General features: G+C 70.6%; 53 protein-coding genes and 3 tRNA genes (2 of these 56 running past the window's edge). 30 read left to right on the top strand and 26 right to left on the bottom strand.

Annotation, left to right across the window (positions count from 1 at the left end; genetic code table 11):
- The 6 genes from J3A75_RS02950 to J3A75_RS02925 form a co-directional block, all read left to right on the top strand.
- On the top strand, window positions 1–250 hold the final stretch of the coding sequence (locus J3A75_RS02950; protein ID WP_029359136.1) for a cytochrome c oxidase assembly protein. Its footprint begins 362 nt before the window's first position; 250 of the gene's 612 nt are visible here — the last part of the coding sequence; its start codon lies beyond the left edge, outside the window; its stop codon occupies window positions 248–250.
- 147 nt (window positions 251–397) lie between these two features.
- Window positions 398–1261 (top strand): cytochrome c oxidase subunit 3, encoded by an 864-nt coding sequence (locus J3A75_RS02945; protein WP_012317056.1) that lies wholly within the window; start codon window positions 398–400, stop codon window positions 1259–1261.
- Window positions 1262–1409: 148 nt separating this feature from the next.
- A complete protein-coding gene (locus J3A75_RS02940) occupies window positions 1410–1784 on the top strand; it encodes a DUF983 domain-containing protein (protein WP_012317055.1) in 375 nt (124 codons plus the stop codon).
- Window positions 1781–2545, top strand: coding sequence for an SURF1 family protein (locus J3A75_RS02935; RefSeq protein WP_209649688.1), 765 nt, complete (start codon window positions 1781–1783; stop codon window positions 2543–2545). The genes J3A75_RS02940 and J3A75_RS02935 overlap by 4 nt, the downstream gene beginning before the upstream one ends.
- 212 nt (window positions 2546–2757) lie before the next feature.
- The gene (gene sfnG, locus J3A75_RS02930) at window positions 2758–3873 is read left to right on the top strand and encodes a dimethylsulfone monooxygenase SfnG (protein WP_012317053.1); all 1116 of its coding nucleotides are present in this window, start codon (window positions 2758–2760) and stop codon (window positions 3871–3873) included.
- Window positions 3874–3915: 42 nt separating this feature from the next.
- Entirely contained in the window at window positions 3916–5172 is a 1257-nt protein-coding gene (locus J3A75_RS02925) for an SfnB family sulfur acquisition oxidoreductase (protein ID WP_012317052.1), read from the top strand.
- Between the two features lie 8 nt (window positions 5173–5180).
- On the opposite strand, the gene J3A75_RS02920 is transcribed toward J3A75_RS02925, so the two are convergent.
- The 3 genes from J3A75_RS02920 to J3A75_RS02910 form a co-directional block, all read right to left on the bottom strand.
- Entirely contained in the window at window positions 5181–6068 is an 888-nt protein-coding gene (locus J3A75_RS02920; protein WP_012317051.1) for a cation diffusion facilitator family transporter, read from the bottom strand.
- A gap of 97 nt (window positions 6069–6165) precedes the next feature.
- Window positions 6166–6384, bottom strand: a complete 219-nt coding sequence (locus tag J3A75_RS02915; RefSeq protein WP_012317050.1) for a hypothetical protein — start codon at window positions 6382–6384, stop codon at window positions 6166–6168.
- Window positions 6381–6638: a hypothetical protein gene (locus J3A75_RS02910; RefSeq protein ID WP_012317049.1), complete on the bottom strand. Its 258-nt coding sequence runs from the start codon at window positions 6636–6638 to the stop codon at window positions 6381–6383. Before J3A75_RS02910 ends, J3A75_RS02915 begins: the two co-directional genes overlap by 4 nt.
- 98 nt (window positions 6639–6736) lie before the next feature.
- On the opposite strand from J3A75_RS02910, the gene queA reads away from it, so the two are divergent.
- Complete coding sequence (queA, locus tag J3A75_RS02905) at window positions 6737–7801, top strand: tRNA preQ1(34) S-adenosylmethionine ribosyltransferase-isomerase QueA (protein WP_070998240.1); 1065 nt, start codon at window positions 6737–6739, stop codon at window positions 7799–7801.
- The gene (tgt, locus tag J3A75_RS02900; RefSeq protein WP_209649686.1) at window positions 7798–8934 is read left to right on the top strand and encodes a tRNA guanosine(34) transglycosylase Tgt; all 1137 of its coding nucleotides are present in this window, start codon (window positions 7798–7800) and stop codon (window positions 8932–8934) included. Before queA ends, tgt begins: the two co-directional genes overlap by 4 nt.
- Window positions 8935–8941: 7 nt before the next feature.
- Here tgt and J3A75_RS02895 read toward each other — a convergent pair whose 3' ends face one another.
- A complete protein-coding gene (locus J3A75_RS02895) occupies window positions 8942–9985 on the bottom strand; it encodes a hypothetical protein (protein WP_070998237.1) in 1044 nt (347 codons plus the stop codon).
- 315 nt (window positions 9986–10300) lie between these two features.
- Here J3A75_RS02895 and J3A75_RS37190 point away from each other — a divergent pair, with 315 nt between their 5' ends.
- The 5 genes from J3A75_RS37190 to J3A75_RS02870 all read left to right on the top strand — a co-directional run bounded on the left by J3A75_RS37190 (window position 10301) and on the right by J3A75_RS02870 (window position 14794).
- On the top strand, window positions 10301–11155 hold the full coding sequence (locus J3A75_RS37190) for a methionyl-tRNA formyltransferase (protein WP_209649684.1): 855 nt from the start codon (window positions 10301–10303) through the stop codon (window positions 11153–11155).
- Between the two features lie 4 nt (window positions 11156–11159).
- The gene (locus J3A75_RS02885) at window positions 11160–12461 is read left to right on the top strand and encodes a glycosyltransferase (RefSeq protein WP_012317044.1); all 1302 of its coding nucleotides are present in this window, start codon (window positions 11160–11162) and stop codon (window positions 12459–12461) included.
- A 145-nt stretch (window positions 12462–12606) separates the two neighbouring features.
- The gene (locus tag J3A75_RS02880; RefSeq protein ID WP_012317043.1) at window positions 12607–13359 is read left to right on the top strand and encodes a class I SAM-dependent methyltransferase; all 753 of its coding nucleotides are present in this window, start codon (window positions 12607–12609) and stop codon (window positions 13357–13359) included.
- Window positions 13360–13873: 514 nt separating this feature from the next.
- Window positions 13874–14215: a hypothetical protein gene (locus J3A75_RS02875; protein WP_133250867.1), complete on the top strand. Its 342-nt coding sequence runs from the start codon at window positions 13874–13876 to the stop codon at window positions 14213–14215.
- 297 nt (window positions 14216–14512) lie between these two features.
- Window positions 14513–14794, top strand: a complete 282-nt coding sequence (locus J3A75_RS02870; protein WP_024827918.1) for a hypothetical protein — start codon at window positions 14513–14515, stop codon at window positions 14792–14794.
- Window positions 14795–15013: 219 nt separating this feature from the next.
- Here the strand turns inward: J3A75_RS02870 and J3A75_RS02865 are convergent.
- Together J3A75_RS02865 and J3A75_RS02860 are read right to left on the bottom strand one after the other, a co-directional pair.
- A tRNA-Pro gene (locus tag J3A75_RS02865) sits at window positions 15014–15090 on the bottom strand.
- 85 nt (window positions 15091–15175) lie between these two features.
- A complete protein-coding gene (locus J3A75_RS02860) occupies window positions 15176–15892 on the bottom strand; it encodes a 4'-phosphopantetheinyl transferase family protein (protein ID WP_029359129.1) in 717 nt (238 codons plus the stop codon).
- Window positions 15893–16020: 128 nt separating this feature from the next.
- Here J3A75_RS02860 and J3A75_RS02855 point away from each other — a divergent pair, with 128 nt between their 5' ends.
- The 3 genes from J3A75_RS02855 (at window position 16021) to J3A75_RS02845 (ending at window position 20752) form a co-directional block, all read left to right on the top strand.
- On the top strand, window positions 16021–17313 hold the full coding sequence (locus tag J3A75_RS02855) for an MFS transporter (RefSeq protein ID WP_209649682.1): 1293 nt from the start codon (window positions 16021–16023) through the stop codon (window positions 17311–17313).
- Window positions 17314–17377: 64 nt separating this feature from the next.
- The gene (gene ligA, locus J3A75_RS02850; protein ID WP_209649680.1) at window positions 17378–19810 is read left to right on the top strand and encodes an NAD-dependent DNA ligase LigA; all 2433 of its coding nucleotides are present in this window, start codon (window positions 17378–17380) and stop codon (window positions 19808–19810) included.
- 72 nt (window positions 19811–19882) lie between these two features.
- Window positions 19883–20752, top strand: coding sequence for a 3'-5' exonuclease (locus tag J3A75_RS02845; RefSeq protein WP_059408997.1), 870 nt, complete (start codon window positions 19883–19885; stop codon window positions 20750–20752).
- 4 nt (window positions 20753–20756) lie between these two features.
- Here the strand turns inward: J3A75_RS02845 and J3A75_RS02840 are convergent, their stop codons facing one another.
- Window positions 20757–21815 carry a threonine aldolase family protein gene (locus tag J3A75_RS02840; RefSeq protein WP_063111069.1) on the bottom strand — a complete coding sequence of 353 codons (1059 nt, stop codon included), beginning with the start codon at window positions 21813–21815 and terminating at the stop codon, window positions 20757–20759.
- Between the two features lie 15 nt (window positions 21816–21830).
- The gene (locus J3A75_RS02835; RefSeq protein ID WP_245364378.1) at window positions 21831–22715 is read right to left on the bottom strand and encodes an amino acid ABC transporter substrate-binding protein; all 885 of its coding nucleotides are present in this window, start codon (window positions 22713–22715) and stop codon (window positions 21831–21833) included.
- A 185-nt stretch (window positions 22716–22900) separates the two neighbouring features.
- On the opposite strand from J3A75_RS02835, the gene J3A75_RS02830 reads away from it, so the two are divergent.
- Window positions 22901–23863 (top strand): LysR substrate-binding domain-containing protein, encoded by a 963-nt coding sequence (locus J3A75_RS02830; RefSeq protein WP_245364379.1) that lies wholly within the window; start codon window positions 22901–22903, stop codon window positions 23861–23863.
- Here the strand turns inward: J3A75_RS02830 and J3A75_RS02825 are convergent.
- Window positions 23833–26034 (bottom strand): 3-hydroxyacyl-CoA dehydrogenase NAD-binding domain-containing protein, encoded by a 2202-nt coding sequence (locus J3A75_RS02825; RefSeq protein WP_070998230.1) that lies wholly within the window; start codon window positions 26032–26034, stop codon window positions 23833–23835. The genes J3A75_RS02830 and J3A75_RS02825 overlap by 31 nt on opposite strands.
- A 113-nt stretch (window positions 26035–26147) precedes the next feature.
- Here J3A75_RS02825 and J3A75_RS02820 point away from each other — a divergent pair, with 113 nt between their 5' ends.
- On the top strand, window positions 26148–26927 hold the full coding sequence (locus J3A75_RS02820; protein ID WP_059408993.1) for an EAL domain-containing protein: 780 nt from the start codon (window positions 26148–26150) through the stop codon (window positions 26925–26927).
- A 30-nt stretch (window positions 26928–26957) separates the two neighbouring features.
- Here the strand turns inward: J3A75_RS02820 and J3A75_RS02815 are convergent, their stop codons facing one another.
- The 6 genes from J3A75_RS02815 to ccmA form a co-directional block, all read right to left on the bottom strand.
- Window positions 26958–27473 carry a hypothetical protein gene (locus J3A75_RS02815; protein ID WP_053620406.1) on the bottom strand — a complete coding sequence of 172 codons (516 nt, stop codon included), beginning with the start codon at window positions 27471–27473 and terminating at the stop codon, window positions 26958–26960.
- 120 nt (window positions 27474–27593) lie between these two features.
- Window positions 27594–28802, bottom strand: a complete 1209-nt coding sequence (locus J3A75_RS02810) for an acetyl-CoA C-acetyltransferase (protein ID WP_024827925.1) — start codon at window positions 28800–28802, stop codon at window positions 27594–27596.
- 270 nt (window positions 28803–29072) lie between these two features.
- Window positions 29073–30569, bottom strand: coding sequence for a chromosomal replication initiator protein DnaA (dnaA, locus tag J3A75_RS02805; protein WP_024827926.1), 1497 nt, complete (start codon window positions 30567–30569; stop codon window positions 29073–29075).
- A 487-nt stretch (window positions 30570–31056) separates the two neighbouring features.
- Window positions 31057–31323, bottom strand: a complete 267-nt coding sequence (rpsT, locus tag J3A75_RS02800) for a 30S ribosomal protein S20 (RefSeq protein WP_012317029.1) — start codon at window positions 31321–31323, stop codon at window positions 31057–31059.
- Window positions 31324–31634: 311 nt separating this feature from the next.
- Entirely contained in the window at window positions 31635–32303 is a 669-nt protein-coding gene (ccmB, locus tag J3A75_RS02795) for a heme exporter protein CcmB (protein WP_012322650.1), read from the bottom strand.
- Complete coding sequence (ccmA, locus tag J3A75_RS02790; RefSeq protein ID WP_012322649.1) at window positions 32300–32938, bottom strand: heme ABC exporter ATP-binding protein CcmA; 639 nt, start codon at window positions 32936–32938, stop codon at window positions 32300–32302. The genes ccmB and ccmA overlap by 4 nt, the downstream gene beginning before the upstream one ends.
- Window positions 32939–33065: 127 nt before the next feature.
- On the opposite strand from ccmA, the gene J3A75_RS02785 reads away from it, so the two are divergent.
- Window positions 33066–33251, top strand: a complete 186-nt coding sequence (locus tag J3A75_RS02785) for a hypothetical protein (protein WP_053620404.1) — start codon at window positions 33066–33068, stop codon at window positions 33249–33251.
- Here the strand turns inward: J3A75_RS02785 and J3A75_RS02780 are convergent, their stop codons facing one another.
- Window positions 33252–34037, bottom strand: a complete 786-nt coding sequence (locus J3A75_RS02780) for an RNA methyltransferase (protein WP_043072874.1) — start codon at window positions 34035–34037, stop codon at window positions 33252–33254.
- A gap of 206 nt (window positions 34038–34243) precedes the next feature.
- Between J3A75_RS02780 and J3A75_RS02775 the strand changes: the two genes are divergently transcribed.
- Window positions 34244–35458 carry an NADP-dependent isocitrate dehydrogenase gene (locus J3A75_RS02775; RefSeq protein ID WP_012322646.1) on the top strand — a complete coding sequence of 405 codons (1215 nt, stop codon included), beginning with the start codon at window positions 34244–34246 and terminating at the stop codon, window positions 35456–35458.
- A gap of 78 nt (window positions 35459–35536) precedes the next feature.
- Here the strand turns inward: J3A75_RS02775 and J3A75_RS02770 are convergent, their stop codons facing one another.
- The 3 genes from J3A75_RS02770 to J3A75_RS02760 all read right to left on the bottom strand — a co-directional run bounded on the left by J3A75_RS02770 (window position 35537) and on the right by J3A75_RS02760 (window position 37209).
- Window positions 35537–35716, bottom strand: coding sequence for a hypothetical protein (locus J3A75_RS02770; protein ID WP_012322645.1), 180 nt, complete (start codon window positions 35714–35716; stop codon window positions 35537–35539).
- Between the two features lie 2 nt (window positions 35717–35718).
- The gene (locus tag J3A75_RS02765) at window positions 35719–36342 is read right to left on the bottom strand and encodes an acyl-homoserine-lactone synthase (RefSeq protein WP_012322644.1); all 624 of its coding nucleotides are present in this window, start codon (window positions 36340–36342) and stop codon (window positions 35719–35721) included.
- 174 nt (window positions 36343–36516) lie between these two features.
- A complete protein-coding gene (locus J3A75_RS02760; RefSeq protein ID WP_245295872.1) occupies window positions 36517–37209 on the bottom strand; it encodes a LuxR family transcriptional regulator in 693 nt (230 codons plus the stop codon).
- Between the two features lie 186 nt (window positions 37210–37395).
- Here J3A75_RS02760 and J3A75_RS02755 point away from each other — a divergent pair, with 186 nt between their 5' ends.
- Window positions 37396–37626, top strand: a complete 231-nt coding sequence (locus tag J3A75_RS02755; RefSeq protein WP_012322642.1) for a hypothetical protein — start codon at window positions 37396–37398, stop codon at window positions 37624–37626.
- A 37-nt stretch (window positions 37627–37663) separates the two neighbouring features.
- On the opposite strand, the gene J3A75_RS02750 is transcribed toward J3A75_RS02755, so the two are convergent.
- Both J3A75_RS02750 and J3A75_RS02745 read right to left on the bottom strand, forming a co-directional pair.
- Window positions 37664–38101 carry a DUF3429 domain-containing protein gene (locus J3A75_RS02750; protein WP_012322641.1) on the bottom strand — a complete coding sequence of 146 codons (438 nt, stop codon included), beginning with the start codon at window positions 38099–38101 and terminating at the stop codon, window positions 37664–37666.
- Between the two features lie 139 nt (window positions 38102–38240).
- A complete protein-coding gene (locus J3A75_RS02745; protein ID WP_209649674.1) occupies window positions 38241–41486 on the bottom strand; it encodes an SEL1-like repeat protein in 3246 nt (1081 codons plus the stop codon).
- Window positions 41487–41786: 300 nt separating this feature from the next.
- Between J3A75_RS02745 and J3A75_RS02740 the strand changes: the two genes are divergently transcribed.
- Window positions 41787–43574, top strand: coding sequence for an acyl-CoA dehydrogenase C-terminal domain-containing protein (locus J3A75_RS02740; protein WP_024827931.1), 1788 nt, complete (start codon window positions 41787–41789; stop codon window positions 43572–43574).
- Between the two features lie 203 nt (window positions 43575–43777).
- Here J3A75_RS02740 and J3A75_RS02735 read toward each other — a convergent pair whose 3' ends face one another.
- From J3A75_RS02735 to J3A75_RS02725, 3 genes are all read right to left on the bottom strand, one after another.
- Window positions 43778–45058, bottom strand: a complete 1281-nt coding sequence (locus J3A75_RS02735; RefSeq protein ID WP_012322638.1) for an O-acetylhomoserine aminocarboxypropyltransferase — start codon at window positions 45056–45058, stop codon at window positions 43778–43780.
- An 87-nt stretch (window positions 45059–45145) separates the two neighbouring features.
- Window positions 45146–45361: a hypothetical protein gene (locus tag J3A75_RS02730; RefSeq protein WP_012322637.1), complete on the bottom strand. Its 216-nt coding sequence runs from the start codon at window positions 45359–45361 to the stop codon at window positions 45146–45148.
- Between the two features lie 35 nt (window positions 45362–45396).
- Window positions 45397–45639, bottom strand: coding sequence for a hypothetical protein (locus J3A75_RS02725; RefSeq protein ID WP_029361116.1), 243 nt, complete (start codon window positions 45637–45639; stop codon window positions 45397–45399).
- A gap of 191 nt (window positions 45640–45830) precedes the next feature.
- On the opposite strand from J3A75_RS02725, the gene J3A75_RS02720 reads away from it, so the two are divergent.
- The 3 genes from J3A75_RS02720 to J3A75_RS02710 all read left to right on the top strand — a co-directional run bounded on the left by J3A75_RS02720 (window position 45831) and on the right by J3A75_RS02710 (window position 49795).
- Entirely contained in the window at window positions 45831–46031 is a 201-nt protein-coding gene (locus tag J3A75_RS02720; protein ID WP_070998226.1) for a hypothetical protein, read from the top strand.
- A gap of 255 nt (window positions 46032–46286) precedes the next feature.
- Complete coding sequence (locus J3A75_RS02715) at window positions 46287–48125, top strand: ATP-binding protein (RefSeq protein WP_029361117.1); 1839 nt, start codon at window positions 46287–46289, stop codon at window positions 48123–48125.
- On the top strand, window positions 48122–49795 hold the full coding sequence (locus J3A75_RS02710; RefSeq protein WP_070998225.1) for a putative bifunctional diguanylate cyclase/phosphodiesterase: 1674 nt from the start codon (window positions 48122–48124) through the stop codon (window positions 49793–49795). The genes J3A75_RS02715 and J3A75_RS02710 overlap by 4 nt, the downstream gene beginning before the upstream one ends.
- 70 nt (window positions 49796–49865) lie before the next feature.
- Here J3A75_RS02710 and J3A75_RS02705 read toward each other — a convergent pair whose 3' ends face one another.
- Window positions 49866–51737 (bottom strand): Hint domain-containing protein, encoded by a 1872-nt coding sequence (locus tag J3A75_RS02705; protein ID WP_070998223.1) that lies wholly within the window; start codon window positions 51735–51737, stop codon window positions 49866–49868.
- Between the two features lie 493 nt (window positions 51738–52230).
- Window positions 52231–52317, bottom strand: a tRNA-Ser gene (locus J3A75_RS02700).
- A 178-nt stretch (window positions 52318–52495) separates the two neighbouring features.
- Between J3A75_RS02700 and J3A75_RS02695 the strand changes: the two genes are divergently transcribed.
- The 5 genes from J3A75_RS02695 to J3A75_RS02675 all read left to right on the top strand — a co-directional run.
- Window positions 52496–52569 (top strand) — tRNA-Gln (locus tag J3A75_RS02695).
- 163 nt (window positions 52570–52732) lie between these two features.
- The gene (locus tag J3A75_RS02690; protein ID WP_043072870.1) at window positions 52733–53092 is read left to right on the top strand and encodes a hypothetical protein; all 360 of its coding nucleotides are present in this window, start codon (window positions 52733–52735) and stop codon (window positions 53090–53092) included.
- A 39-nt stretch (window positions 53093–53131) separates the two neighbouring features.
- Complete coding sequence (locus J3A75_RS02685; protein WP_070998221.1) at window positions 53132–54511, top strand: PepSY-associated TM helix domain-containing protein; 1380 nt, start codon at window positions 53132–53134, stop codon at window positions 54509–54511.
- Window positions 54512–54530: 19 nt separating this feature from the next.
- The gene (locus J3A75_RS02680) at window positions 54531–54929 is read left to right on the top strand and encodes a DUF2946 family protein (RefSeq protein WP_159392697.1); all 399 of its coding nucleotides are present in this window, start codon (window positions 54531–54533) and stop codon (window positions 54927–54929) included.
- A gap of 56 nt (window positions 54930–54985) precedes the next feature.
- On the top strand, window positions 54986–56174 hold the 5' portion of the coding sequence (locus J3A75_RS02675; protein ID WP_209649672.1) for a TonB-dependent receptor family protein. The gene runs 1121 nt beyond the window's last position; only the first 1189 of its 2310 coding nucleotides appear in the window; the start codon lies at window positions 54986–54988; its stop codon lies beyond the right edge, outside the window.

Below are 56174 nucleotides of genomic sequence, written 5' to 3'. Positions count from 1 at the left end.
GCCGGGGCTGATGGGCGGCTATTTCGTCAAGATCGCCTGCTTCTGCTTCAACGAGCAGACGCTCCAGCCGGGCGAGACGTTGGACGTGCCGGTGGTCTTCTACGTCGATCCGGCCGTGCGGGACGACTCGAACACCGCGCATCTCTCGGAGATGACGCTATCCTACACGTACTTCGCCTCCAAGAACGGCCAGCCGGTCAAGGCGACGGTGGCGAAATCGTCTTCTCCGGGCACGAAGGGCGATTTCTGATCGCGGCCTCGTGACAACACGGGGCTGCACCGACTAAAGCTGCGGGCAAGCTTGGGTGTGGTGCGTGCCGCGCCCGGCCAAGAGCAAGCAACGAACAGCGTAAGGCCGGGAACGGCGCAGGGCGCGAGGGTGAGGAGCGACGGGACGATGGCCGAGGCGCACGCCAAGAATCACGACTTTCACATCCTGAATCCGAGCCCGTGGCCGTTGCTCGGGGCCTTCTCGGGCTTCCTCATGGCGTTCGGCGCTGTGTTCTGGATGAAGAGCCTCCAGATCGGCACCCTGAGCCCGGGACCCTACATCTTCGGGGCCGGCACGATCGGCGTTCTCTACACCATGTACGCGTGGTGGAAGGACGTCGCGCACGAGGCCAATTCCGGCGACCATACCCGCGTCGTGCAGTTGCACCACCGCTACGGCATGATGATGTTCATCGCCTCCGAGGTGATGTTCTTCGTCGCGTGGTTCTGGGCCTACTTCGAGGCCGCCCTCTACACCGCCGACCCGATCCAGGTCTCGCGCGTGGAGTTCACCGGCGGTGTCTGGCCGCCGAAAGGCATCGAGGCGTTCGATCCCTGGCACCTGCCGCTCCTCAACACGCTGATCCTGCTGACCTCGGGCACCACCGTGACCTGGGCGCACCACGCGCTGATCGAGGGCGACCGCAAGGGCCTGAAGTACGGCCTGTGGCTGACCATCATCCTCGGCGTCCTGTTCACCGCCTGCCAAGCCTACGAGTACAGCCACGCCGAATTCGGCTTCTCGGGCAGCATCTACTCGTCGACCTTCTTCATGGCGACGGGCTTCCACGGCGCCCACGTGATCATCGGCACGATCTTCCTGGCAGTGTGCCTGTTCCGCGCCTACGCGGGCCAGTTCACGCCCCGTCAGCACCTCGGCTTCGAGTTCGCCGCCTGGTACTGGCACTTCGTCGATGTCGTGTGGCTGTTCCTGTTCGCCGCCATCTACGTGTGGGGCTCCGGCGTGTTCCACGGTGGCGGCGCTCACTGAGCGGAACCATCTCGCCGCTGCATGGCGGACCTGCGAAGGGCGGCTCAGGCCGCCCTTCTGCATTTCCGACGCCGCGCGATCCCCATATCGAGGGGGCGGCCCCGACGCGGGGCATGGCGCCCGCGCGGAACAGGTCTGGAGTGTGCCCGTGGACGACCGAACCTATTCGCCGCCGCCGCCGATCCCCACCGGCCTGCGCGGCCGCTGCCCGCGCTGCGGCGAGGGTCATCTGTTCAAGGGCTTCCTGACCCTGCGACCGTCCTGCGAGGCCTGCGGCCTCGACTACGCGCATTTCGACTCGGCGGACGGGCCAGCCTTCTTCGTCATGTCGATCGTCGGCCTGGTCGTCGTCGGCCTCGCCCTGTGGCTGGAGATCACCTACGAGCCGCCGATCTGGGTCCACGCCCTCGTGGCGCTGACGCTCTCGGTCGGACTCAGCCTGATCCTGGTGCGGCCCCTCAAGGGTCTGCTGATCGCCCTGCAGTTCAGCAACCGGGCCGAGGAAGGGCGCTTCAAGCCGTGACCGCGACCGAACCGCAACGGGCTGCCTGGCGCGACCTCGTCGCGCCGGGACTCGCCTCGCTGATCGCGCTGGCCATCTTGCTGGGCCTCGGAACGTGGCAGCTCGAGCGCAAGGCCTGGAAGGAAGATCTCATCCTCCGGCTCGTCCGTCAGACCCGCGCGGAGCCGGTAGCGCCGCCGGCCGCGGAGTCCTGGGATCCGGCACGCGACGAGTTTCGCCATGTCCGGGTCGCCGGTCAGTTCCTCAACGATCGTGAGACCCTGGTCCACGGATTGGCGCCCGGCGAGACGCCGGGGCGCGCCCTGCAGGGGTACTACGTGCTGACGCCGTTCCGCCGCGAGGATGGCAGCCTCGTGCTGGTCAACCGGGGCTTCGTTCCCACGGAACTGAAGGCGCAGGGCGATCGCCGGGACGGCCTGATCGACGGGCCGACGACGGTCACCGGTATCCTCCGCGCGAGCGAGGCCCGAGGGATGTTCGTGCCGGAGCCGGATCCCGCACGCGAGGAGTGGTTCAACCGGGATATCACCGGCATCGCGGCGGCGCGCGGTCTCGGAACGGTCGAGCCCTACCTGATCGAGGCGGACGCCGTTCCCGGACAGACGACCTGGCCGCGCGGCGGCCAGCTGCGGGTCGACCTGCCGAACAACCACCTGCAATACGCGTTCACGTGGTTCGGCCTCGCCGCCTGCCTGATCGGCGTGTTCTCGGTCTTCGCGTGGCGTCGCCTGCACGATTCGCCCGCGGCGCGCGCCGCCTAGAATAAAGCCGCACGCGCAGGATCTCGGCGAAGAAGAGTCTCGCCGGGATCAGCCCAAAAAAGGCAACCCGTTCCTTTGACCGACGGCCATCGCCCCGGAATACTTTCTGTGTTCTTGAGCGATCGGCCGCGCTCTGCATAGTGTATTCAGTTCGCGGCGATCATCCGAAGACGTCACGGCGCCTGACCGCCGTGCAACTGAGGTAACGCCGGATGACCAGCCATCTCGCCAACTCGGCGGCGCGCGCGCCGATCCGCTTCGCCTACTGGGTGCCCAACGTCTCCGGGGGCCTCGTGATCAGTAAGATCCCCCAGCGCACGAGTTGGGACGCCGCGTACAATCGGAAGCTAGCCCAGATCGCCGAGGAAGCGGGCTTCGATTACGGGCTGACGCAGATCCGGTTCACCGCGGGCTACGGCGCCGAGTACCAGCACGAATCGGTCGCTTTCAGCCACGATCTGCTGGCCGCGACCACCAAGCTCAAGGTGATCGCCGCCCTCCTGCCCGGGCCGTGGCATCCCACGCTCGCCGCCAAGCAGATCGCAACGATCTCACAGCTCACCGAGGGCCGCATCGCGGTGAACATCGTCTCTGGCTGGTTCTCGGGCGAATTTCGGGCGATCGGCGAGCCATGGCTGGACCACGACGAGCGTTACCGCCGGTCTGAGGAGTTCATCCGGAGCCTGCGCGGGATCTGGACGCGGGACAATTTCACCTTCCGCGGCGACTTCTACCGCTACAGCGACTACACGCTGAAACCCAAGCCCGTCGATCCGCTGCCCGAGATCTTCCAGGGCGGCTCGTCGCGCGCCGCGCGCGACATGGCGGCCCGGGTCTCCGACTGGTACTTCACCAACGGCGGCACGCCGGAGACCATCCGCGCCCAAGTGGACGATATCCGCGCCAAGTCGGCCGAGACGGGCAATCATCCGCGGATCGGCGTGAACGCCTTCGTGATCGCCCGCGACACCGAGGAGGAGGCCCGCGCCGTTCTCCAAGAGATCATCGACAACGCCGATCCGGACGCCGTGAAGGCCTTCGGCCACGAGGTGAAGAATGCCGGCAAGGCCTCTCCCGAAGGTGAAGGCAACTGGGCGAAATCGAGCTTCGAGGATCTCGTCCAGTACAACGACGGCTTCAAGACCAATCTGATCGGCACGCCCGACCAGATCGCCGAGCGGATCCTCGCGCTGAAGGATGCCGGTGCCGACCTCGCCCTGCTGGCATTCCTGCATTTCCAGGAGGAGGTCGCGTATTTCGGCGCGCACGTGATCCCGCGGGTCCGCGCCCTCGAGGCCGCCCGCGACCGGCGTGCCGAGGCGGCCTGAGCGCCGCAGACTCGATCGAAACTTGCCTGACCGGAGTGAGCCATGAACATCGCCGTGGATGCGCGCGCACTCGAGCCGGAGCGCCGCCCGGGCGCCACCGGCCCCGCGAGGCCGCCCTCCCCCGCCCACGTGATCCGTGACGACGCCGAGGCGCTGGCCGCGGCTCACCGGCTCGCGGCCGATTTCCGCGCCGGCGCCTCGGAGCGGGACCGCCACGCCGTGCGGCCGCTGGCGGAGCTCGACGCCTTCTCGCAGAGCGGGCTCTGGTCGATCAACGTGCCGCGAGCCTATGGCGGCCCCGAGGTCTCCTACCGGACCCTCGCGCAGGTAATCGCCATCGTGGCGGCCGCCGATCCGGCCATCGCGCAGATCGCCCAGAACCATCTCGGCATCCTGGCAGCCATCCGGACGGTGTCGGACGAGGCGCAGAAGCACCTGCTGTTCGGCGAGGTGCTGCGCGGCGCGCGCTTCGGGAACGCCTTCTCGGAGCGCGGCACCAAGCGGGCCGCCGATTTCGATACCCGCTTCACCGATCACGGCGACCACGTCGTGGTCCGGGGTCAGAAGTTCTACGCCACGGGCGCCCTCCTCGCGCATCTGGTACCGATCGTCGCCCTCGATGAGGAAGGGCGCGCCTGGTACGCTATCGCCGAGCGGGACGCGCCCGGGCTCACGGTGATCGACGACTGGTCGAGCTTCGGCCAGCGCGGGACCGCGAGCGGGACCGTGCTGATCGACGACGTGCGCGTGCCCAGGACGCATCTCGTGCCCGCCTGGAAGGGCTACGCGGCGCCCAGCGCCGACGGCGCCGTGTTCCAGATCATCCAGGCGGCGGTCGATGCCGGGATCGGCCGCGAGGCCCTCGACGACACCATCGGCTTCGTCCGCGAGAAGGCCCGGCCCTGGATCGACAGCGGGCTGGAGCGGGCCGCCGACGATCCCTACACGATCCAGGCGATCGGCGACCTGACCATCCGGCAGCACGCCGCCGAGGCGCTGCTCGACCGGGCCGGGCTCGCCCTCGACGCGGCCGTCGCGCGGCCAGACGCCGAGACGGTCGCCGCGGCGCAGATCGCCGTCGCCGAGGCGAAGGTGCTGACGACAGAGGTGGCCCTGGCGGCGTCGAACAAGCTGTTCGAGTTGTCGGGCACCCGCTCGACCCTGGCGGCGGAGAATCTCGACCGTCACTGGCGGAACGCGCGCACGCACACGCTGCACGACCCGGTCCGCTGGAAATACGCGATCGTCGGCAACCACGCCCTCAACGGCGTGAACCCGCCGCTCCACGCCTGGAGCTGATCGGCGGCCTACAGCACCGGCAATCCCCGCGCCTTGGCCTCCTCGCCAGGCTCGACGTGGATGGTCACCACCGCCCCGGGGATCGTCGTCTCCAGGGCGGATTCCAGCCGGTCGCAGATCGCGTGCGAATCCTCGACGGTCATCGCGCCGGGGACGACGAGGTGGAAGTCGATGAAGGTCGCCTGACCGGCAGAGCGCGTGCGCACGTCGTGCGCCTCCAGCGCGCCCTCGCCGTGCTGGGAGATGAGCGACCGGATCTGGCTCACCATCTCGGCCGGGGCAGCCCGGTCCATGAGGCCGTCCACCGACTCCCGAACCATGCGGAAGCCGGACCACAGGATGTTCAGGGCGACCAGCCCGGCCACCACGGGATCGAGGACGGGGTAGCCCGTCAGCACGACGGCGCAGACGCCGGCAAGCACGCCGCAGGACGTGACCACGTCGGCGAAGACGTGGCGCGCGTCTGCGATCAGGGCCGGCGACCGCCACCGCCGGCCCCAGCGCATCAGCGCCGCCGCCCAGACCGCGTTGACGATCCCGGCCGCGAAGTTGATCGCGAGGCCGATCGCGGGCGCGTCGAGGGGCTTCGGGGCGAGCAGGCCGAAATAGGATTCGCGCAGGATCAGCAGCGCCGCCACCACGATCAGCGCGCCCTCGATCACCGCCGAGAAGAACTCGGCCTTGTGGTGACCGTAGGGGTGGTCCTCGTCGGCCGGTCGCGCGGCGACCTTCAGGGCCACGAAGGCGCCCACCGCGGCGACCACGTTGATGATGCTCTCCAGCGCGTCGGAGTAGAGGGCGAGGCTGCCGGTGAGCCACGCCGCGTAGAACTTCATCGCCGTGACGGCGAGGCCGATGCCCGCGCTGAAGAGGGCAGCTTTCTGGGTGCGGTCCATGGTTCGCGCCGTTGGGGTGTCGCCGCGCCCATACGGCACCGGCCATGGGCAAGGCCACGGCAAAGGTTCGACGCCGTCGAAAACGTGTTAGCCGCGGCTAAGTCTCCGACGAACCACCGTTGTCCCGGGCGGCTTCGCGTCGGCGGCTCGGCTCCGCCCTGGCGCGCGCGGCCTCCGCCTTGCGCAGGTAGCGACGGCGCTGCCAGGCGAAGCGCGCTCCGGCGGCGAGGGTCTCCAGCCGGGCGGCCTCGCGCTCCCAGAACCCGAGGAGCTGCCCGTCGAGGGTGACCCGCCGGGGGCGACCGCGGGGCGTCACGCGTCGCTCCCCCGCGGCGCCGGCGGCACGCCCGTCTCGGCCACGACCAGGGCGTCCGGATCGCCGCGGAAGCTGCCGGCGCCGGTATTCGGCACCGGGATTCCGGGGCTGCCGAAGGGCGGGCTCGGGTAGGCCGATTCGAACTTCGCGCGGGCGGTGTCGGGATCCTCGGCCTTCAGCACGATCTCGGACGTGCCGGGGAGCGGCCAGCGGGGATCGGCGACGTCACGGGGGCGAACGGCGTACCAGGGCATGGGTCGGGTGCCTCGCGTCTCGGTGACGCGGAAAACGGACGCGCTCCTCCGCGGTTCCGCGGTTGAAACCGCGTCCCGTTCGGTGCAGGCAGCCGGCGATGCGCGTGGACCTCTTCGATTTCGAGTTGCCGGAGACCAGCATCGCCCTGCGCCCGGCCGAGCCGCGCGACGCCGGGCGGATGCTCGTGGTCCGCCCCGGTGCGCCGCTGGTCGACCGGACCGTGCGCGACCTGCCCGACGCTCTCCGGGCCGGCGACGCCCTGGTCTTCAACGACACGCGGGTGATCCCCGCCCGGTTGAACGGCGTGCGCACCCGCCCCGGCGCCCCCGGCCAGCGCACGGAGGTGATGCTCCACCTGCGCGAGGCCCCCGACCGGTGGCGCGCCTTCGCGCGTCCGGCCAAGCGGCTCACGGCGGGCGACGCGCTGCGCTTCGGCGATCTGACGGCGACCGTTCTCGAGAAGGCCGAGGCCGGCGAGATCGTCCTGGCCTTCGACCGGGCCGGGCCCGAGCTCGACGCGGCCATCGCCGCGGAGGGCGCCCTGCCGCTGCCCCCCTACATCGCGGGCAAGCGCGCCACGGATGCCCGCGACGCCACTGATTACCAGACGGTCTACGCCCGCAATCCCGGGGCGGTGGCGGCCCCGACGGCCGGCCTGCACTTCTCGGACGCCCTGCTGGCCGATCTCGACGCCGCCGGTCTGCAGCGCCATCACGTCACGTTGCATGTCGGCGCCGGGACCTTTCTGCCGGTCAAGGCCGAGGACACCGACGGGCACCGCATGCACGCGGAGATCGGCATCCTCGACGCCGCCACGGCGGACGCCCTGAATGCCGCGCGGGCCGCCGGCGGCCGGATCGTCGCGGTCGGAACCACGGCTCTGCGCCTGCTGGAGAGCGCGGCCCGCCCGGACGGGACACTCGCACCCTTTTCCGGACCGACCGAGATCTTCATCACCCCGGGCTACCAGTTCCGGGCGGTCGACGCTCTCGTGACCAACTTCCACCTGCCACGCTCGACGCTGTTCATGCTGGTCTCAGCCTTCTCGGGCCTCGAGACGATGCGCGCGGCCTACGCGCACGCGATCGGCGCCGGGTACCGGTTCTACTCCTACGGCGACGCCAGCCTGCTCTTCCCGGGCCCGCGCGCGGACACCCCATGACCGACAGCGCTAGCTTCCGCTTCGACCTGCTGGCCCGGGACGGCACCGCCCGGACCGGCATGATCGCGACGCCGCGCGGCGAGATCCGGACCCCGGCCTTCATGCCGGTGGGCACCGCCGCGACGGTCAAGGCGATGTATCCCGGCCAGGTCCGTGACCTCGGCGCCGATGTGGTGCTGGGCAACACCTATCACCTGATGCTGCGGCCCGGCCCGGAGCGCATGGCCCGGCTCGGCGGCCTGCACCGCTTCATGAACTGGGACCGGCCGATCCTGACGGATTCCGGCGGCTTTCAAGTGATGTCGCTCTCCGCCCTGCGGAAGATCGACGAGCAGGGCGTGACCTTCCGCTCGCACATCGACGGCACAGCGCACCACATGAGCCCGGAGCGCTCCATCGAGATCCAGGGTCTGCTCGGCTCCGACATCCAGATGCAGCTCGACGAGTGCGTCCGCCTGCCGGCGGATCACGCGGCCATCGAGAAGGCCATGCACCTGTCCCTGCGCTGGGCCGAGCGCTGCCGCGTCGCGTTCGGCGACCAGCCCGGGCGAGCCCTGTTCGGCATCGTCCAGGGCGGGGACGTGCCGGCCCTGCGCGTCGAGAGCGCCCGCGCGCTGACCGATCTCGATCTCGAAGGCTACGCGGTGGGCGGCCTCGCCGTGGGCGAGCCCCAGGCCGTCATGTTCGCCATGATCGAGACGGTGGAGCCGCACCTGCCGACCGCGAAGCCCCGCTACCTGATGGGCGTCGGCACGCCGGACGACATCCTCGGCGCGGTGGGGCGCGGCATCGACATGTTCGACTGCGTGATGCCGACCCGCGCCGGCCGGCACGGCCTCGCCTACACGCGCCACGGACGGGTCAACCTGCGCAACGCCCGCCACGCGGAAGACACCGCGCCGCTCGACGTGGCCTCGACCTGTCCGGCCGCGCGGGACTATTCTCGGGCCTACTTGCACCACCTCGTGCGCTCGAACGAGATCCTCGGGATGATGCTGCTGACGTGGAACAACCTCGCCTACTACCAGGACCTGATGGCCGGCGCCCGCGCGGCGATCCGCGACGGCCGCTACGCGGATTACTGCGCCGCGACCCGCGCGGGCTGGGCCAGCGCCGAGCGCGCCGCCGCTTGACCGGGCATCACGGGTGGGCGAGCACCCGGTAGACCCCATCCGGATCGTCGCGGCCGGTGGCGACGGCGCTCGCGAGATCCGAGACGATGCGCGCCGCCACGGGCAGGCGGTAGTGCAGCGCGTCCCAGTAATTCGCGTCCCGGGTCGTGAGCGGCGAGATTCGGCGGAAATCCACCACGACCGCGCCGTGACGCGTCCCGATCATCGCGGCGCGCGCCTTGCAGGCTTCCTCGCGCAAGCCGACCGCCGAGCCCGGTGATCCCTGCGCCGCCGCGTGAACCGGCATGAAGGCCACGATCTTCAGGGCCTCGACGGGCACGCGGCCGAGAAGATCGTCCAGGCGGTCGAGGGCCGGCATCGGCGCGTCGGGCGGTTCCGCGGCCGACGAATCGACGGCACCGGCGCGGATGTGGGCCTGGGCGCGAACGAGATCGTAGTGCGCCTCAGGTGGCGTGAACACCGCGTAGCCGTCGCCGCGGATCCGCGCCTGCGCCAGTCCGAGATCGGCGAGCCCGATTCGGACGGCCGTCGTGACCGCGCGCAGGCTGACCTGCCGCAGGACGTCGCCGGGCGCCCGGTCCGCATAGAGCCAGTCGGGGAAGGCGTGGGCGGTTCGGGCCGGCGGATCGGCGGCGCACCAGGAGGCGTCGAGGCCCAACAGGACCGCGCGGACCGGCCGGCGGGCCAGGAACAGCGCGGCGAGGCGAGCCTGCTCATCGGGCGTCGCGGCATTCACCGCCAGATTGGCGAACCGGACGCCGAAGGCCGCGTCGAGCGCCTGCGGGTCGAGCAGCCGCGCGGTCGAAGTGCCGAAGACCGCCGCGTCGAACGGCCCGCCGCGGGCGATCTGCGGATAGGAGAGCCGCTGATTGGCGTCCATGATCGGTCCCGGCGGATGCCCGGGCGCCGCCCGCAGACCGTAGGGATCGACCGCGGCCACGAAAACGACCAGCGCCACGCCCATGCTGACGGCGCTGACGAGGAAGCTGCGCGCGAAGCCGACCCATCCTGCGGGTCGGGAGCCGGCTTGACCGTGTGAAGGCGAATCCATCGGGCGGCTTCATACGCCGTTTGGCCGGCCACGTCGCAAGCGCGCAACCGGCCGGGCGCCAGACACCGTGCGCAGACCCCTGATACAACGGCTGGGTGTAGAGCCTGCGACAAAAGGGCTACGGAAACATGTTGTTCCGGCGCGACAGCGCTTCCTGCACTTCTGCTGCTATGTATATGAGTACGGGTCGATTGCCGGCGCTTGACGATTTGATTTCGATGAAATTGATGATGATCACGGCACGCAGCCCGCGCGAACAATCTAGCAACGACACTCAGTGATCCAGTAGCGATATCGAAGACGCCGTCGATCCTCGTGTGCGGGAAAAACAAGGTATGCGCCGACACACTCGAGGTCCTTCGTCGTAAGCTGCCAGATCACACGATCGTGTACGTTTTCGCCGACAAGGATGAGACTTCCGCGCGGGTCGCGCGCGACGTGGCGCACCGCCTCGGGATCGAGAGCCGCGGCGTCCGAAATGCCGAGGCCTTCGCACGCACCTATTTCGAGATCGATCCCACCCTGCTCCTGTCGGTTCAGTTCTCGATCATCTTGAGACACGACATCATCGAGCACGGCGGCGACCGACTCATCAACCTCCACTTCTCGCCGTTACCGCGCTACCGCGGGATGGCGCCCATCACGCTCGCCATCCTTAACGGCGACGCGACCTTCGGCGTGTCGCTCCACATCATCGATGCCGGGATCGACACGGGAGCCCTCGTGGATCAGGAGACCTTCGCGATCGAGGGCCGATCCAATCGCGAGGTCTACAGCCTCTGCGAGCAGGCCGGCGTGCGACTGATCGAGCGGAACGCGGCCATATTCGGGGCCGTTACCGCGACGCGCGGCCTGTCGGGTATGGCCGCCGTCCAAGACGACGCGGCGGCGACCTATTTCAGCAAGACGGATATCGACTACGCGCGGACAGAGATCGACTTCAACCGAACGGCGGCCCAGATCGACCGGCACGTGCGCGCCTACCTGTTCCCGCCCAACCTGTACGCGCGTATCACGGTCAGCGATCGGCGCTTCCGGGTCTTGCAGCCTCCGGAGGTCGGCGCGCGCTGCACGGATCGCAAACCCGGTCTGGTAGTGCAGAGCGATCCGCTGACCGTGACGACGCGCGACCGGATCCTGATCTTCAGACAGACAGAAGAAGATGCCTGAGCGCATGTCGAAGCCCACCCTGTTGCTGATGGATGTCTTCGGCATCCTCGATGCGAGCCGCAGCGGGCTTATCGACGCCTTCGCGGCGGCCGGATGCGACGTCGTCGTCGCGAACTTTGCCTATACCCACCTCAGCCAGTCGGAGGAGCTTTCCGAGACCCTGCTCGCCTTCTTGGAGGCCGACGGCGTTGCGATCGACGGCGCCCTGAGCATCAATGCGGTCGGGCTTTCCGCGCCGATCTATGAGGGTCTCGCGCGGCGCGGCGCGGCGCACGCGGCGTGGTTCGTCGACAGCCCCTTCTACTTCTCCGGCCTTGAGATCCCCGAGAGCGTATTGCTGAGCGTCGCGTGCAGCAACTTCGCAGAGCATCCGCAGGCGACCCGGGCCGACTGGCTGCCCTTCGCGGGCTTCGAGCCCCGGCCATCCCAGAACCGAGCCGCGACCTCGGTCGGCTTCCTCGGGTCGCTGCATCACATCGCGCTCTACGCGGCGCGCTCGCAGGACGGCCTCGTCGGTTCCCGCACCGGCCCTCTCCCGGTGGGGGTCGAGCTCCGTGATCGTATGCGTTCGCCATTCTTCATGATCGACGAGACGTGGAGTCTACCCGACGGCACGCCGGTCAACGCGATGGAGTACTTCAATTTCCAGTCATCGATGCACCGACTGGAACTCCTCTCCTACTTCTCGGCGACCGATCTGGAGATCCAAGGACCGCCGAGCTGGTACAAGGAACTCTGGACGGCAGCCCCTCACCTCCTTCACAAGTTTTCCGTGAACAGCGTCGCCGGCGAGCGGGAGATGCGGGCCTACATGGCCCGCTACCGCATCTGCCTGAATATCTTTCACATTCAGAATATGAACGGTGGCCCGAACTTCAGAAGCTTCGACGCCGCTTCGCACGGCGTCCCGTGCCTGTCCCAATATAACCGCGACTGCACCGCCCTCTTCCCGCACGGTGAGGCGGCCCTGTACTTTAATAACCCTGCCGAGGCGCTTCATCTACATCGGGAGCTCGACGGCAGTAGTCGGCTGAGACAGAAGCTCGCGGCGGCAGCCGCGCGGGTCGTTCGCGACGGGAACACGTTCAGCCATCGCGCCAGCCGCTTCCTCAAAACGCTGGCGCTAAGACAGCGGGCCGGTACCGCCAGGGGCACAATCCGGCATCTGCGCTGGCAGGATGGCTGGACCGCCGAGCCGGAGGATGCAGCGCTGGCGGCAGCAGCTTCTCCGGAGCCTTCGCAGGCCGGAAGAGAGTTCCTGGCCCGAAATCCCATCCGTCGCTTCTTCGAACGGGCGCGCCGCTAACGCGCGCCGCCGCGCGCGCATTTCGAATCCGCGCGCGGGCCGTTCCACACGGGCAAATCCACAAACCACGTGAACCGATCGGCCGCGGCCCATATAGACTCAGGGCGTCCCCGCTCGGTGAGGGTGTGCGGCGTGGAAAGGCGGCATGACGTTCACGGCACACAACATCCGCCTCGCAGACGGGTCCGAGACCTTGCCAGAGGCGGGCTGGTTGATCGCCGACAGCCCCTGGACCCAGGCGGCGCTGCGCTCGCTCCGGCTGTTCTACGGGCACAGGCTGGCCGGCCGCTCGATCGTCGATCTGGGCTGCCTCGAGGGCGGGTACACGCTCGAGTTCGCCCGCGCCGGAATGCGCGCCACGGGTGTCGAGGTGCGCCGCTCCAATTTCGAGAACTGCCTACGGGTCAGAGATGGGGCCGGCGTCCCGGACCTCGGCTTCGTCAACGACGATGTTTGGAACCTCGCGGCCCACGGTCCCTTCGATGCCGCGTTCTGCTGCGGGCTGCTCTACCACCTCGACAGACCGGCCGCCTTCATCCGCCTCATGGCTGACTGCGTGCGCGACGTGATCATCCTGCACACGCATTTCGCGACTGACGAGAACCGAGACCTGTTCCAGCTCTCGCCGCCGGCGGAGAACGAAGGCCTGCCCGGCCGCTGGATGCACGAGCACGATCTCGACGACACCAGCCAGCTCGAAGCTCACAAATGGACCTCGTGGAGCAACAAGCGCTCCTTCTGGCCGACCAAGCCGGCCCTGATCCAGCTCCTGAAGGCGTGCGGCTTCGACATGATCTACGAGCAGTACGACATGCTCGGGCTCGACATCCGCGGTTCGATGGAGAGTGGCTACTACCACCAGCAAGGCCGGGGCATGTTCGTGGCCATGCGGACCTGAGCGACGCAGGCACCCGCGTCGATTCTGAGCTTCCTATCCACGAAGACTTGCGCCACCCGGGCTACCACGAACCTGATCAGCGATGTCCGCTTGATTACTGCGGCGAGCGAGTCGCAGCATCATCCTTATTTCGCGAAGTCCCGCAGTCGTGTTCGCGACGAGCGTCGCTCTGTGGGTGACAGCCATCCTGCTTCTGCTTGCTTGGCCGCATCTTCGCGTGCGCGTGAGGGAGCGGTGTCGCCGCACGACCCGAACGCAGATTGAGCGCCTGCTCGTCGAGAACCGTTGGATGGAGCGCCTTGCCCGGGATGCGGCCGCGTTCGTGGCGCTCTGGTAACGGGTACTGGTCCGGCTGCTCCGCGCCCATCTCTCGCGGCCGCTCCGCGCCGTCGTCCGGATCGGCAACTTCGGACGGTTGGTCCGGGCGGAATTCGCGTCCTTCCTGCCGGTCGGGATCGCGTCCTGGACCCTCGTCGACTGCGCCAGCTCCGCGCAAGCAGGCTACGAGGCGCCGATGCTGCGGCGCCTGAAAGCGGCGGCCTGGCGTCTGGAATACCAGTATCGAAACTCCTTCGTCCTCCTCCGGGCCCGGACGCGCGTCGGGGTGTGCCTGCAATCGGCGGATCGCGACGTCGCGTACCTCCCGATCTCGGGCGACGCGGCGGCGGAGCGTGCCGGATCGGCCGAGGCGTGCGTGATGACCACCGGCCGCTTCAGCGTCGCGGCGCGCGCCCTGGCGGAAGAGCAGACCGTCCTGGCGCTGCACTGCTTGCAGATGGACTTACTGCCGCCCCGGGACAGGTCGATGGTCGTGCCTCGCAGCGTCCGCGGCAACGGGCTTCGGTGCGCAGCCTGACCGCGCTCAGGCCCCCGTGGGGGACGTGAAGTGTGCCGCGCGAGACCGATGACAGCTCTCGGAGCCGCAATCGTGAGAGACCCGCCGTCAAGCGCCGCGATCTGTCACGCCGACGGGCTTACCGGTTCGCCTGTCACTGTTAGGAAGAGTCGCGGTGCTCGCCAACGCATCGAGCGCCCCTGACCTCGCCCGCCCGGTTCGCCGTGGCGGGCACATTTTTCCCCGATCGGGGCAACGCGCGCTTCACCATCCCGGGCAGACGCTGAGGCCGAATCGTGGTCCGCGCCGTTGAGGCGCATGGACCAGTCCGCGTTGCCCAGAACGGACCACCCCGCAACCGACCAGGACACCCTCGCCGAGTTGCCGGCGGGCGATTTCGTCAGGCGATGGCGGCAGATCACCGGCGAGCCGCCGGCCATTCTCCTGAATTCGCGGTCCGAGATGATCGCGCTTCTCGTGGAGAGCGTGCCCATCGCGCCGCTCACGCCGCCGGAGAGGATCCCAAGAATTGCGGAGGTCGACGAAGTGCCGTCTCAGAAACGCGGCCCGGCTGGTCCCGGCACACCTGATCCGGAATGAGACGCGCCCGATGACCTCCGGAGGCGCGACTGCGAACCGATCCGGGATGACGCGATACCGGCGAGCCTCGACGCCCTCGGACCTTTGCCGATGGCCGCGTTCGCGAGCACTTCGGAGCAGTGGCATCGTCGCGCGATCTGAGCTGGACGGTCGCGCATCACCTGCACGCGGACGCAGGGCAGCTTTCCGTTCTCACCGAGCTTGAGATCGCGGGAATTTTGGTCGGAGTGGCAGGATTTGAACCTGCGACCCCCACGTCCCGAACGTGGTGCGCTACCAGACTGCGCTACACTCCGAAGGCCGCCCCGCGTGTCCGTCAGGGCCGGCGAGCGGGTGTATAGCCGCGCCTTTGCCCCACCGCAAGCGCGGTCTCGCGCCTTTTCAGCCGAGATGATCGGGCCAGTCGTCCGAGAGCCGGTGGCAGGTGATCTCCGCCCCTGCGGATCGGACCGCCACCGTCGCCACGTGATCGCTCCCGCAATCGATCTCCGCCAAGCTCCACGGACCCTCCAGGTTCCAGGACACGTCGCCGGAAGCCCGGAGAAGGCGCGGCGGTTCGGGGGGGACGCTGACGCTGAAGCGGTCGAGCGGTAGCGACAGGCCGCTGCCCAGCGCCTTCACCACCGCCTCCTTGCGGGTCCAAAGTCCGAAGAAGCGACGCTCGACCGCGCTTCGGGGGGCGCCGGCGAGGGCCGACACTTCGTCGGCGGCGAAATGGGCCGCCGCGATCCGCAGCGCGTCGGCGATCGGCCGGACGGCCTCGACATCGACACCGATCGACGCGTCACGGGCGAGCCCGATCAGCGCGCGCGCGCCGGAATGGGACAGGTTGAAATCTGCGGCCCCCCGCGCCGCGCCCGCGAGCTCCGGCTTGCCGCCGGCTCCGGCCAGGAACTCCACGTCGGCCGGCGCGAGACCGAGCGCGTCGCCGAGGATCAGCCGCAGCGCGGCGTGGCTGGCGCGGAACCGCGCCCGATCCACCGGGCGCAGGAACCGGTCCGCCCGCCCGCGCTCCGCGGCGTCGAGAACGGCCTCGCACCGGTCGATCTGGCCCGGGGTCAGGGCGAGGTCGACGATCCAGACCTCGACCGCGCTCACGCGCCACCTCGCGAGGCGAAAGCAGTGGCGCTAGCGTCAGGGGAGCGAAACGGCACGGGCGGCGATCCGATGGAAGGAAGGAGCAGCATCGGATCGCCGCCCGTCTCCTGCAAGGAGCGCCGCGCTCCGTGACGGTGTCCGGCACGGATCTCCGCGTCGGCCTGTCCGGCAGACCGAGCCTCGGCCTGCGGCCGGTCCGCTACGGGGTATTCTTCGCCACCTATCTCTATCAGGGCCTCATCGCGGGCTTCTCGCTGACGGCGCTCGCCAATCATCTCGCGGCGCAGGGCGTCTCCTCCACGGAGGTGGGGACGCACTTCGCTCTGGCGGGCCTGCCGTGGACGTTGCAGCCCCTGCTCTGGGGGCCCTGGGTGGACCGGGCCGGGGACACGCGGATGGGACGGCGCCGCCCCTTCGCGGTCGCCGCCCTGGTCGGATGCCACGCGACGCTGGCGCTCCTCCTCGTCCCCGGGGGCCACGCCGTCGGAGCGCTCGGCCTGGTTTTCCTCGTCCACAGCCTGTTCGCGTCGCTCCTCGACACCGCCTGCGACCGGATGATCATGGATCACGTCCCGGCCCGTGAGCTCGGCCGCGTCAGCGCCTGCACCCGGGCGGGCTTCACGGCCGGAACGAGCCTCAGCGCCGCACTCTTCGGCTGGTCGCTCGCGAATTGGGGCTTCTCCGCGAGCGCCCACTGGCTGTTCGCCGCCGCGATCGTCGCGAGCTTGCCGATGCTGCTGGTCCGCGAGGCGCCGAGCGATCCGATCTGGTCGCTCGATCGCCGCGGACCGCCGCCGCGGCGCGTCCCGTTCCGCCGCTTCCTGCGCCGGACGGTCGTGGCTTTGCGCCGTCCGCGCGCCCTGCGGCTGCTCGCCCTGTGCTTCGGCGTCGACGCGGCGCTCGGCCTGTTCGAGTTGCCCTTCGCGATCGATCTCCTCCAGCGGCAGGGCTGGGAGGCCGCCGGCCTGTCGCGACTGCAGGCCGTGCTGACCCTGGTGAGCGGCACGGCGGGAGCCGTCGCGGTGGGTGTCTGGTCGGACCGCGCGGGAGCGGCGTCGCCGTTGCGCGCCCTGCTTCTGGGCAGCGCCGTCACCTTCGTTCTGGCCGGGATCCTGATCGCTGCCGGGCTCGTCGGGGCCGCGGCACCGGCCATCCTGGCGCTCACCAGCGTGCTGCCCGGCCTGCTGATCGTCGCCCTGATGCCGGCGCTGCTCGCGGCGAGTCGGGGCCGTCCGGGCGCGGCCACGCAGTTCGAGGTGTACATGGCGTCCATGAATCTCGGCTCGGTCTCCGGGACCGCGGTCGCGGGCTGGCTGGCCCCGGCTGTGCCGCTGCAGGCATTCGCCGCGCTGGTCGCCGCGACGTTCTTCGCGGCCTTCCGCATGGCGAGGCGCGGCGATCTGCTCAGCCCCCGCCCGTGAGGGAATCGGGGACTGCGCGCCGCGGCCGGCTCCCCGCCGGCCGCCGATGCGTTAGAACCCCGGCATGGCCGCAACGAAATCCGAACCACTCGATCTCGACCTCACCGCCGAGGAAGCGCGCGCCGAGTACGCGCGCCTGTCGGACGCGATCCTGGAGGCCGATCGCCTCTACTATCAGGAAGACGCGCCCGAGATATCGGACGCCGAGTACGACCGGCTGCGCCGCCGCCTGGAAGACATCGAGGCCCGCTTCCCCGATCTCGCCGGTACCGGCGCCGCCAGCACGTCGGTCGGCGCGAAGCCTTCGGAGAAGTTCGCCAAGGTGCGGCACGCGGTGCCCATGCTCTCGCTGGGCAACGCCTTCGACGACGCGGAGGTGGCCGAGTTCGTCGCGCGCGTGCGCCGCTTCCTCGGCTGGTCGGACGACACTCCCCTCGCCTTCACGGCCGAGCCGAAGATCGACGGCCTGTCCCTATCGCTCCGTTACGTGAACGGCCGGCTCGACACCGCCGCCACCCGCGGCGACGGCGAGGTCGGCGAGAACGTCACGGCCAACGCCCGCACGGTGCAGGACATCCCGGCGGTGCTCGCGGGAGCCGGCTGGCCGGAGATCTGCGAGGTGCGCGGGGAGGTCTACCTGTCCCACGCCGACTTCGCCGCCATCAACGCCCGGCAGGAAGCGGCCGGCAAGCCGGTCTTCGCCAACCCGCGCAACGCCGCCGCCGGCAGCCTGCGCCAGCTCGATCCCGCGATCACCGCGTCCCGGCCGCTGCGATTCTTCGCCTATGCCTGGGGCGAGCTGTCGGCGCCGATCGCCGAGACCCAGACCGGCGTGCTGGAGCAGTTCGCGACCTGGGGCCTGCCGGTGAACCCGCGCACCGAGACCTTCACCGACACGGCGGCGATGCTCGCCCATTACCGCCGCATCGAGGCGGACCGGGCCGGGCTCGGCTACGACATCGACGGCGTCGTCTACAAGGTCGATGACCTCGCGCTCCAGAAGCGGCTGGGCTTCGTCTCGCGCTCGCCCCGCTGGGCGCTCGCCCACAAATTCGCCGCCCAGGAAGCCACGACGGTCGTCGAGGACATCGTCATCAATGTCGGCCGCACGGGCTCGCTGAACCCGCTCGCCAAGCTCCGTCCCGTGACGGTGGGCGGCGTCGTCGTGTCGAACGCCACCCTGCACAACGAGGGCTACGTGAAGGGCGTCGGCGCCGACGGCGAGCCGATCCGCGACGGCCGCGACATCCGCGTCGGCGACACCGTGACGGTGGTCCGGGCCGGCGACGTTATCCCCAAGGTCATGGACGTCGACCTCACGAAGCGCCCGGCCGACTCGCGGCCCTACGCGTTCCCGGAGTCATGCCCGGCCTGCGGCAGCCGCGCCGTCCGCGCCATCAACCCGCGCACCGGCCGGCCCGACGCGGTGCGCCGCTGCACCGGCGGCCTGATCTGCCCGGCGCAGGGCGTCGAGCGGATGAAGCACTTCGTGTCGCGCAACGGCTTCGACATCGAGGGCTTCGGCGAGACGTATATCGAGGTCCTGTTCGAGGCCGGACTGGTGCGCCAGCCCGCCGACCTGTTCCGCCTGGACTTCGAGGAACTCAAGGCCGCGATCGTGGCGCGGCGCGAGGCGCTGTCGGCCGAGCGGCGCGCGGAAGCGGGGACGGCCGAGCCGCCCAAGAAGGCCGCCAAGAAGAAGGGCGACGAGGACGACAAGGCGATCAAGAACCTGCTCGCCGCCGTCGAGGCACGACGCGCGGTGCCGATGAACCGCCTGCTCTTCGCCCTCGGTATCCCGCAGATCGGCGAGGCGACCGCCAAGGCGCTGGCGAAGCGCTTCGCCGACATGCCGACGCTGATCGCGGCGATCCGCGAGGCCGCGGCGGCGCAGCCGGGTCCCGACTGGGTCGAACTCACCGCAGTGCCGCGCGTCGGGGGCACCACCCGGGACCGGCTCCTCGATCTCGGCTTCCCGGAGGACGACGCGGCGCCAGCCAAGGAGCGGGCGCGCCTGAGCGCCGTCCAGCGCGAGAACCTCCTCGCCCATTACGGCGACGTCGACGCGGTGCGCGCCGCGATCGCGCGGGCTGCGGCGCAGCGTCCCGGCGATGCCTACCGGGTCTTCGCCGACGACGGCGAGATCGGCCCGGTGGCGACCGATGCCCTGCTCCTGTTCTTCTCCGAGCCGCACAACGCCGACGCCGTCACCGCGCTGCTCGACGCGGTCGCGGTGCAGCCGATGGAGCGGGCCGCCGCGGCCTCCACCTTCGCGGGGAAGACCGTGGTCTTCACCGGCGCCCTGGAGAAGATGACCCGCAACGAGGCCAAGGCGGTGGCCGAGCGGCTGGGCGCGAAGGTCTCGGGCTCGGTCTCGGCCAAGACCGACCTGGTCGTCGCCGGCCCGGGAGCGGGCTCGAAGCTGAAGGACGCCCAGAAGCACGGTGTCCGGGTCGTCTCGGAGGACGATTGGCTGGCGATGGTGGCGCAGGGTTGAAGCCCGAGTCCGGCCGGCCTAGACCTCTCGGGGAACACCCCGAGAACTTCCACCCGGTATGGTTGAACCGCGATGACGGTCCTGGCCCTCGACTTCGAGACGGCCAACGAGCGGCGTGACAGCGCCTGCGCGGTGGGGCTCGCCTGGATCGCGGATGGCCGGGTCGTGCGCCGCGAGAGCCACCTGATCCGGCCCCCCGAGATGCGCTTCGCGCCGGGCAACATTCGCGTCCACGGCATCCTGCCGGCCGACGTCGCCGACAAGCCCGACTTCGCCGCCGTCATGGCGCCCTATCTCGGCGATCTCGCGCGCGGGCTGATCCTGGCGCACAACGCGAGCTTCGATATCGGCGTCCTGCGCGCCGGCCTGACCCGGGCAGGCCTGCCGGTGCCCGATCTCGCCTATCTCTGCACGGTCCAGGTGTCTCGCCGGGTCTTCCCGGCGCCGGAGGGCTGCGGGCTCGGCAAGGTCGCGCGGCGCCTCGGCATCCGCTTCGAGCACCACGATGCCGGCGAGGACGCCTATGCGTGCGCGGAGATCGCGCTGGCCGCGATGCGCGAGCGGGCGGTCGCGGACATGCACGCCCTCGCGGCCGCGCTCAGCCTTCCGGTCACGCGGGCGGTCGGCGGCCCCGCCGTGCCGCGCCGCGCGCCGGGTGCGATCAGCGGCCGGGCCCTGGCGGGCTTCTCCGACGCGCCGGCGGCCCTGCGGTTCGCCATGCGCGGCTCGACCGGCAACCGCTACCACGTCAGCCTGGAGGAGCGGCCGGGGGGCCCGGAGCTGCGCTGCACCTGCACGGCCGGCCGCTACGGCATGCGCTGCCGCCACGTGAAGGCGCTGGAGGTCGGCGACATCACCGACCTGCTCTCGGACAATGCCGGCGACGTCGTGCTCCTCGCCCGGATGCTCGGCGCGAAGACCCGGGTCGCGGGCGCGGCCTGACCGGTCAGGCCGCGTCGAGGCAGGCGCGGAAGGCCGCGACAGCGCGATCGACGTCGGCCGGCGCGATGTGCCGGTGCGTGACGAGCCGAAGCCGCCGCGCGCCGAGCGGGCGCGAGCGGATGCCGGCCGCGTCGAGATCGGCCACCCAGCGCGCGCTGTCCCACCCCGTCCGCGAGACATCGACCTGCACGATGTTGGTCTGCGGCGCGGTCGCCGCGAGGGGCGGCATGGCGTTCAGCCCGTCGCTCAGCTGCCGGGCCCGGTCGTGATCCTCGGCGAGGCGTGCGCCCATGACGGTGATCGCCTCCAGCCCGGCGGCCGCCACGATCCCGACCTGCCGCTGCGTTCCGCCGATCATCTTCCGCAGGCGCCGCGCCGCCGCGATCACCGGCCCGTCACCGGCGAGCACCGCCCCGACCGGGGCGCTCAGGCCCTTCGACAGGCACAGCGACACGGTATCGACATGGGCGGCGAGGTCCGCCGGCGCGACGCCGAGATGGGTCGCTGCGTTGAACAGGCGGGCCCCGTCGAGATGGACCTTTATCCCGCGCGCGCGGGCGATCCCCGCCACCGCCGCCATGTGGTCCGGCGGCAGCACGGTGCCGCCGGCGGCGTTGTGCGAGGTCTCCAGGGCGATCATGGCCGTCCGCAGCGGGCTCGCACTGGGCCGGAGGGCGTCCTCCAGACGGTCGAGATCCATGGCACCGTCGGTTCCGGCGATCCCGTACAGGAACGCGCCCGTCAGGGTGGCGGCCCCGCGCTCGGTTTGGAGCATGTGGGCCTGGGCCTCCAGCAGGACCTGCTCGCTGCGCTGAACCTGGGCCAGGATCGCCAGCAGGTTGCCCATCGTGCAGCTCGGCACGAACAGGCCGGCCGCCTTGCCGAGCATGGCGGCGGCGGTCTCCTCCAGCGCGCAGGCGGTCGGGTCGGCGTCGAGCCCGTCGTCGCCCAGCGGCGCCGACCGCATCCGGGCGTACATCGCCTCGGTCGGCCGCGTGACCGTGTCGCTCCGCAGGTCGACGACGGTCGGCGCGTCCGCCGCTTCGCCGTGTTCGTTTCGCATGTCGATCCCGCCGCTTTACCGGTACGCCCCCTCGTCACCGGAATCGGTCGGGTTGGCGAGGGCACGTCTGAGAACGTCGCTCATCGGCAACTCCAAGTTGATACCCTTCGGCGGGATCGGCTGCTCGAAGTACTTGCCGTAGAGGCGCGCCACGGTCCCGTCCTGGATCAACTCGACCACCGCCTTGTCGACCGCCGCCTTGAAGGCCGCGTCGTCCTTGGGCTCCAGGATCCCGTAGGGGGCGAATTCCAGGCCCTTCGTGCCGATCTTGTAATCCGCCGGGCGCTTGGCGCCCGCCACCGTGGCGTGGGCCAGGGCGTCATCGTTGATGGCGCCCGCCGCGCGGCCGGTCTCCACGAGCAGGAACACCTCGGCGGTGTCCTTGGCGGGCATCACCTGGATGTCGAGCTTGTCGCGGACGTTGATCCGGGTGGCGACGCGCTGTGTCTCGCCGCCGGCCTGGGCCGAGATGGCCTTGCCGCGGAAGGACGCGATGTCGTCGACATCCACCGGCGTGTCCTTCTTGGCCACCAGCACCACCTGCGCCACGAAGGTGGTCGGCGCGAACGAGACCAGCTTATGCCGCTCGGGCAGGTTGCTGGCGGTGCCGCATTCCAGGTCGATCGTACCGTTGTTGATCAGCGGGATCCGGGTCGCCGACATCACCGGCACGTGGCGCACCTCGAGCTTGTTCATGCCGAGAACGGCTTTGAGCTTCTGCGCGACGTGCTCGCATATCTCCAGAGAATAGCCCACCGGCTTGGCGTTCTGGTCGAGGAAGCCGAAGGGTGGCGACGAGTCCGGGAAGCCGAGGCTGATCTGCCCGGTCGCGCGGATCTTGTCGAGGCGCCCCTCGGCGGCCGACGGCGCGGCGAGCCCGGCCCAGCACAGAGTGGCCAACAGAAGCGGCAGCGTCCTCGACACGATCCGAACCCCCTCGCTATGTCTGAACCGGAGAAGCACCGGGCTGCTCCAACGGGGAGTCGGCCCGAAGCTTTGCCGGTCGATCCTAGGAGCGGCCGCGCGCGGGCGTCCAATGCCGATTCACCTGCCGAGCATACGGATCTGATATGGCCGAGCGGCGCATGACCTTCCGGCACATCGAGGCGTTCCGGGCCGTGGTCGCCACCGGGTCGATGACCGAGGCGAGCCGCCGGCTCCACACCTCGCAGCCGCAGGTCAGCCGGCTGATCGCCCAGCTGGAGACCATCACGGGCCTGCCCCTGTTCGATCGGAGCGGGAGCCGGGTCGTGCCCTCCCTCGACGGAACGCGGTTCCACGCGGAGGTCGAGCGCGCCTTCGTGGGTCTCACCAGCCTGGAATTTGCGGCCGCGCGGATCCGCGCCTTCGGGACGGAGCGGCTGCGGGTGGCCGCGATGCCGCGGCTGGCGGGCGGGCTCCTCGCGCGGGCGGTCGTGCGTTTCCGCGCGGCGCATCCCGACGTGATCGTGGCGATCCATTCCGGCGACGACGAGACCGTGAACCACTGGCTCGCGACGGGCTCCTGCGACGCCGCGCTGACCATGCTGTACGGCGACGCTCCGGAGGCGCGCGCCGAGCACGTCGAGACCCGGCCCTGCGTCGCCGTCCTGCCGCGCGATCATCCCCTCGCCGCGCGGGCCGCGCTCGCGCCCGCGGATTTTCTCGGCGTACCGTTCGTTGCCGCTTCGCTCGGGAGCGCCCTGCGCGGCCGGACCGAGGCCATCTTCGAGGCGGCCGGGATCGGCCTGACCATCACCGCCGAGGCCGGCCTCGGCGCCTCGATCTGCACGCTCGTCTCGGCCGGGCTCGGGGTCAGCGTCATGAATCCGCTGGCGGCCCATGAGGAGGCGAAGGTCTCGCCGATCGCGATCCGGCCCTTCGCCCCCGCGCTCCCCGTGCATTTCGCGCTGCTGTTCCCCCCGGATCACGCCCGGGGCCGCCTGATGCGGGCCTTCGGGGCCTGCGCGCGGACGGTCCTGCTGGAGGAACTCGCCCAGCTACCGGACGCCGCGAGCGGGCGTCCGGCCGACGGTGCTCAGGCGGCGCGCTTCTCGGCGCCGGCGTAGAACGTGCCCCCGCGCTCGGCCATCGCGGCCAGGTTGTCGGGCACGTGGAAACGGGGCCCGTGCTTGGCCTCGAGCGACCGCGCGAGGTCGACGAAGGCCGCCGCGCCCATGAAGTCGATGTACGACAGGGTCCCGCCGGTGAACGGCGCGAAGCCGAAGCCGAGGATCGAGCCGACATCGGCCTCGCGCGGGTCGGTGACCACGCCCTCGCCGACCGTGCGGGCAGCCTCCAGCGCCTGGACCACCAGAAGCCGCTGCTTCAGCTCGGTGAAGTCGACGGCGTCGGGATCGAGCCGGTTCGGCTGCAGCTCCTTCAGGCCGGGCCAGAGGCGCTTCGGCGCGCCCTCGGGGTAGTCGTAGAAGCCCTTGCGGTTCTTGCGGCCCAGACGGCCCTGGTTCTCGACCATCTCGGCGAGGATCGCCTTCTGCGCCGGGTCGACGGCGCCCTGCCCCACCTGCGCCTCGGTAGCCTTGGCGATCTTGAGCACGAGATCGAGGGCGACCTCGTCGTTGAGCGACAGCGGCCCGACCGGCATGCCCGCCTGGCGGCCGGCGCTCTCGATCATCGCGGGCGGCACGCCCTCGGCGAGCATCTTGTGCCCCTCGAGGATGTAGGCGCCGACGCAGCGGTTGGCGAAGAAGCCGCGGGCGTCGTTCACGACGATCGGGGTCTTCTTGATCAGCCGCACGTAGTCGAGAGCGGCGGCGAGCGCCGCGTCTCCGGTCGCCTCGCCCTTGATGATCTCGACGAGCATCATCTTCTCCACGGGCGAGAAGAAGTGGATGCCGACGAACTGCGCCGGCCGCTGCGACGCCTTGGCCAGCCCCGTGATCGGCAGGGTCGAGGTGTTGGACGCGAAGATCGCGTCGGGGCGGATCACCGCCTCGACCTTCTGGATCACCTCGGCCTTCACGCGCGGATCCTCGAAGACGGCCTCGATCACGAGGTCGCACTCGGCGAGGGCGCCGTAATCCGCCGTGGCCTGGATCCGGCCGAGCAGCGCCTCCCGGTCGGCCGTCTTGGCCCGGCCCTTGTTGATCTGGCCGGTGATCAGGGTGTGGGCGTAGGCCTTGCCCTTCTCGGCGGCCTCGACGGACTGGTCGACGAGAACCACCTCGATGCCGGCCTGGGCGGTGACGTAGGCGACACCCGCGCCCATGAAGCCGGCACCGATCACGCCGACCTTGCGCAGGTCGGTGGCCGGCACGTCCTTCGGGCGGCGCGCGCCCTTGTTCAGCTCGCCCATGGAGATGAACAGCGTGCGGATCATCGCCGCCGCCTCGGTCGAGCGCAGGATATGCGCGAAGTACCGGCTCTCGACCTGCAGGGCGAGGTCCATCGGCAGCTGCAGGCCCTCGTAGACCGAGGCCAGGATCGCCTTGGCGGCGGGGTAGTTGTCGTGCGTCTCGCGGCGGTAGATGGCGTTGGCCGGCGGCCAGATCATCATGCCGGCGGGCGAGTAGACCTTGCCGGACGGGGCCTTGAACTTCGGCACGTCCCACGGCGCCACCGCGGAGCCGCCCTCGCGGATCCAGGCCTTGGCGCGCTCGACGATCTCGGCCTGCGGGGCCACGGCGTGGATCAGTCCCATGCCCTTGGCCATGGGCGCGCGGATCTGCTCGCCCTTGAACAGCATCTGGAGGGCATCGCCGGTCTGCATCAGGCGCGCGACCCGCTGCGTGCCGCCGCCGCCCGGGAACAGGCCGACCTTGATCTCCGGCAGGCCGACGCGGGTCTTCCCGTCGTCGGACGCGACCCGGTAGTGGCACGACAGCGCCAGCTCGAAGGCGCCGCCCAGGCACAGGCCCTGGATGGCCGCGGCGAAGGGCTTGCCGCAGGTCTCCAGCCGCCGGAACAGCAGTGACAGGCGCCGGGAGGCCTCGAAGAAGTGGCGCATCGCCACCTCCTCGCCCTGCTCGGCCTTCAGCTGCTCGTAGGCCCGACCGAGGCCCTGCAGCATGGTGAGGTCGGCGCCGCCGGAGAAATTGTCCTTGCCGGTGGCGATGACGCAGCCCTTGATCGTCGGATCGGACGCGACCTGCTCGACGATCTGCTCGAGCTGGTCCATCACGCCTTCGGTGATGACGTTCATCGAGCGGCCGGGCATGTCCCAGGTCGCCAGAGCGATGCCGTCGGGATCGGTCTCGAAGCGGAAATCGGTCAGCGTCACGGTGCCGTCCTCCCTGGATTCCGCCGACGATCCGCCGGCGCGCTTGCATTAAGGTTGTGTTGAGCGCGGCCGCCCATTGTCCGCCGGCCGGGGTCACTCACCGAAAGCCGCACATGACGAAGGATTCCGGCTGCCGCGCCTGTCGCGCCGGCACCAAGCTCGACTTCGACTTCACGATGGCGTTTCAGCCGATCCTCGACCTCGCGGACGGCAGCGTCTGGGCCTACGAGGCGCTGGTGCGCGGTCCGAACGGCGAGCCAGCCTACACGATCCTCGACCGGGTGACCGACGACACCCGCTACCAGTTCGATCAGGCCGCCCGCGTCAAGGCGATCGAACTCGCCGGCACCCTGTTCCCCCGCGACAGCGCCACGCGGCTGTCGATCAACTTCATGCCGAACGCGGTCTACGAGCCGAATGCCTGCATCCGCGCCTCGCTCGAGGCGGCCCGGCGCATCGATTTCGCCCACCGGCGCATCATGTTCGAGTTCACCGAGCAGGAGCGGTTCCGCGACCTCGAGCACGTGAAGGGCATCGTCGCCGCCTACCGGAAGCAGGGATTCCTGACGGCGCTCGACGATTTCGGCGCCGGCTTCGCGGGCTTGAGCCTGCTCGCCAACTTCCGCCCCGACCTGATCAAGATCGACATGGACGTGCTGCGCGGCCTCGACAGCGACGCCGGGCGCTACGCCATCGTCTCGGGCGTGGCCGCCATCGCCCGCGCCCTCGACGTCACGGTGCTCGCCGAGGGCGTGGAGACCGCCGGGGAGCTCGACGCCCTGCGAAACATCGGGATCACGCTCGTGCAGGGCTACCACTTCGCCAAGCCCCTCCTGGAGGGACTGCCCCCGGTCGCGGGCTTCGCCCCCGTGGCTGCCGCGCGCGCAGCCTGACGCCGGACCGACGCGCGCGGCCTTCATCGCCTACTTCGGAGCCGGGGTCGGCGCCGCGGCCGGCGGCACGGCCGGCACCGGCGGGGTGCCGGGCTTCGGCGCGTTGTCGGTCGCCGCGGCGACCGCCAGCATGTTGAGCAGCTTGGTGACGGAGTTCTGCGAGATCGCGGTCACCGACGAGTTCGGATCGGCGTTCATTGTCTGGAACTTGAGATAGGTCGGGTCCGAGTAGATCTCGTCGAGGTGCTTGAGCTCGGCGAGGCTGAACTTCTCGGCGTAGTCCTTCGAGAGTCCCTGCACCATGAGGGCGCGTTGCTTCTCGAACTCGTCCAGCAGTTCCTTGCGCACGGCCTCGGCGCGGGCCTCCGGCATCGGCGCCACGGTCTTCTCGAGGGCGACGTTGAACCCGGTCTGAAGGTTCTTGATCAGGGTCTTGTTGACGAGGTTCGTGGCCGCGGCGACGCGGTCCGCGGCGTCGTCGGCGCGGGCGGCCACCGGCAGGCTCAGGGTGACGCCCAGACAGAGCGTCGCAATCAGGCGGTTCAAGGGCTTGTCTCCCGTTGTTTTATCGTCCGGACCGCGAAAGGGCCGAGCGTCGCCCGCGCCTCTAGCAGCGTTCCCGGACTTTGGGGAGCGGCGCCGCGCCGCTCCCAGGCGCGCGGCGGTTCAAACCCGCTCGATGATGGTCGCGGTGCCCATGCCGGCGCCGATGCACAGCGTGACCAGCGCGCGCTCCTTACCGGTCCGCTCCAGCTCGTCGAGGGCGGTGCCGAGGATCATCGCGCCGGTGGCGCCCAGCGGGTGGCCGAGGGCGATGGCGCCTCCGTTCACGTTGACCGCCTCCGGGTCGAGGTCGAAGGCCTGGCAGAAGCGCAGGACCACCGCCGCGAAGGCCTCGTTGACCTCGAACAGGTCGATGTCCGCGAGGCTCAGGCCCGACTTCGCCAGCACCTTGCGGGTGACGTCCACCGGCCCGGTGAGCATCAGCGCCGGATCCGACCCGATATTGGCGAAGGCGCGGATCCGGCCGCGCGGGCGCAGGCCCGCGGCCTCGCCGGCTGCCCGGGAGCCGATAAGCACGGCGGCGGCGCCGTCGACGATGCCGGAGGAGTTGCCGGCGTGGTGGACGTGCTCGACCGTCTCGACGTCCGGATGCGCGTCGGTCGCCACGGCGTCGAAGCCGCCCATCTGGCCCATCTGCACGAAGGACGCCTTCAGCGCGGCGAGCGACTGCATGTCGGTGCCGGGGCGCATGTGCTCGTCGCGGTCGAGGAGCGTGATGCCGTTCACGTCGCGGACCGGAACCACGGAGCGGTCGAACAGGCCCTCGCCCCACGACTTCGCCGCGCGCTCCTGCGAGCGCACCGCGTAGGCGTCGCACTCGTCGCGGGTGAAGCCGTACTTGGTGGCGATCAGGTCGGCCGAGACGCCCTGCGGCATGAAGTAGGACTTGATGGCGATCGCCGGGTCGACCGGCCAGGCACCGCCCGAGGCGCCGATGCCGATGCGGCTCATCGATTCGACGCCGCCGCCCACCGCCATCTCGTGCTGGCCGCTCATGACCTGCGCGGCGGCGAAGTTCACCGCATCGAGGCCGGAGGCGCAGAAGCGGTTGATCTGCACGCCCGGCACGTGCGCCCCGTAATCGGCCACCAGGGCTGCGGCGCGGGCGATGTCGCCCCCCGCCTCCCCTACCGGATCGACGCAGCCCAGCACCACGTCGTCGACCAGGGCCGTGTCGAGGCCGTTGCGGTCCTTGAGGGCGCGGAGCGCGGTCTCGGCGAGTCGCAGGGCGGTGACTTCGTGGAGGGAGCCGTCCGCCTTGCCGCGCCCGCGCGGCGTGCGAACGTGGTCGTAGATGAAGGCGTCCGTCATCAGCACTCCCCCGGGGCGTCGGTCTTCGCCGGTCGGCGACGCGGCCTTACAGGGCCGTCTCGGTTCGCGCCAGTCTGCCACGGCGCGCGCGCCCTCGGCCAGCCCCGGAAGCGGGGAGCCGGCGAAGGGCGCGTGACAGCGGCGGAGTTTTGGCAGTGATCGTCCGGGACCGGCGCCGATCAGGCCGACGCTCGGACCGCTCCGGCGGCCATTCCGGGACGGACCCGATCCACTTTGAGCGGGTTGCTCCGGTGGATTGCCCGGTCTCGACTAGTCCTGAAGCATCCGCTTCAGCAGCTCGACTTCATCGCCGAGCACCGAATCTTCACCGATCTGCTTCTCGATCTTGCGCACGGCGTGGAGCACCGTGGTGTGATCGCGCCCTCCGAACCGGCGGCCGATCTCCGGCAGCGAGCGCAACGTCAGGACCTTGGACAGGTACATGGCGATCTGACGCGGCTTCACCACCGCGGCGGTGCGCCGTTCCGACAGGATGTCGGACCGCGAGACGTTGTAGCGCGAGGCGACCAGCTTCTGGATGTCCTCGATCTTGATCCGCTTCGGCTCGCGGTTCTTTACCAAGTCGCGGATCGCGCTCTCGGCCGTCTCCATCGTCACGGCGGTGCCGGTGAGCGTGGCGTGGGCCAGCAGGCGGTTCACGGCGCCCTCGAGGTCGCGGCCGTTGGCGGTGATCGCACGGGCCACGTAGGCCGCCACCTGCGGCGAGACGTCGAAGCCCGGATGGGACGCCCGCACCGCGGCGAGGCGGGCGGACAGGATCGAGACGCGCAGGGCCTCGTCGAGGGCCGTGATCTCGACCACGAGGCCGCCGCCGAGCCGCGAGCGCACCCGCTCGTCCAGGGCCTCGAGCTCGGTCGGGGGCCGGTCGGAGGCGACGACGACCTGACGTCCGGCATCGATGAGCGCGTTGATCGTGTGGCCGAACTCGGCCTGGATCGACTTGCCCTGGATGAACTGGACGTCGTCGAGGATCAGCAGGTCGATGCCCCGCAACCGCTCCTTGTAGGCGAGCGCCGACTGGGTCTTCAGGGCGTTGACGAAGCCGTACATGAACCGGTCGGCGGTCAGGTAGATCACCCGGCGCCCGGCCTCGCGGGCAGCGTGGCCGATCCCGTGCAGCAGGTGGGTCTTGCCCAGCCCGACGCCCGCGTGGAGGTAGAGCGGGTTGTAGAGCGCGCCCTCCCCCTGGTGATTGGCGACCCGCTCGGCGGCGGCGTGCGCCAGCGCGTTCGAGCGTCCGATCACGAAGCTCGCGAAGGTCAGCCGCGCGTCGAGCGGCGTGCCGCTGAGATCGCCCCCGGCCTCGCCGCCGCGCGCCTCGGGCGTCGGCGCGACCGCGGCGACCGGGATCGGCGCGCTGGTCGCGTGGAGGCGGGCGAGCGGTCCGCTGGCCGGGCCGGCCTTGGCGACCCCGGCGGCGACCGGACGGACCGGCGCCCCGGTCCCGCGCACGCCGACCTCGATCCGCGCGATCTCCTCGACCTCGGCCTTGAAGGTGTTGAGCACGCGGTCGAGGTAGTGCGACTCGATCCAGCTCTTGAGGAAGCGGGTCGGGACCGTCAGACGGGCCGTTCCGCCGGCCACGGTCTCCAGCTCCAGGCGGGCGAACCAGCTCGCGAACACGTCCTCGCCGAGCTCGGCCCGCAGCCGGCGCTTCACCCGGGCCCAGGCAGACCCGTAATCCGTGTTGCCGCCACCGTTGCGGCCCCCGTCGTCGTCGCTCGCCACCGTTCCGTCGACACGCATCACTGGCTCTCCCGACGCTGCCCACGGAGACCCGCAGGCGGCGCGTACGCACGATTTACGCCCTCAGCGTCCCGCAAGAACGGGCGGGACAGAGTCCTCTCAACGGAGTCAACCCCACCGCGAGGAACTTTTGCCGATTGGGAGAGCCTATCAACAATTACCTACGGTTCCTTTAACAGTGGGACTTGTGGGGACGGCGCGGATTCCCATTCGCAAGTGTTCCCGCCCGGGCTGAACACGGCCGCTAGAGTCTTGGCGAATCAGTTCGATTCGCTGGAGTCCCGAAATCGGCGTGTTTTGCTTGTCCAGGGTCAGTTTCTGTTAAGCTACACGCCGTTTCTGGACTCTGCAATCACGTTGATTCTTGGACAGGGTTAACGCTTTCGTGCCGGGACGAGGCGGCGGCGCGCGGCTCGCCCGGACAGCGCGCACGAAAAAGCCCGGCGCGAAGGCCGGGCTCGAGACCGTCTCGGTGGTGCGTGGCGGTTTAGGCGGCGAGCGCCTTCACGCGGGCGGCGAGGCGCGAGACCTTCCGCGAAGCGTTGTTCTTGTGAACGATGCCGTGCTGGGCGGCGCGCATCATCTCGGGCTCGGCGGCGCGGAGGGCGGCCAGCGCGTCCTGCTGGTTGCCGCTGGCGATGGCCTCCTCGACCTTGCGGACGAAGGTCCGCATGCGCGAGCGGCGCGAGCGGTTGATCGCCGTACGCTTGGCGATCTTGCGGGTCATCTTCTTGGCCGAAGCGGTGTTGGCCATGTACGTCCTCGTGTTTCTCGTCGGGCGATGCCGACGGGCCGGCTGGGCCGGAAATCGGTCGTCGCGTCAGGTTGTCTGGCGATGGCCGAGACGCAGCGCGCGCGAAAGCGCGGCCCCTCGGCGAAGCGGCTTCTATAGTCAGGGGGGCGCCGCGCGTCAACGCGCTCGGAGGCAAATCCGGAGCGCGGGCTTCGGCCTCGGCCCGGGAGCCGGGAAGCATTCGGCAGGCTTCAGCGAAGACGTCCGGCCGCGCGAGGCAGCATCGCCGGGACGATGACGAGCGCTGGCCGCTTCATGCAAGAGAGCGTCGGCTATTCCGGCCAGCGCAGAGCCGCCGCCGCCGCCAGCGTCCCGACCACGGCGGCGATCAGCGTCAGCGCCGCCAGCACCGCCAGCGGCACGAGGAACGGCACCGTCCCGCCGCTCGCCGCCTGCGCGGCCGAGACGCCGAAGATCAGCGTCGGGATCATCAGCGGCAGGACCAGCACGGCGAGGATCAGGCCGCCCCGGCGAATCGAGGCGGTGAGCGCCGCGCCCACCGCGCCGATGAAGCTCAGGGCCGGCGTGCCGGCCAGAAGCGTCAGGGACGTCGCGCCCATGGCGGTGCCGTCGAGGGCCACCAGCAGGCCGAAGAGCGGCGCGGCCAGCGCCAGCGGCAGTCCGGTTGTCAGCCAGTGCGCCGCGACCTTGCCGAGCACCACCAGTTCGAGGGGCACCGGTGCCGCGGTCATCAGGTCGAGGGAGCCATCCTCCTCGTCGGCCTGGAACAGGCGGTCGAGGCCGATCAGCGTCGCCAGCACGGCGGCGAGCCAGAGGATCGCCGGGCCGATCCGCGACAGCAGATTGAGATCGGGCCCGAGGGCGAAGGGCACGAGCGCGACGATCATCAGGAAGAAGACCAGCGACAGGGCGCCGGACCCGCCGACCCGGCCGGCGAGGCGCAGGTCGCGGGCGATGAGGGCGAGGACCGCGCGAATCACGCCCACTCCTCCAGAAGGTCCGCGACCGGTGCCGCGGCGGCGGTCTCGATGCGCAGTTCCGCAGCGCCGGCGAGGCCGAGGGACTGGTGGGTGGCGGCGATCACGAGGCCGCCGCCGGCCCGATGGCCCTCCATCAGCTCGGCGAGCACCGCCTGCGAGGCCGTGTCGAGGGCGGCGGTGGGCTCGTCCAGGAGCCAGAGCGGGCGGGCGCAGACCAGCAGCCGCGCCAGGGCCACGCGCCGCCGCTGACCCGCCGACAGATAGGCCACCGGCAGGTCGTGCGCGTGGCCGAGGCCGAGCCGCTCCAGCGCGGCGCGCGGGTCCAGACGCGGCGCGCCCAGGAGCCGCTGGGCGAACAGGAGGTTCTCGCCCGCCGTGAGAGAGCTCTTCAGCCCGTCGCGGTGGCCGACGGCGTGGAGGCACTCGGGCAGACTCGCCTCGCCGACATCGGCGACGTCGATCCGCCCGGCATCCGCCCGCAGTCGGCCCGAGAGGATGGCGAGGAGGCTCGACTTGCCCGCGCCGTTCCGCCCGGTGATCGCGAGGGCGTCGCCGGGTCCGAGGGCGAAGGACAGGTTGGCGAAGATGCGGCGGCCGGAGCGGCGGCAGGCCAGATTGTCCACGCTGAGCCGCACCCGATACCCCGCCCTCGTTCCGCCACCGCGCGGCCGCTCCGCGAATCGCCGACTCCATGCCCGATCGCGGCGCGGAACGGAACTGCACGGCTCAGCTGCGCTTTCGTTCTGCAACGGAGGATTGCCGATGGCCGAGGCGAGGAACCCGAGCGAGACCGAGGTGGCCGCGACAGCCGACGCGGTGGCCGGACGCGCCAAGGTCGAGGCGCGCATGGCGCAGTGCACGCCCGAGGAGCGGACGGCGTTCTGGGAGGCGGTCGGCCGCTGCTTCGGCGGCGGCAAGCCGCCGGAGATGAAGCCGGCCTCCGGCTGATCAGCCGCCCTTCCGCGTCAGGGCCCGCAGCGCCCCGCGGAACGTCCGCACGTCCTGCTCGGTCAGGCTCATGCGGTGGAGCATGTCGCGCATGTTGCGGGCGATGATCTCCTTTTTCTCCGGCGGGTAGAAGCCAGCCCCGTCGAGCGCCGACTCCAGGCTGCCGAAGAGCGCGATCAGCGCCTCGCGGTTCGCTGGCGGCGAGAGCAGTTCGCCCGTGAAGGGCAGCTGCGCCCGCCCGCTCGCCTGCCGCCACGCGTAGCCGACCAGCAGGACGGCCTGCGCGAGGTTGAGCGAGGGAAAGTCTGGGGAGACCGGGAAGGTGACGATCGCGTCGGCGAGCGACACCTCGTCGTTGGTGAGCCCGACCCGCTCGCGGCCGAACATCACCGCGGTGCGCTGCCCCTCCCGGGCCACGAGCTCGCCCATGGCCTCCTCGGGCGCGAAGACACGCTTCATCTGCCCGCGCTCGCGCGCCGTGGTCGCCAGGACGTACTGGCAGTCGGCGATGGCCTCGGCCACGCTGCCGTAGATCGCGGCCGCGTCCAGGACGTGCGTCGCGCCCGAGGCCGCCTCTCGGACGCCCTTCTTGGGCCAGCCGTTCTTCGGGTTGACGAGGCGCAGCTCCGACAGGCCGAAATTCGCCATGGCCCGGGCGGTCATGCCGATATTCTCGGCGAGCTGCGGCTCCACCAGGATCACCGCGGGGGCGATCCCGGGCGGCAGTTCGGTGACCTTCCTGGGGGCAACCTCGGGGGCGTCGCCCTGTGCGTCTCGGCTCGTCATGGCGGCCGTCTGGCACGGCGAGCCCGCGCCCGTCGAGGGGCGAGTGACGATGCCGCCCGGATGACAGCGCGCGCCTTCCGTCGCCGGAAGGGCCGCGCTATGTCGCGGGGCGATTCCGGCCCGGGGCGCCCCACAGGTCTCCCGGGACAACGACCGCACGGCCCTTGCATGCCGTGCGCGGGGACAACGCGGGAAGGCAGCGGTCCATGGCGAAGATCAAGGTAGCGAACCCCGTCGTCGAGCTCGACGGCGACGAGATGACCCGGATCATCTGGGCCGAGATCAAGAACAAGCTCATCCACCCCTATCTCGACGTCGACCTCGAGTACTACGACCTCGGCGTCGAGCACCGGGACGCCACCAACGACAAGGTGACGGTGGACGCCGCCGAGGCGATCAAGCGCCACGGCGTCGGCGTGAAGTGCGCCACCATCACCCCCGACGAGCAGCGGGTGCAGGAATTCGGTCTCAAGGAGATGTGGCGCTCGCCCAACGGCACGATCCGCAACATCCTGGGCGGCGTGATCTTCCGGGAGCCGATCATCTGCAAGAACGTGCCCCGCCTCGTGCCCGGCTGGACCCAGCCCTTCGTGATCGGCCGCCACGCCTACGGCGACCAGTACCGCGCCACGGACTTCAAGGTGCCCGGCAAGGGACGCCTGACCATCAAGTTCGAGGGCGATGACGGCACGGTCATCGAGAAGGAGGTGTTCAAGTTCCCCGAGGCCGGCGTCGCCATGTCGATGTACAACCTCGACCAGTCGATCATCGACTTCGCCCGCGCCTCGATGAACTACGGCCTCGCGCGCAAGTACCCGGTCTACCTGTCGACCAAGAACACCATCCTCAAGGCCTATGACGGCCGCTTCAAGGACCTGTTCCAGAAGGTCTACGAGGACGAGTTCGAGGCCAAGTTCAAGGCGCTCGGTATCACCTACGAGCACCGTCTGATCGACGACATGGTGGCCTCGTGCCTGAAGTGGTCGGGCGGCTACGTCTGGGCCTGCAAGAACTACGACGGCGACGTGCAGTCGGACACGGCCGCGCAGGGCTTCGGCTCGCTCGGCCTGATGACCTCGGTGCTGATGACGCCGGACGGCCGGACCGTGGAGGCCGAGGCCGCCCACGGCACCGTCACCCGCCACTACCGCGAGCACCAGAAGGGCCGCGAGACGTCGACCAACTCGATCGCGTCGATCTTCGCCTGGACCCGGGGCCTGTCGCACCGCGCCAAGCTCGACGGCAACGACGATCTGGCGAAGTTCTCCGCCACCCTGGAGAAGGTCTGCGTCGACACGGTCGAGGCCGGCTACATGACCAAGGATCTCGCCCTCCTCGTCGGGCCGGACCAGAAGTGGCTCTCGACCACCGGCTTCCTCGACAAGGTCGATCAGAACCTGAAAACCGCGATGGGCGTCTGAGGCATTAGCCACAACGTGGAGAGCGGCGGGCGTCCTACGGGACGCCCGCCGTTCCCGTATCCGCCTGCCGCCGGCGCCTCAGGCGCCGCTCGCGCGGTCCTGCGGTCCATTCTGGGCCAGGGCCCGGGCGACCTCGAGGAGCAGGAGATCGATGGCGGCCCGCATCAGCGGATCGCCGACCGTGTCGATGAGTTCGCGAACCCGCAGGCACTGCGCGGCGAGCGCGTCCAGCGCGGTATCCTTGCTGTCGAAGATCATGGTCAGGCCACCAGGTAAGCGGGTTCGGAGACGAGGACCGAGCGGCTGTCGCCGCGGACCGCGCGGAGCTTGGCCAGGGTGCGGGCGTCGAACCGGGCGGTCGCCGCCATGATCTCCTCGCCGGCGATCTGGACCGGCAGGCCGAGCGGCTGCGGGCGGAAATGCAGCTGGATGACGTGGATCATGTAGAGGGTTGGCATCTGCAGCAGCAGGCTGTGGACCCCGTGGGCGAGGCCCCACTCGACGATCCCGGTGAGCAGGGCGATCGAGACCGGATTGACGACGCGGCCCTTCGCCCGGTGCGAGCGGGCGACGCCCTGGCGGGTCCATTCCCAGATCTGCGGTCCGACCGGCCGCTCGCCCTCGCAGAGCTGTGGGAGCACGTCCGACAGGAGATGCGGGCGCGTGGTCGGCAGGAGTCGGCTGTAGCCGACGACAGTGTCGTCCTCCATAGCGAGGAAGTGGACCGCGTGCGGCGTGTCGAACTGGTCGATCTCGCGGCCGTCCGGACGGGCCAGCTCGCTCCAACCCTTCTCGCCGACGAAGATGGCGTGGCGCAGGCGCCAAGCCTGCTCCATCGCGTCGGCATAGCGATCCGCGTTGGCGGGTGTGACGATATGGATCACGGGAAAACCTCACGTTGGTCTGACGCGAGTTTTCGTCGTTTCACCGAGGGCTGTGTACTACGAGAAACCGTAGGGTCTGTGAGCCCGCCCTGCTGTGGCACCAAGGACTTGCTGCCATCCGGAACACGTCCGCCCGTGTTAGCCGAGACGGGCGCGGATCGGGTGGCGTGGTCTCTAGGTTATCAGACCGGACCGCAGCGCCTGCGCCACGGTGTGGGCGCGGTTGACGGTGTCGAGCTTCGCGCGGGCCGAGCGCAGATGGTAGTCGACGCCGGCGGCCGTGATGCCCATGACCATGCCGATCTCGACGTCGGTCTTGCCCTCCGCCGCCCACTGCAGGGCTTCGCGCTCCCGCGGCGAGAGGCGCGCCGGCGCCGGGGCGGCCGGCCGGCTGTTCATCAGCAGCAGTTGACCGACCGCGTAGGTCGCCACGAGGTTGACCGCGACGCGCTCGGCCGGATCGATCTCGATCCGCTCCCCCGAGACGCTGATCCCGCCCGGCTCGCCGTCGAGGGTCACGAACGGAACCGTGATGCCCGCGCGGATGCCGAATTCACCGGCCTCGTTCATGACGCGCCCGGCCGTCGGGGTATCCGGCAGCACGGCGCTCCAGTCGAAGGGCGTCGCCGTGGTGCACAGCCGCCGGACCGTGGGATCGTGAAGCGCGTAGCCCTGCGTCACGTACCGGCGGGCCCAGCCCTCCGGCATGGTGCTGGCGAGCACGAACCCGGCGTGCCGCCGCTTCGGCAGGCCGGGGTCCGGGACGATCCCGGCCATGATGTACGAGACTCCGTAGCGGCTGAACGCCTCGACCAGGAGCCGCGCGATCTCGTCGGGCGTGGCCGCACGTTCCAGGTCGCGCAACACGCTGAAGGTCCTGTCCAGGTGCTTAGAATGCGGCATGCCCTAACTCGAAATTGATGCACGCACTGCGACAAATGATGAGTCGAACGCAACCTGAGGATGGCATCGTCGCCCCTGAAAGGCTAGGCTGTCCGCGGAAAGCTCTGCCGTTCAAATCGGTCCAGCGGGCGGAGTGCGAGTTTCAACGGTATGACAGACGATGCGACCCCGCCGACGACACGCTGGCTACTGGAACGGATCGCAGCCACGCTGAACGTCTGTCCGACCTACTTTCTGCAGCCGGACCGGCCGGACGAGACCGCGGCGGATCAGGACGCGCGGGACTGCGCGGAAGTCGCCGCGCTGTTCCGTTCGATCAAGTCGCCGGCGCGCCGCAACGCCGTCCTGAACCTCCTGCGCGAGATGAGCCGCGAGACCTGACGGCGCTCGCCGCGCGGCTGCCGGTTCGCGCGACCCGTCAGGCCGCCACGAGGAGCGCGGCCCCGGCGACGCCCGAGAGAACCAGGCGCAGGCGACCGAGCCAGAGGGGCGCGAGCCCGCGGCGGGGCAGATCCTGATCGATGAGGCCCCAGGCGAGCACGAGTCCGCCGAGGATGCGCAGGTCCCACGGCGCGGGCGCGGCCATCGCGGCCCAGGCCACCAGGGACGGCACGATGGCCACGAGATAATCGCCGTTGCCGGCGTTGCGCGCCGCGGCTGCGCCCCAACGGATCCCGCCCAGGAACGAGGCGATCACCGCGCCGTAGGCCGACAGGATGGTGCGGGGCGACAGGCCGATGCTGCTCAGGCCGCCGTCGGTGCCCGACACCGCCAGGGCCGCGAAGCCCAGGAACGGGATGAGCCCGGCGACACCGAGGACGATGGCGCCGAGCGGGACAGAGTTCCGGTGCGCCATCCATCCTCCGGGCATCGGCAAGGGTTGGCGACCCGTGCGATCCGACCCCCGGTCCGACGCCGCCCTGCCGCAGCGTTCCCGCATCGCGGCGTGGCGGTCAAGGTCGGAGCCGCGGCCGAGCCCCGCGCCGAGACCGGCCTCAGCTCCGACGCGGCGGGGCCGTGAACGGAACGGCGCCGGGCATCGGCGCGCCGAGCAGGGACATCGGCGCGCTGGCCGGCAGCTTCGGCGCGGGCGGCTCGTTGACCGCCGCGTCGATCTTTCGCGGCTTGAAGTTCGCCGCGAGGCTCTTGGCGCTGGCGAGATCGGCAGGGCTCAGCTTGTTGGCCACGTCGTCGCGCTTCTTGCCGGCATCGTCGTCACCCTGGCTCGCGGCGGCGGAGAACCACGCGTAGGACTGGATCAGGTCCTGCGTCAGGCCGAGGCCGCGCGCGTAGAGGACGCCGAGATTGTACTGGCTGTCGCGGACACCGAACTCGGCGCCCTGGCGGAACCACGAGGCCGCGGAGGCGAAGTCCGGCTTACCGTTGGCGGCCGGGTTCTCGGCGTAGAGCACCGCCAGATTGTGCATGGAGCGGGCGTGGCCCTGCTCGGCCGCGCGGCCGTACCAGAGCTTCGCCTTGTCGAGGTCGCGAACGACGCCCGAGCCCTTCTCGTAATGTCCCGCGAGCTTGTACTGGGCGGGCGCGTAACCGGCCGAGGCCAACTTCTCGTAGAGCTTGGCGGCGATCGACAGGTCGCGCGGCATGCCACGGCCGTCGGCCTCGCGGGTGGCGAGGTCCCAGATCGCCGCGCCGTCGCCGTCGAGGGCGGCGAGCTTCACCTTGGCCAGCGCCGGCGGAAGGTTGCCGAGTTCGGCCTGCAGGGTGTTCATCCCGGAGACTTGCGGCACCGCCGACTTGGCGTTGGGCCGGGCTTCCGCGGGAACGGGGCTGGGCAAGGCCTGGGTCGTCGTGGGATCGGCCGGGGCCGGCTTCGCTTCCGCGCTCTCCTTGACCGCATCCTTGGACACGTCCGGAGCGTCTCTCTGGACAGTCGCCGCATCCCCGCGGGACGGCGCCACCTGGCTCGTCGGAGCCGCGGGCCGCGGCTCGTCCGCGCCGCGCATGGTGATCGCCTGGAGCGCCCCCAGGGCCAGCACGATGGCGGCGAGGCCGAGCAGCAGCGGTCGGCGCCGGCGGTCGATCTCGGCGCGCAGGCGGCCGAGGCGTCCGGTCGCGGCACCCTGGAGGGCCGCCACCCGGTCGCCCCTGGCTTCCCGGCGCTCGGCCGGTGCCTCGGCGGCCAGCTCCGCCTGCGCGGCCTGAGCCGCGCGGCGCGCCGCGGCGATGAAGCTGGTCTTGATGTCGGTCTCGGACTTGGCATCGGCCGCGGACCGCGCGGCGGCGACGTCGCCGAGACGCTCCTGCGCGGGCCGGCGGGCGGACGGCTCGCGGGCCGAGCGCGGCTCGCGCGGCGGCCGGCCGCTTCCGGGCTCCAGCAGGTCGTCGGCGAGGCGGGATGCCTCGGCACCGTCGCGCCGCGGCTTGGGGCGCGCCTCGACGGGCGCGAGCGCCACCTCGGGGCTCGTCGACGACATCAGTCGCTCGTCGAGGGACGGAGCCCGCGCCGGGACGGCCTCGGCGGGGCCGAGCCGGACCAGGAGTCGCTCCAGGGCCGACTGCACACCCTCCAGGGTGGCGCCGAGGCGCTGATCGGAGGCAACCTGCCGGGCCTGCATGTCCGCGAGGCTGGCGCGCAGGAGGCCGATCTCCCCGGACTCGGCCGTGCCGAGGCCGGACGTCTGGAGGGTCTGAGCGACCGCGTTGCGGGCGGCCCGCTCCACCACAGCCTCGCTCGGTGCCGTTTCCCGGAGCGCCGTCACCTGCCGCAGCAGGTCGCCCATGGTGCGCTCCAGCCCGGCCAGCGCCGGATCGGCGCTGTGCGGCGCGTCGAGGCGACCGGCCAGGGAGACCACCTGCCGCTCCAGGGCGTCGAGGCCCTCCTGCTCGGAGCGGGTGCCGACCTGATCGACCTTCTCGGCGAGGCTGCGCAGCATGGCGTGGATGGAGGCCATGTCGCCCGAGCGGGCGACACTCGCCTCGCCGGCGCGCTCGGACCAGTCGTCCCGCGCGCAGAGCACGTCGACCTTCTCGGCGAGCGCCTGGATCTGCTCCGCCAATGCCACAGGCGCGGCGATCTTCACGTCGCTGCGGATCTCCTCCAGGAGCGGACGCAGATCCGGAGCGGCGGCCGTCCGCTGCAGCTGGGCGATCTGCGCGCTCACCGCCTGCAGGCTCTGCGCGAGGCCCTGGATTCGCTCCGGACCGGCGAGCGCGCCGATCTGGCGGCGGATCTCCTCGAGTTCGGCGAACAGGCCCGCGAGCGTGTGGTCATCCGGGCCGGCGGCGCCGGTCGCGGCCGCGGTGTCGAGGCGCTCGGCGAGGCGCCGGACATCCTCCGCGACGCGGCTGTGAACGTTCTCGGCCACCTCCTCGGCGAGGCGCTCGACCTGAGCCCGGACCTGCTCGATCGGCACCGCGATGGCGGTGAGATCGGTCCCCGCCTGGGCGCGCTCGATGCCGCTCGCGAGAGTGACGACGGCCTGCTCGAGGGCGCCGATATCCCGGCTCGTCGCCAACTGGTTGATCGCCTCCCGCAGGCGCGTGGTCTCCTCCTGGAGCTCGAGCAGCGCGGTCGACGGGGCGACGCCCTCCTCGATCCGCGCCTCCAGCCGGCGGGCGAGGTCCAGACGCATGCTGGCGACAACGCCACCATCGGCCGGAGCGGCGGCCGGCGCCGCCTCGGCGCTCTGCGCCAGTTCGCGCTGCCGCTGGCGGATGTCCTGGACGGCGCTGCGGATGTCGGCGGCGGCGGGGCGCGGGCGACGGCCGGGCTGGCGGGTCGCGGCGACCTGCTCGCCGAGCTGGGACATGCGGCGCTCGATGTCGCCGAGCCGCTCGGTCACCTGCTGGACGGGCGCCGCCTTCAGGGCGCGCTCGATGCGCGACTCGATCTCCGCGAGGCGCCGCGCCTCGGCCTCCTGGGCGGCGCGCCGCTCGTAGTCGAGGGCGCGGTCGAGGCCGTCGAGGCGGTCCATCAGAGCGGCGATGCCGTCGCCGTAGCCGTCGGCGCCCTGCGCCGTGCCGTGAGGCCGGTGATCGGGCGAGGCCGGCGGCGGGGATCGCTCGACCGACGCCTCGGGCCGGCTCCCGCCGAGGGCGAGCTGCTCGGCGCGGTGACGCCGCCGGTGCCGGCGATTGCCCTGGCCGGCCGATTGCTGCTGCGGCACCACCGACGCGATCCAGGTCTCGAGCGGCACGCCCGCCCGCGCCGCCACGTCGCGGGCCGCGTCGAGCACCTCGGGATCGAAACTGTCGAGCTGCGGCATCGCGTTGCGGGTCATCGGTGGCCTGTCGTCGGCAGCGTTCGGCGTCCGTTTCCTCGGCGCAGAGCGGGACCGGAATTCGGTATCCACGGACGCACGCGTCGGATCGTTCGAGCGTGACCATTAACTTTCTTGGTAAACACGAAGTTAAGGTTTGCTGGGCCCGGTAATGGCTGCGACCAACCCGCTGCGAGGAACGGCCGCGCGTGTCGCGCGATGGGCGGGCGGAGCCGTTGCTCCGCGGGCAGCGTGGCGTTTACATGCGGCCAACGCGGCGGGCCGTTCCGACAGGCCCGCACCAGACGGGGGAAGCCAGAGATGCCGCAGTATCGCGCTCCGGTCGAGGATACGCTGTTCTTGCTCACCGACGTCCTCGGCTTCCACGCCCGGGACAACTTGGCGGGCTTCGCCGACGCCTCGCCCGACGTGGTCGAGGCCGTCCTGCGCGAGGGCGCGAAGCTCGCCGAGGAGGTGCTCGCCCCGCTCAACCGCACGGGCGACGTCGAGGGCTGTCGCCGCGAGGCCGACGGCACGGTGCGCACGCCGAGCGGATTCAAGGCCGCCTACGACACATACGCCAGCGGCGGCTGGATGGGCCTGTCGGTGCCCGAGGCCTATGGCGGCCAGGGGCTGCCCCACACCCTCAACACGGCGATCCAGGAATTCGCCTCGGGCGCGAACCTCGCCTTCGGCATGTATCCCGGCCTGACGCAGGGCGCGATGGCGGCCCTGCTGGTCCACGGCTCGGAGGAGCAGAAGGCGCTGTACCTGCCCAAGATGGTCGAGGGCGCGTGGACCGGCACCATGAACCTGACCGAGCCGCATTGCGGCACGGATCTCGGCCTGCTCAAGACCAAGGCCGTGCCGAACGGCGACGGCTCCTACAGCATCACCGGCACCAAGATCTTCATCTCGGCCGGCGAGCACGATCTCGCCGAGAACATCGTGCACCTCGTCATCGCCCGGATCGAGGGGGCGCCCGCCGGCACCAAGGGCATCTCGCTCTTCGTGGTGCCGAAATTCCTCGTGAACGCCGACGGGTCCCTCGGGGCGCGCAACGGCGTGTCCTGCGGTTCCCTCGAGCACAAGATGGGCATCCACGGCAACGCCACCTGCGTGATGAACTATGACGGGGCGACGGGCTGGCTCGTGGGCCAGGAGAATCGCGGCCTCAACGCCATGTTCGTGATGATGAACGAGGCGCGGCTCGCCGTCGGCGTCCAGGGCCTCGGCCAGTCCGAAGTCGCCTACCAGAACGCGGCCGCCTACGCGAAGGACCGGCTGCAGGGCCGGGCTCTGACCGGCGCCAAGGCGCCCGAGAAGGCCGCCGACCCGATCATCGTCCACCCCGACGTGCGCCGCACGCTGATGCAGATCCGCGCCTTCAACGAGGCGGCCCGGGCCCTCATGCTCTGGACCGCGCTCCAGGCCGACATCCTGCACCGCTCCGAGGACGCCAAGGAGCGGCAGGCCGCCGACGACCACCTCGGCCTGATGACCCCGGTGGTGAAGGGCGTGTTCACCGATCGCGGCTTCGCCAACGCGGTCGAGGCCCAGCAGCTCCTCGGCGGCCACGGCTACATCGAGGAATGGGGCATGTCGCAGTTCGTGCGCGACGCCCGCATCGCCATGATCTACGAGGGCGCCAACGGCATCCAGGCCATGGACCTGATCGGCCGCAAGCTGCCGAAGGACGGCGGCCGGGCGATGATGACCTTCCTGGGCGAGGTTCAGACCTTCCTGAAGGACCACGGCGAGGATCCCGCCATGGCGCCGTTCACCAAGCCGCTCCAGGCCGGGCTGAACGACCTCCAGGGCGCCGTGATGTGGCTGATGCAGAACGCGTTCAGCAAGCCCGACAATGCCGGGGCCGGCGCCACCGACTTCATGCACCTCTTCGGCCTCGTGGCCCTGGGCTACATGTGGGCGCGGATCGCCAAGGCAGCCCAGGCCAAGCACGCGGAGGCACCCTCCCCGCGCTGGGAGTCGAAGCTGACGAGCGGCCGGTTCTTCATGGAGCGGATGCTTCCTGAGACCGCCCTGCGTCTCGGCCGGATCAAGGCCGGTGCGGACAGCACCATGGCGCTGGAGGCGGAGGCCTTCTGAGCCTCGCCGGCCGTCGCGCCACACGCGACGGCCGGCGAGGCGGCGTCAGCTTCGTTCCGCCGGCACCGTCGTCGCCCGCGCAGCGAACATCGCGCACGCCGCGAAACCCGGGCGGCGGGCGACGTCGAGCCCGGACGCGCCGCCGCGGTCGCCTCGCGGCGATCGCCGGTCTCGGCGCGGCCGGGCCGTCCGGCGTCGGCTCGTCAGCCCCCGAGAGCGGCGTCGAGATCGTCGATCAGGTCGGCCGGATCCTCCAGGCCGATCGACAGCCGCACCACGTCGGGTCCCGCGCCCGCGGCGGTCTTCTGCGCGTCGGTGAGCTGGCGGTGGGTCGTCGAGGCCGGGTGGATGATCAGCGAGCGGGTGTCGCCGATATTGGCGAGGTGCGAGAACAGCTGGAGACTCGACACGAGCTTGACGCCCGCGTCGTAGCCGCCCTTCAGCCCGAAGGTGAAGACGGCGCCGGCGCCGTTCGGCGTGTAGCGCCGCGCGAGCTGATGGTAGCGGTCGGTCTCCAGGCCGGGATAGCTCACCCACGACACCGCCGGATGCGTCGACAGGTGCTTGGCTACCGTCAGCGCGTTGTCGGAGTGCCGCTGCATGCGCAGCGGCAGCGTCTCGATGCCGTTCAGGATCAGGAAGGCGTTGAACGGCGACAGCGCCGGCCCGAGATCGCGCAGGCCCAGCACACGGCAGGCGATGGCGAAGCCGAAATTGCCGAAGGTCTCGGCCAGCACCATGCCGGAATATTCCGGCCGCGGCTGGCTCATCATCGGGTAGCGCGCGTCACCGGCCCACTGGAACGTGCCGCCGTCGACGATCAGGCCGCCGATCGAGTTGCCGTGGCCGCCGAGGAACTTGGTGGCCGAGTGCACCACGATGTCGGCGCCGTGCTCGAAGGGTCGGATCAGGTACGGCGTCGCCATGGTGTTGTCGACGACGAGCGGGATGTTGTGCCTCTTGGCGATCTGCGAGAGCGCCGCGAGGTCGGTGATGACGCCGCCGGGATTGGCGATCGATTCGCAGAAGATCGCCTTGGTGCGCGGCGTGATCGCCGCCTCGAAGGAGGCGGGGTCGTCGTTGTCGGCCCAGGCCACCGACCAGCCGAAGTTCTTGTACGAGTGGTTGAACTGGTTGATCGAGCCGCCGTACAGCTTGTTCGAGGCCACGAACTCGTCGCCCGGCTGCATCAGGGCGTGCATGGTCAGAAACTCGGCCGCGTGGCCGGAGGCGACCGCCAGGGCGGCGGTCCCGCCCTCCAACGCCGCGATGCGCTCCTCCAGCACGGCGTTCGTCGGGTTGGTGATCCGCGTGTAGATGTTGCCGAAGGCCTGAAGACCGAACAGCGACGCGGCGTGGTCGACGTCGTCGAACACGAAGCTGGTGGTCTGGTAGATCGGCGTGGCCCGTGCGCCGGTGGCCGCGTCGGGGGCGGCACCCGCGTGGATCGCCAGCGTGTTAAAGCCGGGCAGGCGGTCGGACATCGTCGGGTCTCCTCAGAGCACCCGAGCCTGTACGCCCGCCCGGGTTTGCGGCGCAAGACTCGCCCGCGGCCGCGCGTGCCGCAATCCCTAGGCGTCCGGCCGATGGCCGATATCGATATGCGGCTGACCCGCATCGACCAGGGCGCGGTCCACGGCCTCGATGGCGAGCAGGGTCCGGGTCAGGTCCTCCGCCATGGAGATCGGCGCCAGGTCGAGGCCGCCCAGGCGCCGCGCGATGGCGTTCCGCTGGCGGGTCAGAGCGGCGCGCGCCCGGTTCAGATCCTCGATCTCGTCGGCGGTCATCCGCGCTCCATCTCGTCAGGGGTCCCGTGCCGTGCTCAGGCGCCCGGCGTCCAGTCGATGTTCGGCCGCTGGGCCAACATGCGCTCGAAGTAGTTGGCGACGGCCTGCGCTCCGTCCGTGTGCATCATCGCGACGGGATGCGCGAGATAGGCGCGGGCGAGATCGACGGGGATCCGGCCAGCCTGGAGCGCGCTCAGCACCTCGTCGATGAAGGCGTCGTTGGCCTCGTTGAAGTCGTTCGACAGCTTCTTGCGGTCGTTGAGGGCCTTGATCGGCATGCAGCATCCTTGTCGCTCGGCGCCGGGGCCACGCCCGGCCGGAAGGCTCGGCCCGAACCGGGCCGCGGCGGGAAAGGTCCCGGCCACAGAGCCCGACAAACAGGCCCGATCCGCGTGCGCGGCCACACCGCTCGGTAACCGTCCACACGCGAGGTGTGGAGCGGAGTCGCGCCCTCGGGCGTTTATCGCGCATGACGACCGAAATCACGCGCTCTCACACCGTCGAGATCGTTCCGTGCGTGGACGATCCCCGCTGTTTCCGTTGGGTCATCCGGAGCCGCGGCGGCGCCGTGGTCGAATACTCGCCCTACGCGTTCGTAACGCAGAACGGGGCCCGGATATCCGGTGAATGCTGGATGCGCGAGCATTTCGCCGACGGCCAGCCGGCCTAGGCGCAAATCCGGCTCGCGACACACAGCCCTTGCCGCGTATCTCTCGGCGCGGCTCCCAAGGGGTGCCCCGCCCGGCGCGGCGGCCGGCTTGCCGCGCGCCGTCCTCCGATCCGGACGCAGAATACAACCTCGTCGATGCTCAAGACCCGTAAGGCATCGGTTAAGCATTGTTTCGTCGCGCGCGTTCCTTTGTCAGAACTTTAATCACGGCCACCCAGTATCGCACCGTTTCTGTTTCGGACCAGGGTGCGAACGATGTTGAGCGGCGACGGAACGGTCCGGCACGACGATGCCGCGTCGCATATGGGCGCCGTGACGTCCATCGAGGGATCGAAGGTCCATCTGGAACTCACCGTTCTGAACGGGCGGCCGCGGGTGCGCGTCACCGTCGGCAACCTGGTCCGGATCCGGGCCGGCGACGCTGTCCTCGTCGGCATCGTCACCACGCTCTCCTCGGGCAGCGAGCGCGGCCATCGGCCGGGTGCCTACGCGAGCCTCGACCTGCTCGGCGAGATCGTCGCGGGACGCGACGCGCGCCGCTTCAGCCGCGGCGTGACCTGCTACCCCGCGATCGGCGACACCGTCGAACTCCTGTCCGCCGCCGACCTCCGGATCGTCCACCAGGTTTCTGCGACCAACACGGCAGCCGTCGGCGCGCTCTATCAGGACCCCGACACCCCGGCCTGCATCAAGATCGACGACCTGCTCTCCAAGCACTTCGCGGTGCTCGGCGCCACCGGCGTCGGCAAGTCCAGCGGCGTGACGGTCATCCTGGACGAGGTGATGCGGGCGCGGCCAGCCGTGCGCGTCTTCCTGCTGGACGTGCACAACGAGTACGCTGCCAGCTTCGGCGACCGCGCGAGCGTCATCAGCCCGCGGACCCTCAAGCTGCCGTTCTGGCTGTTCAACCTGGAGGAAATCGCCGACGTCATCTACGGCGGACGTCCGGCCGTGGACGAGGAGATCGAGATCCTGGCCGAGGTGATCCCCCTCGCGAAGAGCAAGTACGGGCAGTACAAGGAGGCGAGCGACCGCCAGATCGTCAAGCGGTCGTTCGGCAAGGGCGCCGGCTACACGGTCGACACGCCCGTCCCGTACATGCTGCAGGACCTGCTCGCGCTCATCGACGAGCGGATGGGGCGGCTCGAGAACCGCGTCTCCCGGATGCACTATCACCGGCTGATCAGCCGGATCGAGGCGATCCGGAACGATCCCCGGCACGGCTTCATGTTCGACAACGCCAATGTCGGCGGCGACATGATGGGCGAGATCCTGGCGCACCTGTTCCGGCTCGATCCCGACGGGCGGCCGATGACGATCATGCAGCTCGCCGGCTTGCCGATGGAGGTCGTGGACGCCGTCGTGTGCGTCCTGTGCCGCCTCGCCTTCGAGTTCGGCATCTGGAGTGAGGGCGCCGTCCCGCTGCTGTTCGTCTGCGAGGAGGCCCACCGCTTCGCCTCGGCCGACCGCTCGGTCGGCTTCACGCCGACGCGTCGCGCCCTGGCACGGATCGCCCGCGAGGGCCGCAAACACGGCGTCCATCTCGGCCTCGTCACCCAGCGCCCGGCCGAGCTCGACGCGACGATCATGTCGCAGTGCAGCACCCTGTTCGCCATGCGGATGACCAACGCGCGCGACCAGGCGTTCCTGGCCGCCGCGGTGTCGGACGCCACCAACCTGCTCACCTTCGTCCCGTCTCTGGGCACCGGCGAGGTCATCGCCTTCGGCGAGGGGGTCCCGATTCCGGCCCGCATGACCTTCCGGCCGCTGCCGTCGGCGCGTCACCCGCGCAACGACGCGAGCGGCCGCGCCGCCGAGGACGGCGCCACCGTCGCCGGCGCGGCCTTCGTCGGCGCCGTGGTCGAGCGCTGGCGGGGCGCCACCATGAACAAGCTCGCCGGACACGATGCGGATCCCGGCGCGGCGGCGCGCCTCGGTCGCGAGACGGGCCCGGACGGCGCCCAGGGCGCCGCCCTCGAGCAGATGCACCGCCGGCTGCTCCGTCGCCCCCCCGAGACCGGCGATCAGGCCCCGACCGGCGGCCAGGCCGGCGCCCAGCCCGCCAAGTCCCTGTGGCAGCAGGGCGGGGCATGAGCGAGCCCGATTTTCCGGAGCGTCAGACCCTGCTCGAGGCTGCCATCCAGGCGCTTCCGGTCGGCGTCGTGGTCCGTGATGGCCAGGGTCACTGCATCCTGGCCAACGCCGCCGCGCGCGCCCTCGGGGACAGGGCCGTCGCGGCGCTGCCCGCCGCGCCGTGTGACGCCCGGGATACCGCGGCCGTCGAGGCCGTCGACGACCGGATGTTCGAGGTGCGGACGCGGCCGGTCGCCGGGGGCCGGGACGCCTTCACGCTCACGACCCTGACCGACGTCACGCACCATCACCGGATCCAGCGTGAGCTGATCACCAAGGCCTTCATCGACGCCCTCACCGGCCTGCCCAACCGGACGATGTTCGAGCAGAGCATCGCGGATGTCCTGGCAGGATCGGCGCCGGGGGACCGGTTCGCCCTGGCGTTCATCGATCTCGACAACTTCAAGCACATCAACGACTACTACAGCCACGCCGCGGGCGACGCCCTGCTGCGCAAGATGTCCGACCGGATCGGCGGCGCCCTGCGCCCGAGCGACCTCCTGGCCCGGATCGGCGGCGACGAGTTCGTGCTCCTGCTCGCCCCGATCACCGATCGGGACGAGGCGCTGTCCGCCGTGCGCGCCATCTCGGAGCGCCTGAAGCAGCCGTTCTTCATCGACGGGCACGAGATCTTCGCCTCCGCCTCCATCGGACTCAGCCTCTTCCCGGAGCACGGCGACAGCTACGAGACCCTCGCCCGGCAGGCCGACAACGCGATGTACCGGGTGAAGGGCGAGTTGAAGGGCGGCGTCAGCCTCTTCGACGACGCGATGAGCCAGGCCGCCACGGCCCGCATGGCCGTGGAGCAGCGCCTCCGACTGGCGATCCGCGACCGCTGCTTCTGCTGCGCCTTCCAGCCGAAGGTCGACATGCGCTCCCACGCGGTCACGGGCGTCGAGGTGCTGCTGCGCTGGCGCGACGAGCTCGGCATGATCCAGGCCCCGGGCGACTTCATCGCCCTGGCCATCGAGCTGGGGCTGATCAACGAGATTACCCTCCAGCTCCTCTCCGAGACCGTTCAGGCGATGCCCGACATCGACGAGGTGTTCGGACCCGACGTCACCGTGAGCCTCAACATCGCCGCCAAGCAGGCCTGCGACGTGCCGTTCATGACCGCCTTCTGCGCCTCGCTGGGCGAGACCGGCCTCGCGGAGCGCTTCGTCCTCGAACTGACAGAGGAGGCCTTCTTCACGACAGGCCGCTTCCAGAGCGAGGTTCTGCCGAAGATCCGGGCGATCGGCGCGCGGGTCTCGATCGACGATTTCGGCGTCGGCTACTCGTCCCTCGCGGCCCTGGCCGACATCACCGCGGACGAGCTCAAGATCGATCGCTCGTTCATCACCGACATCGATAAGCGACCGCGCAGCCAGATCGTCCTGAAGGCGATCGAGTCGCTCGGCGCGGCCCTCGGCATGACGGTCGTCGCCGAGGGCGTCGAGACCTTCGAGGAAGTCGCCTACCTGCTCGGCGCGACGCAGATCCGCTGCGCCCAGGGCTACTACTTCGCCCGCCCGCTCCTGCTCGACCAGATCCGGCAGGCCCAGCCGCCGCGCGTGTCCGGGACGCGCGGCCCCGCCACGCGCAGCCGCGCCTCGGACCTGCGCGCACCCGGCCTGATGCGGCGCGCCTGACTTCCGCCCCGCGGCGCGACTGCCGACAGCCTCCGACCGGCGGCCGGATCAGCTTGCCGCTGGCGGCGTGCTACGCGGCCAGCAGCGGTCGCCACACGCCCGCCGCGTCGGCGGCCATGGCGCAGATCACCGCCTCGTCGGCCGAGCGGCGCACCTCGACCACGTGCGGCACCCCGGGGGCGAGGGGTGCCTCGACGCCGAGGTCGAAACCGTGCCGACCGTCGCCCACCCCCGCCGCAGCGATGTCGGCGCGGTACTCCGCCGCCACCGTCACCGCCACGATCGCGCCGTCGACCACGATGTCCAGGCACACGGGAGCGTCGGGCTGTGCCGGGTCGTGGGCCCAGCCGGCCACGCGCAGCGCACCGTCCGCGCGGAGGGCACAGCGATCCAGCCACGCCCGCACGGCGCCCGGAGGCGCGTGCGCGAACGACGCGCCGGCCCGCCGGATCAGGCGCCTGCGCAGCGCGGCGAGCTGGGGACCGAGCTCGGTGCGCTGCGCGTAGGGCTGCGGGACGATCGACGGATCGTCCGCGCCAGGGCCGTCGAAGAGCCGACGGATGCCGGGAGCGGGCAGGAAGCTCTCGGCCGGCGTGCCCTCCGCGATGAGGAGGTCGTGGCTTTCGAGCTCGACATGCCAGTAGGTGAGATCGGTCACGACCTCCCCGCGGGTGATGCTGGTGCCGTTGACGAGGTGGCCGGCGGCGACGAACAGCCCGTCCAGCCACACGGCGTGGTCCGGCGAGACGAGCAGGTCGCGGGCCGGAACCCCCTCGTGCAGAGCGCTGGCCCGGATACGCACCGGCCGCTCGCTCGGCGGGGCCGAGGATCCGGGATAGGTGCGCCGTCCGATCCATCGAATCGGGCGGCGCAGGCCCGCGGCCGTGACGACGCTGTCCCCGACCACGAGCCGCTCGACAGCCACGTCGCCGCGGTCGGTCCGGATGGTCGTGCCGGTGCAGTAGCACGGGGCGCTGTTCGGCGATCCGCTCGATTGAGCCGTTCCCGCGGGCGATGGGGTCGATCCGCTCGACCCGGTCGCGCCCGATGCGGGCCCCGTGGAGCCGGTCGCGCCCGCCTGCGTTCCGGCCGCGCCGGCGCTGGACCGAACACCGGCCGTCGCTCCGTACAGGCCCGGATCCCGGCCGTCCGGCGAAGACACGCGGTCCTGCGGTACCGCGACGGCATTGGGGTTGTTCGAGTAGACGCGGATGTAGTCGATGCTCGAGCTGAACCGGGTGCCGGTCGCCGCCGTGCTCTGCACGGCCAAGTTGGCCAACAGATACATGGGGCTGTGCAGGTCGGACGGCGTCGCCTGCGAACCGACGAGCTGACCGTCCACGTAGAAGCTGATGCGATCCGCCTGCCAGTTCATGCCGTAGGTATGATACCCGCTCGGGTTGGGCATCTCGCTGTAGACCTGGCGGGTCTGCTGCCACGTCGTTCCGGCCGCCTGCGGATCGGTCGTGTGAATCGTGCTGTAGACGCCGCGGTCGTTGTTTCCGTAATGCTCGACGACATCGAGTTCCTGGTGGCCATTGGTGCTGCTCGACTGCGGGCTCTGCTGATTCGGCAGCAGCCAGAAGGCGTCCCAGGCGTCGGGATTGTTGGAGAAATCCGCGCGGATCTCGAAGTAGCCGTAGGTCTGCGAGAAATTGCCCTGCGTGCTGATGAGGCCGGACTGCCAGCTCCCGGGATATCCGGACGCGCTCGTCCCGGGCGGCGCCGCCGTGATCGTCAGGACACCGTTCTGGACGCTGAAGGGATCGTAACCGGACGCGGAGTCGAGGAACGAGGACCGGCCGAAGCCGATGTCGGAATTGGCGTCGTACCGCCACTCGGCGCGGATGTCCCGGTACGTGGTCCCGACGCCGTTCTGCGAGATGCTGCGCGCGTTGAACTCGTCGTCGAAAGTCAGGCGGTAGCCAGTCAGATCAACCATCGACGCCGTCTCATCACCGTTCTGGTTCGCCGGACGTGGCGCGCTGTCAAATCAAGATTGCTTTCAAGCAATCCGGGTGTGGTTAATAATGCGTTGTTTCTCGCGGTACTGAAGTGAGTACCGGCGGCTCCAGACCGCTGCCTGACCTCCCGCCCACCACGGGGCGCGATCGAACACGGACAGATGACACGGTTAAGGCTGACTAACCGCATCGGCCGCGAGGCGCAAATCAGTCGCGGCGCCGCACGGCCGCACGCGATCTCACCGACGAACACTTGAGCCGCCGCGCTGGACGTCCGAAACCGGCCGGATCCGGCAGGCGCCGATCCGCGGCGGCCGGAGGGCTGATCCTAGCGCGCACGCCAAGTACCGGTGATCGCCTGCGACTTGGGGGAGGCGCAGCTCCGGCCGGACGGCGCGAACCCCGGCGGCGTGAGCGACGCGGGACCGCCCGCGATGTTCCGGCAACCGCATCGATCCCGCCCGGAGGCGGCGGAAGGGGTGGGATTCGAACCCACGGTGGAGTTGCCCCCACGGCGGTTTTCAAGACCGCTGCCTTAAACCACTCGGCCACCCTTCCTGGCGGCATCCGCGACCTCACGGTTACGGCCGCGGCGGAGGCTGCGTCAACAGCAGAACAACCGGTTGACCTCCCGAAGCATTCCGCCTATCTCACCGCCCACGCCCGGAGCCGCTCGATGCGCTGCGGGCTCTGCCCCGCCATCTCCGACACCGGATGAGCAGGGTTCACGGCTGATTGGGGGATAGTTTAACGGTAGAACGGTGGACTCTGACTCCTCTAGTCCTGGTTCGAATCCAGGTCCCCCAGCCACCGCGCCGGCCCGCCCGATCTCAGATCCGGCGGGTTTTTTCTTGCTTGCGGCCCAGCACGTCTCTCTCATCCTGCAGCGATCCGCAGAAATCGAGCGGGGTCGGGCACGGTCCGGCAGTCATCGCCCGTTGACGCGCCGCCGCGCGGCCGCCTAGATCGCCGGATGCGCCGGTGCCTGCCTCTCACGGTTCGAGGGCGCGCGATCATCGGCTTGGTCGCGCTCTACGCGCTGCTGCTCCAAGCGTTCCTGGGCTTCGCCACCCCGGCCCGAGCCTGGAACGATCCGGACGCGGTGATCTGCGCCGGGCACGCCTCGGGCGACCCCGCCGGCACGGTGGTGCACGTCCATCCCTGCTGCACGGTCGTGCAGGCCGGAGCGCTGGCGCTTCCGACCATCGACCCGACCGCTGCCGCCTGGCCCGCCGCGCCCGCGACGCGCTGCGCGTGGCGCCCCGAATCCGAGATCCCGACGACCGGGCCGCCGGCCTCGACCGGCACCGCGCGAGGTCCACCGGAAGCCTGACGATCCCGCTCCCGATCGTTCAGGCCCGGACCTCCCATCATGTCGATTGTTCTCCACGGCGACGCCCCCGCATACGGTGCGGCCGCCACGCGGCGACTGTCCCGCGACGCCGTCTATCGGGCCGTCTGGCGGTGGCACTTCTACGCGGGCCTGCTGTGCCTTCCGTTCCTGATCAGCCTCTCGGCCACCGGCGCGCTCTACCTGTTCAAGGAGGAGATCAACGGCAGCCTGTTCGCGTACCGGACCCGGGTCGCGCCGAGCGAGACGGCGCCGATGGGTCCGGACCGGCTGATCTTCAACGCGCTGCAGGCCGTGCCGGACGCCGCGCCCGTCACCTACACCGACCCGCCCTCGCCGGACGCCGCGGCGCGCGTCACCCTCGCTTCGGGCGAGCGCCGGATCCACGTCTACCTGAATCCGTATACCGGCGACGTGCTCGACCGGGTCGACCGGGACCGCGAGCTCATGGCGGTGGTCCGCGGGCTGCACAGCCTCGCGCTGGTCGGCCCCCTGGCGAACGCCGTCATCGAGATCGTCGCGGGCTTCGCGATCATCCTGGTGGTGACGGGCGCGTACCTGTGGTGGCCCCGCGGCCGGATGGGCGGCGTCGTGACCCTGCGCGCCGGCCCGCGCCGGCGCGTGTGGTGGCGCGACCTTCACGCCGTCACCGGGTTCGTCGCCGGCGGCGGGCTGCTCTTCCTGGCGCTGACCGGCCTGCCCTGGTCGATCTGGTGGGGACAGGAGCTGCGCGCGTGGTCCAACGCCGCCGGCCTCGGCCAGCCGGCCGCGCTCTGGGCGAACCGGCCGGTCTCGACGGTGCCTCTACGCGACCGGCTGGAAGATGCCGGCTGGACTCTGCAGGACGCGCCCGTGCCGCGCTCGGCGCCGGCCGCCGCGGCCGCGAGCGTCGGCATCGACGACGCCGTGGCGATCCTCCGAGGTCTGGGGATGCCCCGCGGCTTCGAGCTGGCGCTGCCCGTCGGCGCGGACGGCGTCTACGCCGCCGCAATCTACCCGCGCGACGTCACGCGGCAGCGGGTCCTGACCCTCGACCAGTATTCCGGCCGCCCGGTGGTGGACGTCCGCTTCGGCGATCTCGGACCCGTCGGCCGGGCGATCCAGTACGGGATCGGCATCCACAAGGGCGAGCACTGGGGCCGCGCGAACCAGTTCGCGATGCTGGGCTTCTGCCTCGCCACCATCCTGCTCGCCGTCACCGCCGGAACGATGTGGTGGAAGCGGCGCCCGGCCGGCGGCCTCGGCGTGCCGCCCTGGCCGCGCGACCGGCGGGTGGCCGCGACGGTGACCGTGATCATCCTCGGGCTCGGGGCGCTCTTCCCGCTGACCGGGCTCGCCATCGCCGCCCTGATCGGCTTCGACCTCGCCGCGGGCCGGCTCCGAAGGCGGTGGGCGCACTGATCCGGTACGAGCGGGCGCCGTGCCCGTGCACAAGCCTCCGCGCCTGAGACGCGGGCGTCCGGGTCTTCCGGGCGCGGTGCTGATCGTGCTCGCGCTCTGGATCCAGGCGCTCGCACCGGCCGTCGCGCTCCGGATGGCGCAGGCGGATCGGGGCGTGCTGCCCGGCCAGATCCTGTGCGGGCACGCGTCGGATCAGGTCGGGGACGTCGCCATCGGCCTGCACGCGCCGGCAACGGGGTCCTGCGCCCTCTGCGGGCTGTGTCGCGCCGGCGCCGTCCCGCCGCTCCTCCCGGCCTCGCCCGGCCTCGCGCGCCGCCTGCGCTGGACAGCGGTGGCGTGGCCGATCCCGCCCCCTGCCCGGGCCGCGTCGGTCCCCATCATCGTCGGCCAGCCCCGCGGGCCGCCCCGCTCCGCCTGATCGCCCTTCCTCCGGGTGGCGCCGCCGCTCGCCCCTTCGATCAGACGAGACCTCCGATGACCTCCGACCAGACCGTCCTGTGCGGCGCTGCCCTCGCGCTCCTGCTCGCCGGAAGCCCCCTCCCCGCCCTCGGCCAGACCGCCGTGACCCTCGAGGAACTCTCCGTGGAGGGCGAGGCCGCGCCCGCCGCGGGCCGGAGTGCCGCGCCGCCCTTCGGCGTGGCGGCGCCGCCGGGCTCGGCGCCCGCGGTCATCGAGCACCCTGTCGGCGAGATCGTGACCGGTATCGGCCGGGACGACACGATCGCGAACCGCCCGGCAACCAGCATCGGATCGGTCCTGGTGAACAGCCCTGGCGTCACGGTGCGGCAGGGGAACGGCGGCCGCGACGTCGTCATCTCGATCCGCGGCAACAACGCCCGCTCCACCGGGGTGATCAAGAACACCGTCGTCCTGGAGGACGGCTTCATCCTCACCCAGCCGGACGGCGCGTCGCGCTTCGATCTCACGGCCCCCCGCGCCTACGGCCGGATCGACGTGTTCCGCGGGCCGCAATCGCCGCTCTTCGGCAACTACGCCACCGGGGGCGCCATCGCGTTCCGGACGCGCACCGGTCGCGAGATCGACGGCTACGAGATCGGGGTGGATGCCGGCAGCTTCGGCTACCTCAGCAACTACTTCACCGTCGGCGGCGTCAGCGGCCCGTTCGAGATCAGCCTGTTCGCCAGCGACGTCCGCGCCAACGGCTACCAGGACCACGCCAGCTACGACACGCAGACCATCAATCTGCTCGCGAGCTACACTCCGACGCCGGACAACCGCTTCACCCTGAAGGTGATCAACAACACCCTCGACGCCAACCTGCCCGCCCGCGCATCCCTGGCCCAGTACCGGATCAACCCGTACCAGCGCGGCTGCGCCGCCGCAGCGAGCGCGGCCCCGGGCTGCACCACCTTCAACCTGTTCCGGAACGGGGCATTCGGCGCGACCGTGCCGGTGACGGCCGACGAGGGCGGCTTCGGGCGCAACGACCGCCGAACCATCGTGGCCGCCCGCTGGGAGCACGACATCGACGCGTTCACCACCTGGCGCACGCAGCTCGGGTTCGACGAGCGCAACTTCGATCAGCCGTTCTACACGACCTCGTCGCGGGGCTCTTACCCGTCCTGGAACTTCTTGACCGACCTGACCCGGCGGGGCGACCTGTTCGGCCTGCCGGCAACCGGCTACGTCGCGCTGGCCTACA

This window comes from Methylobacterium sp. PvP105 (assembly GCF_017876975.1).
Taxonomy (GTDB): Bacteria; Pseudomonadota; Alphaproteobacteria; order Rhizobiales; family Beijerinckiaceae; genus Methylobacterium; species Methylobacterium radiotolerans.
This window is presented reverse-complemented; position numbering and strand designations above follow the sequence as displayed.

What these genes read in the sequence shown, in the direction of transcription:
- rpsT (WP_012317029.1), bottom strand. Translation starts at nt 31,323, where the DNA reads ATGGCCAACACCGCTTCGGCCAAGAAGATGACCCGCAAGATCGCCAAG.
- J3A75_RS02775 (WP_012322646.1), top strand. Translation starts at nt 34,244, where the DNA reads ATGGCGAAGATCAAGGTAGCGAACCCCGTCGTCGAGCTCGACGGCGAC.
- ligA (WP_209649680.1), top strand. Translation starts at nt 17,378, where the DNA reads ATGGCCGCAACGAAATCCGAACCACTCGATCTCGACCTCACCGCCGAG.
- J3A75_RS02870 (WP_024827918.1), top strand. Translation starts at nt 14,513, where the DNA reads ATGGACCAGTCCGCGTTGCCCAGAACGGACCACCCCGCAACCGACCAG.
- J3A75_RS02705 (WP_070998223.1), bottom strand. Translation starts at nt 51,737, where the DNA reads ATGGTTGATCTGACTGGCTACCGCCTGACTTTCGACGACGAGTTCAAC.
- J3A75_RS02780 (WP_043072874.1), bottom strand. Translation starts at nt 34,037, where the DNA reads ATGACGAGCCGAGACGCACAGGGCGACGCCCCCGAGGTTGCCCCCAGG.
- J3A75_RS02690 (WP_043072870.1), top strand. Translation starts at nt 52,733, where the DNA reads ATGCGCCGGTGCCTGCCTCTCACGGTTCGAGGGCGCGCGATCATCGGC.
- J3A75_RS02910 (WP_012317049.1), bottom strand. Translation starts at nt 6,638, where the DNA reads ATGCCCTGGTACGCCGTTCGCCCCCGTGACGTCGCCGATCCCCGCTGG.
- J3A75_RS02785 (WP_053620404.1), top strand. Translation starts at nt 33,066, where the DNA reads ATGGCCGAGGCGAGGAACCCGAGCGAGACCGAGGTGGCCGCGACAGCC.
- J3A75_RS02895 (WP_070998237.1), bottom strand. Translation starts at nt 9,985, where the DNA reads ATGGATTCGCCTTCACACGGTCAAGCCGGCTCCCGACCCGCAGGATGG.
- J3A75_RS02840 (WP_063111069.1), bottom strand. Translation starts at nt 21,815, where the DNA reads ATGCGAAACGAACACGGCGAAGCGGCGGACGCGCCGACCGTCGTCGAC.
- J3A75_RS02710 (WP_070998225.1), top strand. Translation starts at nt 48,122, where the DNA reads ATGAGCGAGCCCGATTTTCCGGAGCGTCAGACCCTGCTCGAGGCTGCC.
- J3A75_RS02730 (WP_012322637.1), bottom strand. Translation starts at nt 45,361, where the DNA reads ATGACCGCCGACGAGATCGAGGATCTGAACCGGGCGCGCGCCGCTCTG.
- J3A75_RS02880 (WP_012317043.1), top strand. Translation starts at nt 12,607, where the DNA reads ATGACGTTCACGGCACACAACATCCGCCTCGCAGACGGGTCCGAGACC.
- dnaA (WP_024827926.1), bottom strand. Translation starts at nt 30,569, where the DNA reads ATGCGTGTCGACGGAACGGTGGCGAGCGACGACGACGGGGGCCGCAAC.
- J3A75_RS02735 (WP_012322638.1), bottom strand. Translation starts at nt 45,058, where the DNA reads ATGTCCGACCGCCTGCCCGGCTTTAACACGCTGGCGATCCACGCGGGT.
- J3A75_RS02920 (WP_012317051.1), bottom strand. Translation starts at nt 6,068, where the DNA reads ATGGACCGCACCCAGAAAGCTGCCCTCTTCAGCGCGGGCATCGGCCTC.
- J3A75_RS02830 (WP_245364379.1), top strand. Translation starts at nt 22,901, where the DNA reads ATGACCTTCCGGCACATCGAGGCGTTCCGGGCCGTGGTCGCCACCGGG.
- J3A75_RS02770 (WP_012322645.1), bottom strand. Translation starts at nt 35,716, where the DNA reads ATGATCTTCGACAGCAAGGATACCGCGCTGGACGCGCTCGCCGCGCAG.
- sfnG (WP_012317053.1), top strand. Translation starts at nt 2,758, where the DNA reads ATGACCAGCCATCTCGCCAACTCGGCGGCGCGCGCGCCGATCCGCTTC.
- J3A75_RS02720 (WP_070998226.1), top strand. Translation starts at nt 45,831, where the DNA reads ATGACGACCGAAATCACGCGCTCTCACACCGTCGAGATCGTTCCGTGC.
- J3A75_RS02925 (WP_012317052.1), top strand. Translation starts at nt 3,916, where the DNA reads ATGAACATCGCCGTGGATGCGCGCGCACTCGAGCCGGAGCGCCGCCCG.
- J3A75_RS02725 (WP_029361116.1), bottom strand. Translation starts at nt 45,639, where the DNA reads ATGCCGATCAAGGCCCTCAACGACCGCAAGAAGCTGTCGAACGACTTC.
- J3A75_RS02875 (WP_133250867.1), top strand. Translation starts at nt 13,874, where the DNA reads ATGCTGCGGCGCCTGAAAGCGGCGGCCTGGCGTCTGGAATACCAGTAT.
- J3A75_RS02755 (WP_012322642.1), top strand. Translation starts at nt 37,396, where the DNA reads ATGACAGACGATGCGACCCCGCCGACGACACGCTGGCTACTGGAACGG.
- J3A75_RS02740 (WP_024827931.1), top strand. Translation starts at nt 41,787, where the DNA reads ATGCCGCAGTATCGCGCTCCGGTCGAGGATACGCTGTTCTTGCTCACC.
- J3A75_RS02810 (WP_024827925.1), bottom strand. Translation starts at nt 28,802, where the DNA reads ATGACGGACGCCTTCATCTACGACCACGTTCGCACGCCGCGCGGGCGC.
- J3A75_RS02715 (WP_029361117.1), top strand. Translation starts at nt 46,287, where the DNA reads ATGTTGAGCGGCGACGGAACGGTCCGGCACGACGATGCCGCGTCGCAT.
- J3A75_RS02745 (WP_209649674.1), bottom strand. Translation starts at nt 41,486, where the DNA reads ATGACCCGCAACGCGATGCCGCAGCTCGACAGTTTCGATCCCGAGGTG.
- queA (WP_070998240.1), top strand. Translation starts at nt 6,737, where the DNA reads ATGCGCGTGGACCTCTTCGATTTCGAGTTGCCGGAGACCAGCATCGCC.
- J3A75_RS02750 (WP_012322641.1), bottom strand. Translation starts at nt 38,101, where the DNA reads ATGGCGCACCGGAACTCTGTCCCGCTCGGCGCCATCGTCCTCGGTGTC.
- J3A75_RS02820 (WP_059408993.1), top strand. Translation starts at nt 26,148, where the DNA reads ATGACGAAGGATTCCGGCTGCCGCGCCTGTCGCGCCGGCACCAAGCTC.
- J3A75_RS02845 (WP_059408997.1), top strand. Translation starts at nt 19,883, where the DNA reads ATGACGGTCCTGGCCCTCGACTTCGAGACGGCCAACGAGCGGCGTGAC.
- J3A75_RS02885 (WP_012317044.1), top strand. Translation starts at nt 11,160, where the DNA reads ATGTCGAAGCCCACCCTGTTGCTGATGGATGTCTTCGGCATCCTCGAT.
- J3A75_RS02945 (WP_012317056.1), top strand. Translation starts at nt 398, where the DNA reads ATGGCCGAGGCGCACGCCAAGAATCACGACTTTCACATCCTGAATCCG.
- tgt (WP_209649686.1), top strand. Translation starts at nt 7,798, where the DNA reads ATGACCGACAGCGCTAGCTTCCGCTTCGACCTGCTGGCCCGGGACGGC.
- J3A75_RS02685 (WP_070998221.1), top strand. Translation starts at nt 53,132, where the DNA reads ATGTCGATTGTTCTCCACGGCGACGCCCCCGCATACGGTGCGGCCGCC.